Below are 57671 nucleotides of genomic sequence, written 5' to 3'. Positions count from 1 at the left end.
CTCGTGGCCTGGCTGATCGGCTCGGCGCTGGCCGGTACCTCGCTGCCGACCCTGGGCAAGGAGGTCCGCAACTCCAAGGTGCTCCTGGGGGTTTCGCGGGTGCTGCCCGACCAGGCGAACAGCTGGTTCTCGGACTTCAGCTCCACCCTTGCGCGCAACGGCTTCCCGCAGGTGTTCAGCCCGTTCTCCAACGAGCCCATCACCGAGGTGAAGGCGCCCGACCCGGCGCTCGCCACCAGTCCGGTCGCGGACCTGGCCAAGCGCTCGATCGTGAAGGTCGTGGGTACGGCGCCCAGTTGCAGCAAGGTGCTGGAGGGCACGGGCTTCGTCTTCGCGCCCGGCAAGGTCATGACCAACGCGCACGTCGTCGGCGGGGTGAGTGAGCCGACCGTGCAGATCGGCGGCGAGGGCAAGCTGTACGACGGCAAGGTCGTGCTCTACGACTGGGAGCGCGACATCGCCGTCCTGGACGTGCCGAAGCTGAAGGCGCCGCCGCTGGAGTTCACCGACAAGGACGCGACGAGCGGCAACGACGCGATCGTCGCCGGCTTCCCGGAGAACGGCGCGTACGACGTCCGCGCGGCCCGCGTCCGCGGCCGGATCAATGCCAACGGACCGGACATCTACCACCGCGGCACCGTCCGACGGGACGTCTACTCGCTCTTCGCGACGGTCCGCCAGGGCAACTCCGGCGGCCCGCTGCTGACGCCCGACGGCAAGGTCTACGGGGTCGTGTTCGCGAAGTCCCTCGACGACCCGAACACCGGCTACGCCCTGACCGTGGACGAGATCCGCGACGACATCGAGAAGGGCCGGACCGCCGAGCGCCGGGTCGAGAGCCAGGGCTGCGCCCTCTGACGCGGCGCCCCCGCCGGGTCCCTACGTCCGCGGATGCCGCAGGCGTGCGGAGACCCAGCGGGCCCGGCGGCGCAGGATGCGGGGAATGCCGAGGCGTGGGCCGTGGCCGTGCCGGCCGGCCCTCTCGTGCGTGCCCGGCGTGGCTGCCGAGCGGCGTTCGTGCGCGGTGTCACCGTAGTCGTGCGTCCAGCTCATACTCGGCTCTGTGCCCGGGCCCCAAGGTCCGTAATCCCGCACGGGGCAGCCAATTGGCCTATGCGCCGGGCAATTGAATGCCCGTAGGACGATCGGACCGCTGAACTGCCGTACGTGCGGCGGGCGGTCAGCGGTCCGGCTCGGGGTCCTTCAGCCAGTTCACCAGCTCGGTCGAGAAGGCGACGGGGTCCTCCTCGTGCGGGAAGTGCCCGAGCCCGTCGAACAGCCGCCACCGGTACGGGGCTTCGACGTACTCGCCGGATCCGGCCGCGCTGCGCGTGCGCATCACCGGGTCGAGCGAACCGTGCAGGTGCAGCGTGGGCACCCGGACGGGGCGCTTCATCCGCCGGTTGAACTGCAGCCCGTCCGGCCGGGCCATCGACCGCATCATCCAGCGGTACGGCTCGATCGAGCAGTGCGCGGTGGACGGGATGCACATGGCCCGCCGGTACACGGTGAGGTCCTCCTCCTCGGGAGGCCGCGGCCCCGACCAGTCGCGGATCAGGTCCCCCACGAGGGCCCCGCCGTCGGCGACGAGCTGCCGCTCGGGCACGAACGGCCGCTGGAAGCCCCAGATGTGTGAACTCGCCCGGGTCTGCCCGAAGTCCGACAGCATCGCCGAGCGCCAGCGACGGGGATGGGGCATGGACGACACGACGAGACGGCGCACCAGCTTGGGCCGCATCACGGCCGCCGTCCAGGCGAGGTACCCGCCCAGGTCGTGCCCGACGAGCGCGGCGTCCGGCTCGCCGAGGGACCGTACGACCCCGGTGATGTCGAGCGCCAGGTTGGCGGGGTCGTAGCCGCGCGGGGTGCGGTCGCTGCCGCCGACCCCGCGCAGGTCCATCGCGACCGCGCGGTACCCGGCGTCGGCGAGCGCTCTCAGCTGGTGCCGCCAGGTCCACCAGAACTGCGGGAAGCCGTGCAGCAGCAGCACCAGCGGCCCGTCACCGAGCTCGGCGACGTGGAACCGGGCACCGTTGGCGGCCACGTCCCGGTGCGTCACCGCTTCCCCGCCGGGGAGGTCGAGCCGCACGGCTGTGGTGGCCGTGGGCGGAATGCTGGGGTCCGGCGTGGGCGCTGTCATGAGGACGAGCGTGCCACACCCACAGCCTGGTCACTCACCGGCCGCGGGTGCGGCTTGACGGTCCCGACCACCGCGGCGGTCTGCTTGACCGAGGCGATGGACTTCTCCGGCGGCTTGATCTTCTTGAACTTCCGTACGGCGATCAGTGCGAGCACACCCGCGATCAGCAGGAACGCGCCGCCGACGATCAGGAAGGACCAGGCGAGGCCGAGCCCAAGGTTGTGGATCCCGTACGCCGCGGCGAAGGTCAGCACCGGGAGGGAGAAGACGGCGAAGACGCCCGCGGCGACGAGGGAGACGCTGCCGCTGCCCACGCGCTTGGCGTCCTCGCGGAGTTCCGCCTTGGCCAGGGCGATCTCGTCGTGAACCAGGGCGGACATCTCGGCGGTGGCCGAGGCGACCAGCTGGCCGAGTGTGCGCTCGGCTCCCTGCGCCCCTTGGTCCACTGCGCTCATCGCTCTCTCCTTCTGTCGTCCGCCGCCGCGTGGCGGCTGTCGTGCGTCTGTGCCTGCGTCGTCACTCAGATCATGCCGGACGGTCGGCCTCGGTGGTGGACCCGGCTGCGCTTCGGAACGCGGCGGCGGCCGCCTTCTCCGCCTTGCGGCGGTGTTCCGCCGCCCTGTCCTCGTAGATCTTCGCCATCCGCAGGTGGTACTCGGGCTTGTCCTCCTCGTAGATGTCCGGGATGCCGTCGTGGTCCTCGTCGCGCTCCTCGGCCTCGGTGAGCAGCCGGTAGCGGCGGTTGCGGAGCTTGAGCAGGACGCACGCGATCACGGCGGCGATGAGGGAGCCGATCAGCACGGCCGCCTTGATCTCGTCGGTGAGGACCGCGTCGCCCGCGAAGGCGAGCTCGCCGATGAGGAGGGAGACGGTGAAGCCGATGCCGGCGAGCGTGGCGACGGCGAGCACGTCGGCCCAGGCCAGGTCCTCGTTCAGCTCGGCCTTGGTGAAGCGGGCGGCCAGCCAGGTCCCGCCGAAGATACCCGCGGCCTTGCCGACGACGAGGCCGAGGACCACGCCGAGGGTCTCGGGTCGGGTGAAGACCTGCGCGATGGCCTCGTCGGAGAGCGATACCCCGGCGGAGAAGAGCGCGAAGAGCGGTACGGCGAGACCGGCCGAGACGGGCCGGACCAGATGCTCGATGTGCTCGCCGGGGGAGGTCTGCTCGCCCTCCCTGCGGGTGCAGCGGAGCATCAGACCCATGGCGACGCCGGCGATGGTGGCGTGCACGCCGCTGTTGTACATCAGGCCCCAGATGACCAGGGCGAGCGGGACGTAGACGTACCAGCCCCGGACGTCGCGGCGGAGCAGGAACCAGAAGAGGGCCAGCCCCACCAGCGCCCCGCCCAGCGCGAGGAAGTCGATCTCGCTGGTGAAGAACACCGCGATGATCAGGATGGCGAAGAGGTCGTCGACGACGGCGAGGGTGAGCAGGAAGGCGCGCAGCGCCGAAGGGAGGGAGGTGCCGATGACGGCGAGCACGGCGAGCGCGAAGGCGATGTCCGTGGCCGTCGGGACCGCCCAGCCGTCCATGGAGCCGTTGCCGGTGAGATTGACCAGTGCGTAGACCAGTGCGGGCACGGCCATGCCGCAGAGCGCGGCGATCACCGGGAGCGCGGCGGCCTTGGGGTCGCGCAGGTCGCCCGCGACGAGTTCGCGCTTGAGCTCGATGCCGGCGACGAAGAAGAAGACGGCGAGGAGCCCGTCGGCCGCCCAGTGCTGGAGGGAGAGGTCCAGGCCGAGGGAGGCGGGGCCGATGTGGAAGGACCGTACGCTCGCGTAGCTGTCCGAGATGGCGGGGATGTTGGCCCACAGCAGGGCGGCGATCGCGGCCACGAGGAGCAGGACGCCGCCCACCGTCTCGGCGCGCAGGGCATCGGCGATGTAGCGGCTCTCGGGCAGCGAGAGGCGACCGAGCAGCTTGCGGCTGTTGTGGTCGGTGGGGGTGGGCGCGGCCACGGGGGGCACCTCCGGGGGCTGTTGGACGGCATGGCGGAACTCGTTGCCGACCAGACTTCCCGGCGCACCCTGTGGTCTTTCTTTACGCTTTCAAGATTTTACAGGGTGTACGCGAGGGCGTATCCGGCGATCATCACTTTATGCGTGAAAGGGGCGCCCGGCGCGTCGCGCCGAGTGCCCCTTCCCGTGTCCTTCGCCGGTGACGCCTGTGACGCCGGTGTCGCCTGTGACGCCGGTGTCGCCGTATCAGTCCTCGCTGCCGGCGGCGGCCGGGAGCTTGCTCTGGATGAGGTCCATGACCGAGGAGTCGGCGAGCGTGGTGACGTCGCCGACCGCGCGGTTCTCCGCCACGTCGCGCAGCAGACGGCGCATGATCTTGCCCGAGCGGGTCTTCGGCAGCTCCTGCACGGGCAGGATCCGCTTGGGCTTGGCGATCGGGCCGAGCGTGTTGCCCACGTGGTTGCGCAGGTCCGCGACCAGGTTCGCCGTCTCGGACGCGCTGCCGCGCAGGATGACGAAGGCCACGATGGCCTGGCCGGTGGTCTCGTCGGCGGCCCCGACGACGGCGGCCTCGGCGACCGAGGGGTGCGAGACGAGCGCCGACTCGACCTCGGTGGTCGAGATGTTGTGGCCGGAGACCAGCATCACGTCGTCCACCCGGCCCAGCAGCCAGATGTCGCCGTCGTCGTCCTTCTTCGCGCCGTCGCCCGCGAAGTACTTGCCCTCGAAGCGCGACCAGTAGGTGTCGATGAAGCGCTGGTCGTCGCCCCAGATGGTGCGCAGCATCGACGGCCACGGCTCGGTGAGGACCAGGTAGCCGCCCCCGCCGTCCGGGACCTCGTGCGCCTCGTCGTCCACTACGGTGGCGGAGATGCCGGGCAGGGCGCGCTGGGCGGAGCCGGGCTTGGTGTGCGTCACGCCCGGCAGCGGGGAGATCATCATCGCGCCGGTCTCGGTCTGCCACCAGGTGTCCACGATCGGGCAGCGGTCGCCGCCGATGTGCTTGCGGTACCAGACCCAGGCCTCGGGGTTGATCGGCTCGCCGACGGAGCCCAGGACGCGCAGGCTCGACAGGTCGAACTTCGCGGGGATGTCGTCGCCCCACTTCATGAACGTCCGGATGGCCGTGGGCGCCGTGTAGAGGATGGTGACGCCGTACTTCTGCACGACCTCCCAGAAGCGGCCCTGGTGCGGGGTGTCCGGCGTGCCCTCGTACATGACCTGCGTGGCGCCGTTCGCGAGGGGCCCGTAGACGATGTAGGAGTGCCCGGTCACCCAGCCGATGTCGGCCGTGCACCAGTAGACGTCGCTCTCCGGCTTCAGGTCGAAGACCGCGTGGTGGGTGTAGGCCGCCTGCGTGAGGTAGCCGCCGGAGGTGTGCAGGATGCCCTTCGGCTTACCCGTGGTCCCCGAGGTGTAGAGGATGAAGAGCGGGTGCTCGGCGTCGAAGGCCTGCGGGGTGTGCTCCGCGGACTGGCGGGCGACCACGTCGTGCCACCAGACGTCGCGGCCCTCGGTGAAGGCGGTGTCCTGGCCGGTGCGGCGTACGACCAGTACGTGCTCGACCTGGGGGCACTTGGCGACGGCCTCGTCGATGGCGGGCTTCAGGGCGCTCGGCTTGCCGCGGCGGTAGCCGCCGTCCGCGGTGATGACCAGCTTGGCGTCGGCGTCCTGGATGCGGGAGGCGACGGCGTCGGCGGAGAAGCCGCCGAAGACCACGGAGTGCGCGGCGCCGATACGGGCGCACGCGAGCATCGCGACGACCGCCTCGGGGATCATCGGGAGGTAGACGGCGACGCGGTCGCCGGCCTCGACGCCCAGCTCGCTGAGGGCGTTGGCGGCCCTGGAGACCTCGTCCTTGAGCTCGGCGTAGGTGATCGCGCGGCTGTCGCCGGGCTCGCCCTCGAAGTGGATGGCGACGCGGTCGCCGTTGCCGGCCTCGACGTGGCGGTCCACGCAGTTGTACGCGACGTTCAGCTTGCCGTCGGCGAACCACTTCGCGAAGGGCGGGTTCGTCCAGTCGAGCGTCTCGGTCGGCTCGGTGGCCCAGGTCAGCCGCCGGGCCTGCTCGGCCCAGAAGCCCAGCCGGTCCGCGTCGGCCTGTGCATACGCAGCCTCTTTCACATTGGCGGCGGCGGCCAGATCGGCAGGCGGTGCGAACCGCCGCTCCTCCTTGAGCAGATTGGCCAGGCTCTCATTGCTCACGACATCTCCCTTTCCCAGGGTGTCCGTTGTGTCCCCGGGCATAGCTCATCAGTCTGCGGCCCAGGTGACAAGGGGTAGCCTGAAATTGGTTTAGACCTATATCACGCAGACGGCCCGAACGAGAACGGCGTGCGAACGGCCCCTCCCCGCTGCAGGGTGCGGGAAGGGGCCAATCGATGGCACGGATACCGGAGGGTATCGGTTCAGGCGTGCTGGCCGACCGTGTCGAAGACCCTGCAGTCGAAGAAGTCCTCGCCCTCGGACAGCAGGTACGCCTGGGCCTCACCCACGTGGAAGTACATCCCGTGCAGCTCCAGGGTGCCCTCGGCGAGCCGCCGGGCCACCGATTCGTGGGCCCTCAGGTGCTCCAGCTGCTGGACCACGTTGGTCAGGCAGAGCTGCTCCACGGCGTCTGCGGGCAGCCGGCCCGCGATCCGGGCCCAGGCGTGGTGGCGGCTCGCCATCCGCTCCAAACTGGGCAGTCCGTGCCGCAGCCAGCGGCGCAGCGGGGTCACCGCGACCCCGGGCGCGGAGCTGAGAAGGGCCTGCATGGCCCCGCAGCCCGAGTGCCCGCAGACCGTGATGCTGTCCACCTTCAGCACGTCCACCGCGTACTCGATGGCCGCCGCGACCGAGTCGTCCGTGGACTCGGCGCCGGGCAGCGGCACCAGATTGCCGACATTGCGGACGGTGAACAGGTCACCGGGACCGCTCGCCGTGATCATGCTGGTCACCAGCCGGGAGTCCGCGCAGGTGATGAAGAGCTGGGAGGGCCGCTGCCCCTCGCGGGCCAACCGCGCCAGCTCGTCCCGTACGTGGGGTGCGGTGTCCCGCTGGAAGGCGCTGATCCCATCGGCCAGCTGGCCCGCGCCGCGCCGCCGGGGCGCCGGCGAGGACTCCTGCGCCCCGCCGTCCTCGGGGTCCGTGGCCGCCGCTGCCGCCGCGGTCGCGGCCGTGGCCGTACGGGTGGCGGTGGCGCGGTGGTCGCAGTGGTTCTGCCAGGGGGTCCAGGGGCGGCAGCACTGGTGCGTTCCGCGGTGGGCGCGCCGGGACCGCTCGCTCTGGTGGCTTTCGGGGTGGCGGCTGTCGTGGCCGCGACCGGACCCGTCGGACCCGGCCGAGGCCTCGGCTCCGTCAGCTGCGTCGGGGGAACCGGGCTCCCCGGCCGGGGCCGGATCGGCCCCCGTGATCCGGGCCGCCTGCCCGGAGCGGCCGGTGACCTCCAGCGACCCGCCGTGTGCCAGGTGGGACTGCTGCCAGTCCTGGATCGTCTCGTAGGCCGCGTGGTCCATAAAAGAACCGTCGAGCTCGACCACGGCGTGTGCGCCGTGCGGGATCTGGTTGAGCTCCCGGCTCAGCCGCGGCACCGCGAGGAAGGTCAACTGCCCCCGGGCGCTGACGCGGTGGACACCGCTGTCCAGCCGCTCCAGCGTGATGCGCGTCCGGGCGAGCCGGTGCAGGGCCAGGGCGACGGCCACCGCGATGCCCACGGCCACGCCCTCCAGCACCCCGCCGAGCACCACGGCCACGATGGTCGTCCCGTAGACGAGGGCCTCCCGGTGCCGGGTGACGCTGCGCAGGTGCGTGATGCTGACCATCTGCACGCCCACCGCCATCACCAGGGCGGCCAGCGTGGCCAGCGGGATCAGGTCGAGGAGCGGGACCAGCAGGAAGGCCGCGAGCAGCACCCACAGGCCGTGCATCATGGACGACTTCCGGCTGGCCGCACCGGACTTGACGTTCGCCACGCTGCGCACGGCCACGCCCGTGATGGGCAGCCCGCCCAGGGCCCCGGAGACGATGTTCGCCGCGCCCTGCCCGCGCAGCTCACGGTCGAGGTCGGCGCGGGGCGGGCGGTTGTCCGTGCCCCGCTCGGACGCGATCAGCTTGTCGGTCGCGACTGCGGAGAGCAGGGACTCCACGCTTCCGACCAGGGTGATGGTCAGTACGGCGGCGATGAGACCGAGGACCGGCCCTTCGGGCATCTCGGGAAGTGCGTGGCTGCGCCAGGACGGCAGGTCCACCCGGGGGAGGCTGAGCCCGGCCAGTGCGGCGAAGGCGGTGGCCGTGGCGACGGCGGCGAGGGGCGCCGGCACCTTGCGCAGGCCCCGGCCCACCCGCCCGGGCAGCCGCGGCCAGCCGAGCAGGACGACCAGCGTCAGCGCGCTGACGCCGAGCGCCACCGGGTGCAGGTCGGCCAACTGGGCCGGCAGCCCGAGGACGTTGGCCACGGCCGAGCTCTGCGGCGTGCCGCCGAGCACGATGTGCAGCTGGGCCAGCGCGATGGTCACACCGATGCCCGCGAGCATGCCGTGCACGATGGCCGGGCTGACCATGAGCGCGGACCGGGCGGTGCGCAGGGCGGCGAGGCCGAGCTGGCAGACGCCGGCGAGCACCGTGATGGCGCACGTGGTGCGCCATCCGTACCGCTGGATCAACTCCGCGGTGACCACGGTGAGTCCGGCGGCGGGACCGCTCACCTGGAGGGGAGCGCCGCCCAGGCGTCCGGCGACGATCCCGCCCACCGCGGCCGCGACCAGGCCCGCCTGGAGCGGGGCTCCGGTGGCCAGGGCGATGCCCAGGGAGAGCGGCATGGCGATCAGGAAGACGGTGATGGAGGCGGAGAGGTCCGCGGGGAGGTCTTTGCGGACCCCTTGGGGTGTGCGTGCGGGGAAGGTGGCTGTCATGGGGTCCCGTCTCCTCTGGGATGAGGGGTGAAGCGGCGGGAGTCTCAACACTCAGTAAACGGATGGTAATGGAGAGTAAAGATGAGTGGTGGATAATTCGGGCAAATGGCATACGAATTAGCACCCAAGGGTGATTAAGCATTTTGTCCGGCTTGTCATACCTTCCTCGCACTGGACCGCATGGGACGTTGCGGCGCGGAAGTCCTGCGATGGAACTGCGAGGGAGAGGTGGGGCGGATGATCGCCGCCACGAAGAAGATCGCCGGCGGCCTGGTCGCCACGGCGCTGGTCCTGGGCGTCGCCGGGTGTACCGCCTCGGAACCTGCGAAGTCCCCGGCTGCCGGAGGCCCGAACGCACGGAAGGGCGCCCCGGAGGCGCCCGGTAGCGTCAACCGCCCCATCGGCGACGGTTCGACGGCGTACACCGGGCCGCAGCCGAACGTGCAGAAGCCGCAGAAGCTCAAGCCGGGCGAGAAGCCCCCGCAGTTCGTGGTGTTCTCGTGGGACGGGGCCGGCGAGGACAGCCAGAAGCTCTTCTCGCACTTCCGCGAGGTCGGCAAGAAGTACAACGCCCGCATGACGTACTTCCTCAGCGGCGTGTACATGCTCCCGGAGGAGAAGCGTTTCCTCTACACCGCGCCGCAGCATGCGCCCGGCCGCTCCGACATCGGCTTCGGTGACCTCCAGGGCATCAAGGACACCGCCACCCAGGTCCGTGCCGCCTGGCTGGAGGGCAACGAGATCGGCACCCACTTCAACGGGCACTTCTGCGGGCCGGACGGCGGCGTCGGCACCTGGTCCGTGGACGAGTGGAAGAGCGAGATCGACCAGGCCAAGTCCTTCGTCAAGAACTGGAAGACGAACGCGGGCCTGAAGCAGGAGGAGGCGCTCCCCTTCGACTACGACAAGGAGCTCATCGGCGCCCGCACCCCCTGCCTGGAAGGTCAGAAGAACTTCATGCTGGCGGCGAAGGGCATGGGCTTCCGCTACGACTCCAGCGGGATCAGCAAGCAGATCTGGCCCAAGAAGACGGACGGGCTCTGGGACATCCCGCTCCAGCTGGTGCCGATGCCGGGCCGCGCCTTCGACACGCTGAGCATGGACTACAACTACATGGTCAACCAGTCCGGGACGACCTCGCAGGGCGACCCCTCGCAGCACACCTACTGGGGCGACCAGATGCGCGACGGCCTGCGGCAGGCCTTCGACCGCGTCTACCAGGGCAACCGCGCGCCGCTGATCATCGGCAACCACTTCGAGTCCTGGAACGGCGGCACCTACATGCGTGCCGTCGAGGAGTCGATCAAGGGCATGTGCACGCAGAAGGAGGTCCGCTGCGTGCCGTTCCGCGAGCTGGTGGACTGGCTCGACGCCCAGGACCCGAAGGTCCTGGAGTGGATGCGCACCCTCGACGTCGGCGAGGCGCCGAAGGAGGGCTGGACGAAGTTCCTGACCGCGGGGCCGCCGGCGCCGCCGGCCGCCCCCGCAGGCGTCAAGCCGGCTGCGGAGCCGGGTGAAGGGGCTGGGGACGAGGGCTGACGACCTCCTCGGTGCCCGCGCCGCCGTCGAACGCTTCGGGCGCCTCCGGGCCCTCGCGCAGGACGAACCCGGGGTCGACCTGTTCCGCCAGGTCGGCCCCGGTCTTGGCGTTGCCCCAGCTCTCCGCGTTCTTGAGGTGGAAGCTCACCATCTGCTCGGTGTACCGGACCCAGTCGCGGTGCGCGTACGAGTCGTCGGCGGCGTCCTGGAGCGCCTGGAGGGCGAACCGGTTGGTCGCCTCCAGCAGTTCGAAGGAGGCCGGCCGGCCCTTCTCCATCGCCCGGACCCAGTCGGAGTGCCCGACGGTGACGAGCAGGTCCTCGCCCACCTCGTCCTGGAGGAACTCGATGTCCTCGGGGCCCTGCACCTTGTTGCCGACGACCTTGAGCGCCACCCCGAAGTCCCGCGCGTACTCCTTGTACTGGCGGTAGACGGACACGCCCTTGCGCGTCGGTTCGGCGACGAGGAAGGTGACGTCGAAGCGGGTGAACATGCCCGAGGCGAAGGAGTCGGAGCCCGCAGTCATGTCGACGACCACGTACTCGTCCGGTCCGTCGACGAGGTGGTTCAGGCACAGCTCGACCGCTCCGACCTTGGAGTGGTAGCAGGCCACGCCCAGGTCGGCCTCGGTGAACGGCCCGGTGGCCATGAGGCGTACGGGCTCCCCGTCGAGCAGGACCGTGCGGGCGCAGGCCTCGTACACCGGGTTGTCCCCGGTGACGCGCAGCAGCCGCGAGCCGCGGCCGGGCGGAGTGGTCTTGATCATCGTGTCGGCGGACGCGATGCGCGGGTTGGAGCCCCGCAGGTAGTCCTTGATCAGGGGCAGGTGCGCGCCCAGGGCCGGCAGTGCGGCGGCCTCGTCCTCGGCGAGTCCGAGCGCGGCGCCCAGATGCTGGTTGATGTCGGCGTCCACCGCGACGACGGGGGCTTCATTGGCTGCGAGGTGGCGGATGAAGAGGGAGGACAGCGTCGTCTTGCCGCTGCCGCCCTTCCCCACGAAAGCGATCTTCATGTTCACCAAGCGTAGTGGGTGAGTAGCACTGAGTTGTCAAGGTGAGTGAAGAAGACCACTCCAAGGAGGGGTCGGTGCCGGGCCCGCGCAGTGCGTAGGCTCCCTACTTATGAGTAGCGCTTCTGACCCGTTGGCCGCCCTGGCCGGGCTGCCGGGTGTCGCCGATTCCGTCGATTCCGTACGCAAGGCCGTGGACCGCGTCTACGGGCACCGGGTGATGCGCCGCCGCAGCGGTGAGATCACTTCGGAGGCCGCCCTGCGCGGCGCCCGGGGCAGCGCCGCGCTGTCCGGCGCGGACTGGGCGCTGGAGGAGGTGCGGCGGCGTACCGACTTCGGCGCGGAGCCGGAGGCGCTGACCGTGGGCGCCGCGCTGCGGCTCACCGCGGAGGCGGGGCAGCTGCTGAGCATCTGGCGCCAGTCGCCGTTGCGGGTGCTGGCGCGCCTGCACCTGGTGGCGGTCGGGTCGACGGCCGAGGGGGACGTGGTGGGCCGCCCGCGCCTCGCGGGCGAGCCGGTGGCCGAGCCCCTGGTGGAGGCGCCGCTGCCGGGGGCCGACGAGGTCGCCGGCCGGCTGGCCGGCCTGTCCCGGATCATCATCGCGGGCGGTTCGGCCCCGGCTCTGGTCACGGCGGCGGTGGTGCACGGCGAGCTGCTGGCCCTGCGGCCGTTCGCCTCGTACAACGGGCTGGTCGCACGTGCGGCCGAGCGCATCGTCCTGATCAACAGCGGGCTGGACCCCAAGGCGATCTGCCCGGCCGAGGTCGGTCACGCCGAACAGGGCGCCGAGGCCTATCTGGCGGCCTTCGAGGGCTACCTCTCCGGAACCCCAGAGGGCGTGGCCGCGTGGATCGGCCACTGCGGCCGCGCGATCGAGCTCGGGGTGCGCGAGTCGACGGCGGTGTGCGAAGCCCTGCAGCGCGGCGCGGCCTGAGCCCTGGACAGGGTTCGGGGCCCGGACATGGGTTGCGGCGACACCGTACTGCTCTGGTGTCGCCGCTGGCATTCACGCCCAGGTACCAAGCGTCCTCGAAAGTTGCCCATCAGGTCGGGTACTTTGCCCGTCACCTGGTGCGGCTGGCCCGTAATCGACGGGTCGACGTCGCGTGGGTGCTCGGCGTTCATGCATCGGTCCGTGGGCCTTACTGCGTTTTAAAGATGATCCTCTCGGATGTTCTTTGGTCTCGCGGGCCGTTGCTTTATTTGTACTCCGCTTCGCTGCTGTGCGGAACCCCTGGCTCCACTTTTTACTTTCCGGGACGAGCGGGGGTGAACCGGACAGCTCGAATCGGTACAGGTCGGGCAATCACCCTGAGGTGGCGGCCGAGAGGGTGTGGGCCCGGCGCCGGCTCGCGTACCAGACCAGCCCGGCAGTGGCGGCGGCCGCGCCCACCGCGGCCGCGGCGATGAGCGCCGGGCGTGCGGGCATCGACAGTCCGGGGAGCCGCTGCTTCAGCCGCACTGGCCGGTTGAAGACCAGGACCGGCCACTCGCGGGCCGTCGCCTCCCGGCGCAGCGCGCGGTCCGGGTTGACGGCGTGCGGGTGCCCGACCGCCTCCAGCATCGGGATGTCGGTCGCCGAGTCGCTGTAGGCGTAGCACCGGGAGAGGTCGTAGCCCTCGGACTCGGCGAGCTCCCGTACGGCCTCCGCCTTGGTGGGTCCGTAGGCGTAGTAGTCGATTTCGCCGGTGAAGCAGCCGTCCTCGCCCACGACCATGCGCGTGGCGACGACCCGGTCCGCGCCGAGCATCTCTCCGATCGGCTCGACGACCTCCGCTCCGGAGGTGGAGACGATCACCACGTCACGGCCGGCCGTGTGGTGGGCCTCGATCAGGGAGGCGGCCTCGTCGTAGATGATCGGGTCGATGAGGTCGTGCAGGGTCTCCGCGACGATCTCCCGCACCTGCTGCACGTTCCACCCCTTGCAGAGGGCGGACAGGTACTCCCGCATCCGTTCCATCTGATCGTGGTCGGCGCCGCCGGCCAGGAAGATGAACTGGATGTATGCGGTGCGCAACACGGCCCGCCGGTTGATCAGGCCGCCTTGGTAGAAGGACTTGCTGAACGTCAAGGTGCTCGACTTCGCAATGACCGTCTTGTCCAGATCGAAGAAGGCAGCGGTGCGAGGCGAGGAGTGCGGCAAGGGCTGATTTTCCACGCCCCGAGCATATGCGCCCACCATTCGGCGTAAGGTGTGGCGCGTGGGTTTGCCTGAGAGGGCTCTCGGGTACACCATGGAAGTCACGGATCGTTCGCGACCGTGCTAACCCGGTCTGGCTCCTCCCCCCCCGAGTCGGACCGTGGGGACGACCCCCGCTCTCCCCCCCGGCGGGGGTCGTCGCATGTCCGGACGCGGTTCGCGTCCCCGGCTCCGGCCCCGATCGGTCATCTCCTCGGCCCTCCTCTTGTGCAGGGCCCGCCCGTCGCCGGCCCTCACCACGTCAGACGCGTAACGCTGCGTAGTCGTTCCCCTGCGCTCCGGAACTCACCTGTGAGGGTGACCGGGTTATTCACAATCGATGGGTTGTCCACAGTTATTGGGCAAGATCCACTTCTTTTTCCGGATCGCTGCACGGTGATTCCAGCCGCGAAGTCCGCGGCGCTGGGATTTGCAGTGAGAAGGGGGCGGAGATCGTGGCTCGATCGAAGTCGTGCGAAACACCGAAGTCCGTGATGACCGGAAGGGCGGCGGGGGTTGGGGCCGCCGCGGGAGCCCCGCCCGCAGGCGTGTCCGCCGGGGGCCGGCCGTTGATCGTCACCGAAGACCCCCTGCTGCTCGACGACTTGCTGCGGCTGTGCGCGGCCGCGGGGGCCGAGCCGCACGTGCTCCACGGGGCGCCGGGGCCCGGCGGTGCGGCCGTGGAAGCGGAGGCCGGACCGGCCGCAGGGCGGACCGATGTGGCGGTTATGTCAGCTGGCTTCAATAGGACGGGAGTTGGCTGGGATTCGGCCCCTCTCGTGCTGGTCGGGGACGATGCCGCACGGCGGGTGCGGGGTGCGCCGCGCAGGACCGGGGTCTTCCTGGTCGGACGGGACCTCGACGACCCCCTCGTGTGGCAGCGGGCGGTGGAGATCGGCGCCGAGGAGGTGTTGCGCCTCCCCGACGCCGAGGGACGGCTCGTGGACCGGATCGCCGACGTCGTCGAAGGGGCCGGACGGCCCGCCCTCGCCGTCGGGGTGATCGGAGGCAGCGGCGGGGCGGGCGCCTCCACCCTGGCCTGCGCCCTCGCGGTCCGGGCCGCCCGTGCAGGGGAGCGGACCATGCTCATCGACGGTGACCCCCTGGGCGGCGGTATGGACGTACTGCTCGGCGGTGAGGGTGCCGAAGGCCTGCGCTGGCCGGACTTCGCGGCCTCCCGGGGGCGGGTGGGCGCCGGAGCACTGGAGGAGTCCCTGCCCGAACTGCACGAGCTGCGGGTGCTCAGCTGGGACCGCGGGGACCGGGTGGTCGTGCCGCCCGCCGCCGTCCGCTCGGTGGTGGCCGCGGCGCGCCGCCGGGGCGGGGTCGTCGTGGTCGACCTCCCGCGCCGGGTGGACGAGGCCGTGGCCGAGGTGCTGGCCCAGCTCGACCTGGTGCTGATGGTGGTGCCGGGCGAGCTGCGGTCGGTGGCCGCGGCGGGCCGGGTGGCCGCCGGTGTGCGGATGGTGGCCCGGGACGTGCGGGTCGTCGTCCGGGGGCGCTGCCCGGGCGGTCTCGACCCGGAGGCCGTGGCCGGCCTCTTGGGGGCGCCGCTGGCCGGTGAGGTGCCCGTCGAGGTCGGCCTCCCGGGTCGGGTGGCCGAGGGGGAGCCGCCGGGGGCGCAGGCGCGCGGCTCTCTCGCCCGCTTCTGCGACGGCTTCTGGCAGCGGGCACTCGGTGCCGCTCAGGGGGTGCCGGCATGAGCGCGGTGCTGCTGGACGCGGTGCGCCGACGGCTCGCCGAGAGCGGGGCGGAACCGACCCCGGCGCGGGTGGCGGCGGCCCTGCGCGCACAGGGCAGGCTGCTGGGCGACGAGGAAGTGCTCGGCGCTGCCGCCGAGTTGCGTTCCGAACTGGTCGGCGCGGGTCCGCTGGAGCCGCTGCTCGCCGATCCGGAGGTGACCGACGTGCTGGTGGCCGCCCCGGACCGGGTGTGGGTGGATCGCGGTGGCGGGCTGGAACTGACGGGGGTGACCTTCGCCGACGCGGGGGCTGTGCGCAGGCTCGCCCAGCGGCTGGCCGCCGTCGCCGGTCGGCGCCTCGACGACGCCCGGCCCTGGGTGGACGCCCGGATGCCCGACGGAACCCGTTTGCACGCCGTGCTGCCACCGGTCTCCGTGGGTTCGGCCTGTCTCTCGCTGCGGGTCGTGCGGCCACGGGCGTTCACCCTGGACGAGCTCGTCGCGGCGGGCACGCTGCCACCCGGCGGGCAGGGGCTGCTGCGGGACATGGTCGGGGCCCGGTTGTCGTTCCTCGTCTCCGGCGGGACGGGGACCGGCAAGACCACGCTCCTGAGTGCCCTGTTGGGACTGGTGGGGCCCGGTGAGCGGATCGTCCTGGCCGAGGATTCCGCCGAGCTGCGTCCCGACCATCCCCACGTGGTGCGGCTGGAGACCCGGCCCGCCAATCAGGAGGGCGCGGGGCTGGTCACGCTGGCGGACCTGGTCCGGCAGGCGCTGCGGATGCGGCCCGACCGGCTGGTGGTGGGGGAGGTGCGGGGCGCCGAGGTGGCGGACCTGCTCGCCGCCCTGAACACCGGCCACGAGGGGGGTTGCGGCACGGTGCACGCCAATGCCGCCGCCCATGTACCGGCCCGGCTGGAGGCACTGGGGACGGCCGCAGGTCTCGACCGGGGCGCCCTGCACAGCCAGTTGGCCGCCGCGCTGACCCTGGTGCTGCACCTGGTGCGGGACCGGGCGGGGCGGCGCCGGGTGGCCGAGGTGCACGTCCTGGAGCGGGACCCCGCCGGACTGGTGGTGACCGTGCCCGCGCTGCGCTGGGCCGCCCGCGGTTTCGAACGGGAGCAGGGCTGGGAGCGTCTGCGCCCGCTGCTGCGAGGTGCCCGGTGAGCGCCGGGGCGGGGCTTCCGCTGCCGCTGTTCGCGGGGGTGCTGTGCGCGGGTGCGGCCGCCTGGGGGATCACCGGATGCGACCGGGGGTCCCGGCGGGCCCGGGCGGTGCTGGCCGCAGGGGGCAGGCCGCTCGCTTGCGGGCCGCCGCGCCGGGAGCTGCTGCTCGGCGCCGTATGGGTGCGGGCCGTGCGCCGGCGGGAGTGGGCCTGCCTCGCGGCCGGGCTGGTGATCGCGGTCCTGGGCGGGTCGGTGCTGCCGCTGCTGGCCGGAGCGGCCGCGGTACCCCTGGTACGGCGGTGGCTGGCGGTGCGGGCGCGTGAACGGGCCCGCAGCGAGCGGGCGGCCGAGGTGGTGGCCCTGTGCGGGGCGGCGGTGGGTGAGCTGCGGGCGGGGGCCCAGCCCGGGCAGGCGTTGATGGCGGCGCTGCGGCGGACGGCCGCGGGCCCCGGCGGGCCGGGTGCGGCGGAGGCGGGCGTACTGGCCGCCGCGGCGTTCGGCGGGGACGTACCCGGGGCGCTGCGCCAGGCGGCGCGGGAGCCCGGTGCCGAGGGGCTGGCCGGAATGGCCGCCTGCTGGCGGGTGTCGGTGGACGGCGGGGCCGGACTGGCCGCCGGGCTGGACCGGCTGGAGGGAGCCCTGCGGGCCGAGCGGGACCGGCAGGAGTCGCTGCGGGCCCAGTTGGCGGGGGCGCGGTCGACGGTGCTGGTGCTCGCCCTGCTGCCCCTGGTGGGTCTGTTGATCGGTACGGGGCTGGGGGCGGATCCGCTGAGGATCCTGCTGCACACCCCGATGGGGTGGGGCTGCCTGCTGGCGGGAGGGGTGCTGGAGGGGCTGGGGCTGCTGTGGTGCCGTCGGATCGTCGGGGCGGTGGAGCGGTGACGGCCGGCTTCTCCGTCCACAGGCTGGGGATCGTCCTGGGCGCGGCGGCCGTCCTGTGGATGGTGTCGGCGGTGGCGGGGCGGGTCAGGGCGCGCGCCGTCCGGCGCAGGACCGCGGCTCTGCTGGGGGCGCGACCGGGGGCGCGGCCCGGGGCGAAGGGGCCGGCGCTCGGCTCCGCGCTGCGGGGTACGGCGGCGTGGGCCTTCCCGGCCGGGGCGTTGCTGGCGGGCTGGCTGCTCGTCGGCGGGGTGGCCGGCGTGGCCGTCGGCTGCCTGGCGGCGGCCGGGGTGCGGCGTCTGTCGGCCCGGCAGCGGGCATCGGCCGCGGTGGATCCGCGGGAGACGGAGCGTCAACTGCCGTTCGCGGCCGATCTGCTGGCCGCCTGTCTGGCGGCCGGCGCCGGGCCGGTCGAGGCGGCGGAGGTGGTGGGTGAGTCGCTGGGCGGCCCGGTGGGCGAGCGGCTCGCGAGCGCCGGCGCGGAGCTGCGGCTCGGCGGCGAACCGGGTTCGGGGTGGGGGAGGCTGGCGGAGATACCGGGCGCCCGGGCGCTCGCCGAATGCCTGGAGCGGGCCGCCCGGACCGGGGCGCCCGCGGCGGAGCCGATGTCCCGGCTCGCCTCCGGCCTCCGGGAGGACCGGGCCCGCCGGGCCGGGGCCCGGGCCCAGCGGGCGGCGGTTCTGGTCACCGCACCGGTGGGGCTGTGTTTCCTCCCCGCATTTCTTTCGATCGGGGTCGCGCCGGTGGTGATCGGTATGGCCTCGGGACTTCTCTCCAACCCCTGAAGTCGCATTGACCACACATCAACAACGTAAATCCACGGGAGGTTGCCATGAGGATCATCTGGTTTCGTGTACGGACGGTGCTCTCCGGTCGCGGGAGCGACGCGGGGATGTCCACTTCGGAATACGCCATGGGCACGATCGCGGCGTGCGCATTCGCGGCCGTTCTCTACAAGGTGGTGACGAGTGACGTCGTCGCCACGGCGCTTCAGTCGACCATCGGGAAGGCACTCGATGTGCCGTTCTGAGAAGAGGCCCGGGCGGGGGACGGAAATGCGGGACCGGGGATATGTGACGGCGGAGGCCGCCCTGGTGATTCCGGCGCTGGTGCTCTTCGCGGCGTCACTGGTGTGGGCCCTGATGGCGGCGGCCGGACAGATCCGGTGTGTGGACGCCGCCCGGGCCGGTGCCCGGGCGGCGTCCAGGTCGGAGCCGGCGGAGGTGGCGGTGGCGGCGGCCCGCGAGGCCGCGCCCCCGGGGGCTCGGGTAGAGCTGGAGCGGGTGGGCGACCTCTGGCGGGTCCGGGTGGCGGCGCCCGCGCCCGGGCCGGCCGGGATCCCGCTGCGGCTGGGCGCGCAGGCGGTGGCCCTCGCCGAGGACAGCGTGGGGCCGCCGACGTGAGCCGGGACCGGGGCTCGGCCACGGTCTGGGCGGCGCTGGTGGCGACGGTGCTGGGCGCGGTGTTCGCCGGGGTGCTGCTGCTCGGGCAGGCCGTCGTGGCCCGGCACCGGGCGGCGGCGGCCGCGGACCTGGCGGCGCTCGCGGCGGCGGCCACCTGGGCGCACGGGCCGGACACCGCCTGCGCCACGGCCCTCCGGGTGGCCCGGGCACAGGGCGCGGAGCTCGCCGGGTGCCGCGTCGGCGGCGAGGTCGTCGACGTGGCCGCCCGGGTCGCGGCGGGCCCCTTCGCACCCGAGATCCGGGCCCGCGCCGGACCGCCCCGTGACCCGCCCGGCTAACCGCCGGCGGGGGCCCGCGCCGGACCGCCCCGTGACCCGCCCGGCTGAAGACCCCCCTGCGGTCGCCCGCGGGCCCTTCCGGGCGCGGCCCAGGGCCGTAGGGGCGCGGCCCGGCGGGTCAGGGGGTGGGGGTCGGGGGGTGCGGCGATTCGGAGAGGAGGCGGGTGAGCAGGCGGACGGCGCCGCGCTTGTGGAGGGGGTCGTTGCCGTTGCCGCACTTGGGGGACTGGATGCAGGAGGGGCATCCGGCCTCGCACTCGCAGGCGGCGATGGCGTCGCGGGTGGCCGTCAGCCAGGCGCGGGCCGTGTGGAAGGCCCGCTCCGCGAAGCCGGCGCCGCCGGGGTGGCCGTCGTAGACGAAGACCGTGGGGAGGAGGGTGTCGGGATGCAGCGGCACGGACACGCCGCCGATGTCCCAGCGGTCGCAGGTGGCGAACAGCGGCAGCATGCCGATGGAGGCGTGTTCCGCGGCGTGCAGGGCGCCCCCGAGGATCTCCGGGTTGATCCGGGCCTCGTCGAGCTGGTCCTCGGTCACCGTCCACCAGACGGCCCTGGTGCGCAGGGTGCGGGGCGGCAGGTCCAGCTTGGCCTCGCCGAGGACCTCGCCGGTGATCAGTTTGCGGCGCAGGTAGGAGACGACCTGGTTGGTCACCTCCACGGAGCCGAAGCAGAGCCGGGCCGAGCCCCACGGGATCTCGGTCTCGGTCTCCAGGACGGAGATGGAGGTGGTGTCGCGGGCCGTGGTGGAGAAGGGCGGGTCCGCCGCCTCCACGAGGGCCGCCGACCCCTCCAGGTCCAGGTGCCGCACCAGATACGTGCGGCCCTGGTGGAGGTGTACGGCGCCCTCGTGGACGGTGGTGTGGGCCGCCGACTCGTCGACCGTGCCCAGCAGCCGGCCGGTGGAGGCCTCGACGATCTGCACCGGGCGGCCGCCGCCGCCCCGGATGTCGGTGAGGTCCGAGGCCCGCTCGCGGCGCGTCCAGTGCCAGCCGGACGCCCGGCGGCGCAGCAGCTTGGCCGCTTCGAGCTGGGGGAGGAGTTCCGCGGTGGCCGGGCCGAAGAGATCCAGGTCGGACTCGGTCAGCGGGAGCTCCTCCGCCGCCGCGCAGAGGTGGGGGGCGAGGACGTACGGGTTGTCGGGGTCCAGGACGGTGGCCTCCACCGGTTGGCGGAACAGCGCCTCCGGATGGTGGACCAGGTAGGTGTCGAGCGGATCGTCCCGGGCGATCAGCACGGCCAGGGCGCCCTGGCCGGAGCGCCCGGCCCGGCCCGCCTGCTGCCACAGGGAGGCCCGCGTGCCCGGATAGCCGGTGATCAGTACGGCGTCCAGGCCGGAGACGTCCACGCCCAGCTCCAGGGCGGTCGTGGCGGCCAGTCCCAGCAGCTCGCCGGAGTGCAGGGCCCGCTCCAGGGCCCGGCGCTCCTCGGGCAGGTAGCCGCCGCGGTAGGCCGCGACCCGCCGGGGCAGGGAGCGGTCCACCTCCGCGAGGCGCTCCTGCGTGATCACGGAGATCAGCTCGGCGCCGCGCCGGGAGCGCACGAAGGCGACCGTACGGACGCCCTGGACCACCAGGTCGGTCAGCAGGTCGGCGGTCTCCGCGGTGGCCGTGCGGCGCACGGGAGCGCCCCTCTCGCCCCGCAGCTCGGTGAGGAGCGGGGGCTCCCAGAGGGCGAAGACCACTTCGCCGCGCGGTGAGGCGTCGTCGGTGATCTCGATCACGGGTAGGCCGGTCAGCCGGGAGGCGGCGGCCGCCGGGTCGCTGGCGGTGGCCGAGGCCAGCAGGAACACCGGATGCGAGCCGTAGCGGGCGCACAGCCGCCGCAGCCGGCGCAGGACCTGCGCCACGTGGGAGCCGAACACCCCGCGGTAGGTGTGGCACTCGTCGATCACCACGTAGCGCAGGGCGCGCAGGAAGGAGGACCAGCGCGGGTGGGCCGGGAGGATCCCGCGGTGCAGCATGTCGGGGTTGGTGAGGACGTGGTTCGCGTACTGGCGCACCCACTCGCGCTCCTCGACGGGGGTGTCCCCGTCGTAGACCGCGGGGCGGACGGCGTTGCCGAGCGGGGCGGCCAGGTCCCGTACGGCGCGCCGCTGGTCGGCCGCCAGGGCCTTGGTGGGGGCCAGGTACAGGGCGGTCGCACCCCTGCCGTTGGGCGCCCGTGCGCCGTCCGCGAGCGCCGAGAGCACGGGGGCGAGGTAGGCCAGGGACTTGCCCGAGGCGGTGCCGGTGGCCACGACCACGGACTCGCCGTCCAGGGCGTGCTCGGCGGCCGCGGCCTGGTGTTCCCACGGATGGTCGATCCCGGCGGCCCGGATCGCGGCTACTACATCCGTTCGGATGCGGTCGGGCCAGACTGCATGACGGCCCTCCCGAGGGGGCAAGTGCTCCGTATGGGTGATGCGCGCAGAGCGGAAAGGCCCCCGTGACAGGCGGTCCAGGACCGTGCCGGGGGTGGGTCGGGAGTCCGCGTCTGCCGTGGGCCGTCCGGGACCGTGAGTGTTGGCCATCGGAACCGAGTGTGTCACCGGCGTGCGGGACAATGGTCGGAAGGCGTCGTGCGCGCCTGCCGGTAAGTGATTGAATGCCATTGCGGCAGCCAATCCCTCACCTACCTTCGGGTGGGGAGGCCCCTGGGGGGCGCCGCTCGATAGCAAGGTGCTGGAGGATCCGTGGACCTGTCCCTGTCGACTCGCACTGTCGGCGACCGTACGGTCGTGGAGGTCGGTGGCGAGATTGATGTGTATACCGCGCCCAAGCTGCGCGAGCAGTTGGTCGAGTTGGTGAACGACGGCAGCTACCACCTGGTCGTCGACATGGAGCGAGTGGACTTCCTCGACTCCACCGGTCTTGGTGTGCTCGTGGGCGGCCTCAAGCGCGTCCGTGCGCACGAGGGTTCGCTCCGCCTGGTGTGCAACCAGGAGCGCATCCTGAAGATCTTCCGCATCACCGGTCTGACCAAGGTGTTCCCGATCCACACCACGGTGGACGACGCCGTCAACGCCACCGACTGACGGCTCCAGGCGGCCCCCGGCAGTCTCCGGGCAGCTGGGGGCCGGCAAGGAGAGCGGGGGTGCCGGGCCAGGGATGGTCCGGGCCCCTGTCAAGGCACGCCCGTAGTCCGAGGGGGACGCGCATGGCCACCGTTGAACTGCGCTTCAGCGCCCAGCCCGAACACGTCCGCACGGCCCGCCTGGTCGCGGCCGCCGTGGCGCGCCGGGCCGGTGTGGAGGAAGCCGTCCTCGACGAGGTCCGCCTCGCCGTCGGCGAGGCCTGTTCGCGTGCCGTCGGACTCCACCGGAGCAACGGGCTGACCGCGCCCGTCCGGGTGGTGCTGACCGAAGAGGACAAGACGTTCTCCATCGAGGTCGGCGACGAGGTCCCCGGCCCGGTCGGGAGCCCGGCCGAGACCGTGTCCGGGATCGCCGCCGTCCAGGAATCCGACGGGGACACCGAGGACGAGATGGGGCTCGCGGTGATCAGTGGGCTCGTCGACGACGTCGAGGTGACCAGTGGGGAATCGGGCGGGACCATCCGGATGAGCTGGCCCGTCTCGGGTTCCTCCGACCTTCCTTGAGGTCCACTGCGTGCCCCAGCGCTCCTATCTTCTGATCTTTATCAAGGCCCTGCTGAGCAGGGCCTTTTTCATTTCCCTAGATCAATGAGCATCCGTCAATGCCTTTGCCCCATTACTACTTTCGAGGGTAATGGAGTGACGCGATCTATTGCTGAGGAGCAGGAGCACGCCAATTGCGTTTCCTGCGCACTGTTTTGATCGGGGTGCGCTCCCTACAATCCGTCCACATCTTGAGCTCATCACGTCAAGGAGGACGAATGACGGGGCTCTTCACCCCTCTCGCGCCGGATAGCACCGCTGATCTGGCATCCGCAGTACTCACCGATGACAATCGGCTCATCGTGATGGTCATTGCGGCCGTGGCACTCGCCGCCCTCGTCGTCGCGCAGTTCCTGGTCCGCCAGGTCCTCGCCGCCGACGAGGGAACCGACAGCATGAAGAAGATCGCCGCGGCCGTCCAGGAAGGCGCCAACGCCTACCTCGGCCGCCAGCTGCGCACCCTCGGCATCTTCGCCGTCGTGGTCTTCTTCCTGCTCTTCCTGCTCCCCGCCGACGACTGGAACCAGCGGGCGGGACGCTCCGCCTTCTTCCTCGTCGGCGCCATCTTCTCCGCGGCCACCGGCTACATCGGCATGCGCCTCGCGGTCCGTGCCAACGTGCGCGTCGCCGCCGCCGCGCGCCGGGCCACCCCCGCCGAGGGGGAGCCCGCCAAGGACCTGACCGAGGTCTCCCACCAGGCGATGAAGATCGCCTTCCGCACGGGTGGCGTGGTCGGCATGTTCACCGTCGGCCTCGGCCTCTTCGGCGCCTCCTGCGTCGTCCTGGTCTACGCCGCGGACGCCCCCAAGGTCCTGGAGGGCTTCGGTCTGGGAGCCGCCCTGATCGCGATGTTCATGCGCGTGGGCGGCGGGATCTTCACCAAGGCCGCCGACGTCGGCGCCGACCTGGTCGGCAAGGTCGAACAGGGCATTCCGGAGGACGACCCGCGCAATGCCGCGACCATCGCCGACAACGTGGGCGACAACGTCGGAGACTGCGCCGGAATGGCGGCCGACCTCTTCGAGTCCTACGCCGTCACCCTCGTGGCCGCGCTCATCCTCGGCAAGGCGGCCTTCGGCGACCTGGGCCTCGCCTTCCCGCTGATCGTCCCCGCCATCGGCGTCGTCACCGCGATGATCGGCATCTTCGCCGTCTCCCCGCGCCGCAGCGACCGCAGCGGCATGACCGCCATCAACCGCGGCTTCTTCATCTCGGCCGTGATCTCCCTGGTGCTGGTCGGCATCGCCGTCTACGCCTACCTGCCCTCCAGCTACGCGGACCTCGTCGGCGTCGAGAACGCGGCGATCGCCAACCACTCCGGTGACCCGCGCGTCCTGGCCGTCGTCGCCGTCGCCATCGGCATCGTGCTGGCGGCCCTGATCCAGCAGCTGACCGGCTACTTCACCGAGACCAACCGCCGTCCCGTCCGGGACATCGGCAAGTCCTCCCTCACCGGAGCCGCCACCGTCGTCCTCGCCGGCATCTCCGTCGGCCTGGAGTCCGCCGTCTACACGGCGCTGCTCATCGGCCTGGGCGTCTACGGGGCGTTCCTGCTCGGCGGTACGTCCATCCTGCTCGCGCTCTTCGCGGTGGCCCTGGCCGGCACCGGCCTGCTCACCACCGTCGGCGTCATCGTCGCCATGGACACCTTCGGGCCCGTCTCCGACAACGCCCAGGGCATCGCCGAGATGTCCGGCGACGTCGAGGGCGCCGGCGCGCAGGTCCTGACCGACCTGGACGCCGTCGGCAACACCACCAAGGCCATCACCAAGGGCATCGCCATCGCCACGGCCGTGCTCGCCGCCGCCGCGCTCTTCGGCTCGTACAACGACGCGATCGCCACCGCGGTCAAGGAAGTCGGGGCGAAGGCCGGGGAGATGAACCTCAGCCTGGACATCGCACAGCCCAACAACCTCGTCGGGCTGATCCTGGGCGCGGCGGTGGTCTTCCTGTTCTCCGGCCTCGCCATCAACGCGGTCTCCCGCTCCGCGGGCTCGGTGGTCTACGAGGTGCGCCGCCAGTTCCGCGAGCACCCCGGGATCATGGACTACAGCGAGAAGCCCGAGTACGGGCGCGTCGTCGACATCTGCACCAAGGACGCGCTGCGCGAGCTCGCCACGCCCGGCCTGCTCGCCGTCCTGACGCCCATCGCGGTGGGCTTCTGCCTCGGCGTCGGCGCGCTCGGGTCGTTCCTCGCCGGTGCCATCGGCACGGGCACGCTGATGGCGGTCTTCCTCGCCAACTCCGGCGGCGCGTGGGACAACGCGAAGAAGCTGGTCGAGGACGGCCACCACGGCGGCAAGGGCAGCGAGGCCCACGCGGCGGTCGTCATCGGCGACACCGTCGGCGACCCGTTCAAGGACACCGCCGGTCCCGCGATCAACCCGCTGCTCAAGGTCATGAACCTGGTGGCGCTGCTGATCGCCCCCGCCGTCGTGCAGTTCAGCTACGGCCCGGACACCAGCCCGACCGTACGGGCGATCGTCGCGGTCATCGCGATCGGCGTCATCATCGGCGCCGTGTACGTCTCCAAGCGCCGCGGCATCGCCGTGGGCGACGAGAACGACGGGACGGCCGAGCGGGTGGCCCAGTCGGCCGACCCGGCGACGGTCTCCTGACCGAGGCCCCGGCAGCAGGAAGGGCCGGGGCCGGGCAGGGCCGGCCGTGCGCCCGAAAGGCGGACAGGCGGCGCGGACCTACGCGTCGTCTGTCCGCCTTTGTGCGTCCCCGGATGGCAGGCGTGTATCTTCCGGGCCGAGAGCCTTCGAAGGGACCAATCCGGTGAACAAGAAGCTTGCGGCCGCGCTGTCGGGCAGTGCGGTGCTGATGCTCGTCCTGTCCGGCTGCGGCGGGGACGACGGAGACGAGAAGGCCAACGCCTGGGCCAAGAAGGTCTGTGACCAGTGGCAGCCCGAACTCAAGAAGATCGAGACCGCCAACGCCGACATCAAGCGCGTGGCGACCGAGAGCAGCAAGCCCGACGAGGTCAAGCAGACGGACTCGGCGGCGTTCGCGACCATGTCCGAGTCGTACAAGACCATGGGCAACGCCCTGCAGCAGGCCGGGGTGCCACCGGTCAAGAACGGCTCCACGACCCAGGAGTCGGCCGTCAAGGGCTTCGAGGCGACCTCCAAGGGGTACGCCGACCTGAAGGCCAAGATGGACGCCCTCGACCCCGCGGACCAGACGAAGTTCGCCGACGGCCTCAAGGAGGTCGCCGGCGGCCTTCAGGAGGCGACGAAGGGCGGTCAGGACGCGCTCGCCACGCTCAACGCGGGCGGTCTGGACAAGGCCATCAACAACCAGAAGGGCTGCCAGGTCGCGACGACCTCGGCGTCGCCCAAATAACCCGGCGCCCGGGCATCCCGGTCCGGTGCGGGGCAGCAGTGCCCCGCGGGTCCGGCGGCGCGCCGTACGAAGTCCCGGGCGGCCGGGCCCCCGACAGGGGGCCGCGGCCGCCCCTTCGTCCATCCGGGCCCGCGGTGACCGGCGGGACGGGCCGCAGCGGACACAATGGACGGGTGAGTACCCCCAGCCTCCCCACCCCCGACCATGCCGCCGAGCTCCGCGGCGCGATGCTGGCCGCCGGCTTCACCGCCGACGGGCTGCTCGACCTGCTCGGCGCCCCCGCCTACGCCGCACTGGCCCGCAGCGAGACGGTCCCTGCCCTGCGCGCCACCCGGGGCGGCGGTGACGGCCCGCTCGCGACCCTCGTCCGGCTGTTCCTGCTCCAGCAGCCCGTGCCGTACGTGCACGCCGCGTCGGCGATTCCGGTCGAGGCCGCCGTGGCCGACGGCTGGCTGCGGCGCGAGGGCGACGAGGTGCACGCCACCGTCGACGTGCGCCCGTACGGCGGTCCGGACGGAGAGGACTGGTTCATCGTCTCGGACCTCGGCTGCGCCGTGGGCGGGGCCGGCGGGATCGGCAGCCGGGAGGAGGGCGTCGTCCTCGGCGTCGGCGGCGCCTCCACCACGCTGGCCGGGATCACCGTGCGCACCCCGGTCGGCTCCGCCCTCGACGTCGGCACCGGATCGGGCATCCAGGCGCTGCACGCCACCCGGCACGCGACGCGGGTCACCGCGACCGACGTCAACCCCAGGGCCCTCGGATTCACCCGTTTGACGCTGGCGCTCTCCGGGGCGCCGGAGGCCGAGCTGCTCACCGGCTCGCTCTTCGAGCCGGTCGGCGGGGCGACGTACGACCTGATCGTGTCGAACCCGCCGTTCGTGATCTCCCCCGGAGCCCGGCTGACGTACCGCGACGGCGGGATGGGCGGCGACGACCTGTGCCGGACCCTGGTCCAGGAGGCGGGGGCGCGACTCAACCCCGGTGGGTACGCGCAGTTCCTCGGCAACTGGCAGCACGTCGAGGGCGAGGACTGGCACGACCGGCTCCGCTCCTGGGTGCCGCGCGGCTGCGACGCCTGGATCGTCCAGCGCGACGTGCAGGACGTCACGCAGTACGCGGAGCTGTGGCTGCGTGACGCGGGCGACCACCGCACCGACCCCGCCGAGTACGCCCGGCGCTACGAGGACTGGCTGGACGAGTTCGAGGCCCGCAAGACCAAGAGCATCGGCTTCGGATGGATCACCTTGCGCCGGTCGGACGCGGCCGAGCCCTCGATCGTGATCGAGGAGTGGCCGCACACGGTCGAGCAGCCGCTCGGCGAGGCCGTGCTCGCCCACTTCGCCCGTCAGGACTACCTGCGCGAGCACGACGACGCGGCCCTGCTGGAGGCGCATTTCACGCTGGTGGAGGAAGTGGTCCAGGAACAGGTCGGCCCGCCCGGCGCCGAGGACCCGGAGCACGTCGTGCTCCGGCAGAACCGGGGCATGCGGCGCGCCACGAAGGTCGACACGGTCGGCGCGGGCTTCGCGGGAGTGTGTGACGGCTCACTGAGCGCCGGGCGGATCCTGGACGCCATCGCGCAGCTGATGCAGGAGGACCCCGTCGTGCTGCGGGACCGGACTCCGGAGGCCATCCGGCTGCTGGTCGAGCAGGGCTTCCTGGAGCCCGTGGCGCGCCCCGGGCAGTAGGCGGCACCGTGGGGTGACCCGGGGTTCGCCCGGCGTGTCCCCGGGGCCGGCAGCGTGCGGTACAGCGGGGGTCCGGGGGATTCCGAGAGCGGTCCGGGGGTGCGGGGGCACGGCGCGGAGCGCGGTCCGGTGATCTTCGCCGGGGCCGTGTTCCCGCTGTTCGGAGCCGCTCCGCAGGCCTGGACGGGAGCGCGCGCCGGCCGCCGTGCGCCGGTGCCCTCGGGCGCGCGCCCCGTCATGGCCGAACCTCTGCCTCCACTTTTTTCCGCCGCGGCTTCGCCGGCCTTCGGGCCCGGCGCGCCGTACGGCTCCGGCGCCGCCGCGAGAGGCCTGCCGGGGGCGGTGGCACCCGTGCCGGAAGCCGGTGCGGGACGGGTCGCGGGCGCGGGGCCAGACGGCCCCCGGGCCACTCGGCGCGGTGATCGGGAAGGGCCCGGCGCGGCATCCGGGCGGCAGAAACGGCACTTGTCGGGTTACCGTTCGAGTGGCCGTTGCGGGCTTGTGCCGTTTGACACGGGGGCGGGTTGTACCGTCACACTCCGCAGCGTCGCCGTACTGCGACCGAGTGCCGACCGGAGAGAAGAGCCAAGTTGTCCCCGACTAGCGAGACCGCAAAGGGCGGCCGCCGACTCGTCATCGTCGAGTCCCCTGCCAAGGCGAAGACGATCAAGGGCTACCTCGGCCCGGGATACGTCGTCGAGGCGAGCGTCGGGCACATCCGCGACCTCCCGAACGGCGCGGCCGAGGTTCCCGACAAGTACACCGGCGAGGTCCGCCGTCTCGGTGTGGACGTCGAGCACGACTTCCAGCCGATCTACGTCGTCAACGCCGACAAGAAGGCCCAGGTCCGCAAGCTCAAGGAGCTGCTGGCCGAGTCCGACGAACTCTTCCTCGCCACCGATGAGGACCGCGAGGGCGAGGCCATCGCGTGGCACCTTCAGGAAGTCCTCAAGCCCAAGGTCCCCGTCCACCGGATGGTCTTCCACGAGATCACCAAGGACGCGATCCGCGACGCCGTCGCCAACCCGCGCGAGCTGAACCAGCGCATGGTCGACGCCCAGGAGACCCGCCGCATCCTCGACCGCCTCTACGGCTACGAGGTCTCGCCGGTGCTGTGGAAGAAGGTCATGCCGCGCCTGTCGGCCGGCCGCGTCCAGTCGGTGGCCACCCGCCTCGTCGTCGAGCGGGAGCGCGAGCGCATCGCCTTCCGCTCCGCCGAGTACTGGGACCTGACCGGGACCTTCTCCACCGGCCGCGCCGGCGACCCGTCCGACCCGTCGTCGCTGGTCGCCCGCCTGAACACGGTGGACGGCAAGCGCGTGGCGCAGGGCCGCGACTTCGGCTCGAACGGGCAGCTCAAGAGCGAGGTGCTGCACCTCGACGAGGCGAACGCCCGGGCGCTCGCCGCCGCGCTGGCGGACACCTCGTTCGCCGTGCGGTCGGTCGAGTCCAAGCCGTACCGCCGGTCCCCGTACGCACCCTTCCGTACGACGACGCTGCAGCAGGAGGCCTCGCGCAAGCTGGGCTTCGGCGCGAAGGCGACGATGCAGGTGGCGCAGAAGCTGTACGAGAACGGCTTCATCACCTACATGCGTACGGACTCCACCACGCTGTCCGACACCGCGGTGGCGGCCGCCCGGGCGCAGGTCACCCAGCTCTACGGGGCCGACTACCTGCCGGAGAAGCCGCGCGTCTACGCGGGCAAGGTCAAGAACGCGCAGGAGGCGCACGAGGCGATCCGCCCCTCGGGTGATCGTTTCCGCACCCCGGCCGAGACGGGCCTGACCGGCGACCAGTTCCGCCTGTACGAGCTCATCTGGAAGCGCACCGTCGCCTCCCAGATGAAGGACGCGACCGGCAACAGCGTCACCGTGAAGATCGGCGGCCGCGCCTCGGACGGCCGCGACGCGGAGTTCAGCGCGTCCGGCAAGACGATCACCTTCCACGGCTTCATGAAGGCGTACGTCGAGGGCGCGGACGACCCGAACGCCGAGCTCGACGACCGCGAGCGGCGCCTGCCGCAGGTCGCGGAGGGCGACGCACTGGCCGCCGAGGAGATCACGGCGGACGGCCACGCGACCAAGCCGCCGGCCCGCTACACCGAGGCCTCGCTGGTCAAGGAGCTCGAGGAGCGCGAGATCGGCCGGCCGTCGACGTACGCGTCGATCATCGGCACGATCCTCGACCGCGGCTACGTCTTCAAGAAGGGCACGGCCCTCGTGCCGTCCTTCCTGTCGTTCGCCGTGGTCAACCTGCTGGAGAAGCACTTCGGGCGGCTCGTCGACTACGACTTCACCGCGAAGATGGAGGACGACCTCGACCGCATCGCGCGGGGCGAGGCCCAGTCCGTGCCGTGGCTGAAGCGCTTCTACTTCGGCTCCGAGGACGCCACCGAGGTCGTACCGGCGGACGGGGACCACCTCGGCGGGCTGAAGGAGCTGGTCACGGACCTGGGCGCGATCGACGCCCGGGAGATCTCCTCCTTCCCGGTCGGCGAGGGCATCGTGCTGCGCGTCGGCCGCTACGGGCCGTACGTGGAGCGGGGCGAGAAGGACGCCGAGGGCCACCAGCGCGCCGACATCCCCGACGACATGGCTCCGGACGAGCTGACGGTCGCCTACGCGGAAGAGCTCTTCGCGAAGCCGAGCGGCGAGTTCCAGCTCGGCAAGGACCCCGTCAGCGGCAACGAGATCGTCGCCAAGGACGGCCGCTACGGCCCCTACGTGACGGAGATCCTGCCCGAGGGCACGCCGAAGACCGGCAAGAACGCGGTCAAGCCGCGGACGGCCTCGCTCTTCAAGACGATGAGCCTGGACACGGTCACGCTCGACGACGCCCTGAAGCTGATGTCGCTGCCGCGTGTCGTCGGTGCGGACGCCGAGGGCGTGGAGATCACCGCGCAGAACGGCCGCTACGGCCCGTACCTGAAGAAGGGCACGGACTCGCGGTCGCTGGAGACCGAGGACCAGCTCTTCACGATCACCCTGGACGAGGCCCTCGCCATCTACGCGCAGCCCAAGCAGCGCGGGCGGGCCGCGGCCAAGCCGCCGCTGAAGGAACTGGGCACGGACCCGGTCAGCGAGAAGCCGGTGGTGGTCAAGGACGGCCGCTTCGGGCCGTACGTGACGGACGGCGAGACGAACGCGACGCTGCGGCGGGACGACGACGTCGAGACGATCACGCCGGAGCGGGGCTACGAGCTGCTCGCGGAGAAGCGGGCCAAGGGCCCGGCCAAGAAGACGGCGAAGAAGACCGCCGCCAAGAAGGCCCCGGCGAAGAAGGCGACCGCGACGAAGACCGCGGCCGCGAAGAAGACGGCGGCCAAGAAGACGACGACCGCCACGAAGACGGCCGCGAAGAAGACCGTCGCGAAGAAGACCGCGGCCAAGAAGACGGCCGCCGCCCCGGCTTCGGACGAGTAGCGGACGAGCAGTCGCCGCGGGAGCCCCACGTGACGCGTGGGGCTCCCGTGTTTCCGCCCCGGTCCACCCCCGGCACGCCCTTCACGCGGGCCGGGCCTGGAAGGTGGGTCCGGGGTCACACCCGGGCTCGTCCACAGGCCTCCGCAGTGGCAAGGCGCAGCGGATAGGCTGGGCGGATGACGCGAGCCGAGCAGCCGGCGGTCGTGACCGCTCCGGCGAACCCCACCTACGACGAAGCCCTAGCCGCGGATTCCCGCGAGCGTGCGGTGCGCGCACTGCTGCGCACCCCCCGGCTGCGCCGCCTGTGGAGCGCCCAGCTGGTGAGCGGCATCGGTGATGCCCTCGCCCTGCTGGTGCTGGTTCTGCTGGCCCTTCAGGCAGCCGCCACCGAGGGGGCCTTCGGCGGCGGATACCGCGGTGCGGCCCTCGCCGTCGCCGCCGTCTTCGGCGTCCGGATCCTCGCCACCCTGCTCTTCGGCGCGGTCCTGCTCGGCCCGCTGGCCGGGCTCGTCGGCGCGAACGGCAAGCTGGACCGCCGCTGGACGATGATCGGAGCCGACGGGGTCCGCATCGCGCTCTTCGTCGTCGCCCCGCTGTGGCTCGACTGGATCCCGGCCCACGCGCTCACCGCGCTGCTGGCCACCGTCTTCGTGTCCGGCGCCGCCGAGCGGCTGTGGACGCTGGCCAAGGAGAGCGCGGCCCCCGCGCTGCTGCCCGAGCCGCCGCCGGAAGGCGCCACCGTACGGCCGCTGCCGGACCACATGGACGCCCTGCGGCGCCTGACCCTGCGCACGGCCTTCGCGGCGCTCCCCGTCGCGGCGGCCGCGTTGCTCGCGGCCACCCTCGTCGGCAAGGCGCTCGGCCTCGGCGTGGACTGGTTCGCCGTGAACCAGGCCGCCCTCGGCTCGTACGTGGCCGCCGGCCTCTTCGCCGCGTCGGTCTCGCTGCTGCTCCCGCTGGTGCTGCCCGACACGGCGACCCCCCGGCCCCGTTCCCCGCTGGAGGGGCTGCGCGCCCCCAAGGCGGGAGACCGGCCGGACAAGGGCCGTACGGGTGCCATCCCCCTGCTGGTCCTGAGCTGCGCCGCCGTCGCCGGAGCGGTCTCCAGCGCCGTCGCCGTGTCCGTGCTGCACGCCTTCGACCTGGGCGGGGGCCCGGCCGCCTTCGCGCTGTTCGTCCTCGCGCTGGTCGGCGGCACCGCCGCCGGCATCCGCGCCACCCAGGCCGGCAAGGTGCTGCCCGGGCTGTCCCGGCGCCGGCTGCTGGCCCTCGCCCTAGCGGTCGCGGGCCTCGCGCTGCTGCTGAGCGGCCTCGTCCCGGACATGGCGACCGCGCTGTTCCTGTCGCTGCTCGCCGGCACCGCCGCGGGCGTCGCGGCCAACAGCGGCCACACCCTGCTGGACCAGGAGACCGAGGAGTTCCGCCGGGCCCGGGTCACCGAGCACCTCCAGGCGGTCGTCCGGGTGGCCGTGGCCCTCGGCGCCGTCGCCGCGCCGGTCCTGGCCGCGGTGATCGGCCCGCACCGGCTCACCGGCGCCGAGGCCGTCCTCTCGCACGGCGGGGCCGCCTTCACCCTGATGCTCGTCGGCGCGCTGCTGCTGCCGGTCGCCGTCGTCGTGCTCACCAAGGCCGACGACCGCAGCGGGGTGCCGCTGCGGCGCGACCTGCGCGACGCGCTGCGCGGCGGGGAGCCCGTCCAGGCCCCCTCCACGACCGGGTTCTTCATCGCGCTGGAAGGCGGCGACGGAGCCGGCAAGTCCACCCAGGTGAAGGCGCTCGCCGAGTGGATACGGGGCAAGGGGCACGAGGTCGTCGTGACCCGGGAGCCGGGGGCCACCCCCGTCGGCAAGCGGCTCCGCTCGATCCTGCTCGACATCTCCTCGGCCGGGCTGTCGAACCGCGCCGAGGCCCTGCTGTACGCGGCGGACCGCGCGGAACACGTGGACACGGTGGTGCGCCCGGCCCTGGAGCGCGGCGCGATCGTCATCTCCGACCGCTACATCGACTCCTCGGTGGCCTACCAGGGCGCCGGCCGCGACCTGTCCCCGACGGAGATCGCCCGGATCTCGCGCTGGGCGACCGACGGGCTCGTGCCGAACCTGACCGTGCTGCTCGACGTGTCGCCGGAGGCGGCGCGGGAGCGGTTCACGGAGGCGCCGGACCGGCTGGAGTCGGAGCCGGCGGAGTTCCACCAGCGGGTGCGGTCCGGCTTCCTCACCCTCGCCGCCGCCGACCCCGGCCGGTACCTGGTGGTCGACGCCGGGCAGGACCCGGACTCGGTGACCACGGTCGTACGGCACCGCCTGGACCGGATGCTGCCGCTCTCCGAAGCCGAGGTGGCCGCGCAGGCGGAGGCCCGGCGCAAGGCCGAGGAGGAGGCCCGGCGCAAGGCCGAGGAGGAGGCGGCGCGCAAGGCCGAGGAAGCACGGCTGCGCGCCGAGGAGGAAGCGCGCAAGGCCCGCGAGGCCGAGGAGGCGCGGATCAGGGCCGAGGCCGAGGCCGCCCGCAAGGCGGAGGAGGAGCGGCTGCGGGCCGAGGAGGAGGCCCGGGCGCGGGCCGAGGCCGAGCGGCTGCGCGTGGAGGCCGAGGCGAAGGCGCGCGCTGCGGAGGCCGAGCGGCTGCGCAGGCAGGCCGAGGAGGAGGCCCGGCTGCGGGCCGAGGCCGAGGAGCGGCGGCTGGAGAAGCAGCGGCGGGCCGAGGAGGCCCTGCTGAAGGCCGAGGAGGCGCGCCGGCTGGTCGAGGCGCAGGCGGCCGAGGCCGCGGCGAAGGCGGCGGCCGCAGCCGCCGCCGCGGAGGCCCGGGCCGCTGCTGCGGCGGCGGCCGAGGCCCCGGCGGCTCCGGCCGCACCGGCGCAGGACTCCGGCGCGGCGGCTCCGGTCGCACCGGCGCAGGGCTCCGGCGCGGCGCCCGCACGCAAGATCGACATGACCAAGGGTGATCCGCACCCGGACGACGCGGTGACGATCGAGACCCCGGCGGTCAAGCGGGTCGTCCGCCCGGACGACGTGACCCAGACCGTCCCGGTGCCGAAGATCGACCCGGCGTCGGCGGCGCCGGCGTCGTCCGCGGCTTCCGCCGTGGACGAGACGGCGGTGCTGCCGCCGGTGCGTCCGGCCGACGAGACGGCGGTGCTTCCGCCCGTACGCCCGGACGCCCCGCAGGGCACCGGCAGCGGCCCGGCCCGGTCCGCCACGCGGCCGACGGCCCGCCGCCCCGAGGAGGACCCGGCCGACCGGGTTCCGTCGGGCATCTTCCGGGACTCCGGCAACGACCGGACGCGGGAGCTCCCGGTCCTGGACGACGACGGCCGGCCGCGCCGTCCCCGGCCGGACTGGGCGGAGGAGACCCCCCTGGACGACCTGCCGACGCTGGCGGACGAGCTGCTGGGCCGCCACCGGGACGACGCCTACGAGGGCGAGGGCGACGAGGGCGACGAGGGCGAACGCGGGAAGCGCCGCCGCCGCTGACGCGGGCGGCGGTACGGGATTGTCGGTGGCGCCCCACACAATGGGTGCACGGAGAGTGAGAGGTGGTGGGCGGGATGCCCGTATGGGACGACCTGGTGGGTCAGGAGCGGATCCAGACGCAGCTGGCCGCCGCCGCCCGCGACGCCGACGCGCTGGTCACGGCCGCCACGGACGGGACCGCGCCGCCGACGGCTTCGAAGATGACCCACGCCTGGCTCTTCACGGGACCGCCGGGATCCGGGCGGGTCACCGCCGCCCGGGCCTTCGCGGCGGCGCTGCAGTGCACCAGCCCGGACCGCGCCCTCGGCGGTGAGCCGGGCTGCGGGTTCTGCGACGGCTGCCACACCACGATGGTCGGCACCCACGCGGACGTCTCCACCGTCGCCGCGGTCGGCAGTCAGATCCTCGTCGACGACATGCGGGACACCGTCCGCAAGTCCTACACGTCCCCCGCCACGGGACGCTGGCAGATCATCCTGGTCGAGGACGCCGAGCGGCTGAACGAGAAGTCCGCCAACGCGGTCCTCAAGGCCGTGGAGGAGCCCGCGTCCCGCACGGTCTGGCTGCTGTGCTCGCCCTCGCTGGAGGACGTGCTGCCCACCATCCGCTCCCGCTGCCGCCACCTCGGCCTCAGCACCCCCTCGGTCGCGGCCGTCGCCGACATGCTGGTGCGGCGCGACGGCGTCGAGCCCGCGGCGGCCCTGGCCGCCGCGCGGGCCACGCAGGGGCACGTCGACCGCGCCCGCCGGCTGGCCACGGACGAGGGTGCCCGGGAACGCAGGGCGACGGTCCTGAAGCTCCCGCTCCGGGTGGACGACGTCGGAGCCTGTCTGAAGGCCGCCCAGGAGCTGGTGGACGCCGCCGGTGAGGACGCCAAGCAGATGGCCGAGGAGGTCGACACCAAGGAGACCGAGGAGCTCCGGGCCGCCCTGGGCGCCGCCGCCGGGACGGGCGGGCGGATGCCGCGCGGTACGGCGGGTGTCATGAAGGAGCTGGAGGACAAGCAGAAGCGGCGCCGGACCCGCACCCAGCGCGACAGCCTCGACCTCGCCCTCACCGACCTGACCGGCTTCTACCGCGACGTCCTGGCCCTCCAGCTCGGTACCGCCGTCGCCATCGCCAACGAGGACGTACGGCAGGACCTGGAGCGCGTCGCCAAGGCCTCCGGACCGGAGCGGACCCTGCGCCGGATCGAGGCGATCATCGCCTGCAGGGACGCCCTCGACCGCAACGTCGCCCCGCTCCTCGCGGTGGAGGCGATGACGATGTCCCTGCGCGCGGGCTGACCGGGAGCCCGGGCCCGGCCGCCCGGCCGGATGCCCCGCCGGGCCACCACGGCGCCGCTGCCGGGCCACCTCCTGGGCCGCTGCAGGGCCACCCCGGCGCCGCTGCCGGGGCCGGGGTGGGGCCCGCTGCCGGGCCACCTCCTGGGCCGTCCAGCGGGTCATCACGGTGCCGATCGGCTCACCCGTACGGGTGAGCCGGCTGCCGGCGCCGGAGCGGGCCCGGTCCGTGCCTCGCCCGGCGAGCACACCGGAAGGTCCGGGTCCGTCCGGCGGACGGGGCCCGCCCGCGCCCCCGACAGGACGTAGGCTCCGGGGATGGACACCAGTCGCGTGCTGCGTACCACCGGGACCGTGATCGCAGCAGCCGGGCTCCTGCTCTCCGGCTGCACCTCGGGCGGACCGGAGACGCTCCGGACCGCCGCGTCCGCGAGAGGGGAGGCCGGCGGCACGCCGTCGGTGCCCCCGTCCCCCGACGCCGCCGCGATGCGCCCGTACTACGAGCAGAAGCTGACCTGGCGCGACTGCGGTGTCCCCGGATTCCAGTGCTCGACCATGAAGGCCCCGCTGGACTACGCGAACCCCGGGTCCGGCGAGGACGTGGACATCGCGGTGGCCCGCCGGGTGGCGACCGGTCCCGGCAAGCGGCTCGGTTCGCTGGTGGTCAACCCGGGCGGCCCCGGCGGCTCCGGCATCGGCTACCTCCAGGCGTACGCGGGCATCGGCTACCCCGCTCCGGTCCGCGCCCGGTACGACATGGTGTCCTTCGACCCGCGCGGCGTGGAACGCAGCAGCCCCGTCGAGTGTCTGAGCGGCCCGGAGATGGACAAGTACACCCAGGTGGACCAGACGCCGGACGACGCGGCCGAGCGGGCCCGCCTGGTGGCGGCCTTCAAGGAGTTCGCGGCGGGCTGCGAGACCCGCTCGAAGCGGGTCCTGCCGCACGTCTCCACCGTCGACGCCGCCCGCGACATGGACCTGCTGCGCGCCGTCCTCGGCGACGGGAAGCTCAACTACGTCGGCGCCTCGTACGGCACACTCCTGGGGGCGACGTACGCGAACCTCTTCCCGGACCGGGTCGGCCGGCTGGTCCTGGACGGCGCGATGGACCCCACGCGGCAGGCGCTCGATCTCAACCGGGACCAGACCGAGGGCTTCGAGACGGCCTTCACCTCCTTCGCCAAGGACTGCGCGAAGCAGCCCGACTGCCCGCTGGGCCAGGGCAGCCCGGAGCAGGTGGCCGACCGCCTGAAGGACTTCTTCCGCAAGCTCGACGCACAGCCCGTGCCCAGCGGCGACGACAAGCGCCCGCTCGGCGAGGCCCTCGCGACGACCGGGGTGATCGCCGCGCTCTACGACGAGAACGCCTGGCCCCAGCTGCGCGAGGCGCTGACCTCGGCGATGAACGGCGACGGATCGGGCCTGCTGGGGCTGGCCGACAGCTACTACGAGCGGGGCGCGGACGGCACGTACGCCAACCTGATGTTCGCGAACGCCGCCGTCAACTGCCTGGACCAGCCCGCGGCCTTCAACGGCCCGGACGCGGTCGACGCGGCCCTCCCCTCCTTCCAGAAGGCCTCCCCGGTCTTCGGCGCCGGCCTGGCCTGGGCCGCCTTGAACTGCGGGTACTGGCCGGTGAAGCCCACGGGCCAGGCGGGGCCGCTGACCGCGAAGGGTGCCGCGCCGATCGTGGTGGTGGGCACCACCCGCGACCCGGCGACCCCGTACAAGTGGGCGCAGGCACTGGCCGGCCAGCTCGAATCGGGCACCCTCCTCACCTACGACGGCGACGGCCACACGGCGTACGGACGCGGCAGCGACTGCATCGACACCGCGATCAACCGCTACCTCCTCGAGGGCAAGCCCCCGGCGGACGGCAAGAAGTGCTGACCCACCGCGCGAACGCGTAGCCCGTTGCCCGTCCGGCCGTGTCCGCCCGACGTGTGACCTGGGACTCGTCCCCGCAGAACCTGGTTCAGGGCACCCGTCGGGACCCTGTAGACTTGGCGCCGCTGCTGATGAGCGATCCCTTCCGAGGGAACACTTGTCTCCCCAGCGGTGCCGCCTTAGCTCAGTTGGCCAGAGCAACGCACTCGTAATGCGTAGGTCTCGGGTTCGAATCCCGAAGGCGGCTCCAGCGAAGCCCCGGGAATCACTCGCCGTGACCCGGGGCTTTTGCTTTTTCGTTTCCGCTCCGGTGGGCCGGGCGGCTCACGGGGAAACCCCAGGGCGGAGGTCCGGCCTGGGGTTTCCGGGTGGGCCGGGGCGCGGTGGGTGCCGCGCCCCGGTGGGTGGGTCAGGCCTCGTCCGCGGTCAGGAGCGCCTTGGCCGCCAGCTGTACGCCGGGGGCGCGCAGGAAGCTGTAGTGGTCGCCGGGCACGCGGACGGTCCGGGTGCCGGTTCCGAGCAGCTGGGTCCACAGCGCCGACAGGTCGGGGGACTGCTCGGCCGAGACCACCACGACGGGGGCCGCCACGGGCTCCGGGCGGTGTCCGCCGATCAGGGTGATGTGGGCCTTGAACACCTGGAACCTGCGGTTGATGTCCTCCTGGACCTCCTCCGCGTCGCCCGAGCCGCCGGTCAGCTTCTCGCCGAACCAGCGCAGCTGCTCGGCCACCGGCGTGGTCTGCGGGTCGGGCAGTTCGCCCGCGTCGGGGCCGAGGGCCCGGGCGCCGTCCAGGACGAACTGGGCGGCGAAGGCCTGCTCGCCCACTCCGGAGACGTCGTCCGCGGAGAAGGGGGTGTCCAGCAGACCGACCAGGGCCACCTGCTGGCCCGCGGCCTCCAGGCGGCGGGCGACCTGCAGGGCGAGCAGACCGCCCATCGACCAGCCGGCCAGGCGGTACGGTCCGGCGGGCTGGGCCTGGCGGACGGCCTCGGTGTACGCGTCGGCCATCTCCCGCAGGTCCTTCCGCGGTTCGCTGCCGGCCCGCAGGCCCGCGGCCTGCACACCGAGCACGCGGTAGCGGCTCTGGAGCTCCTGCATCAGCCCGAAGTACGGGTAGACGGTGCCGCCGACGGCGTGGAAGAGGAACAGCGGGTCGCCGTCGGTGTTCTCCGACAGGGGCACGATGGTGTCCGAGCCGGCGGCGACGGCCGTGGTGCCCGGGGCGGCCGGGCCGGCCACCTCCTCCAGGGCGTCGAGGTCGTCCAGCTCGTCCAGCGGGGCGTCCTCCAGGCCGTGCTTCTGGACCAGGGCCACGGCGAGCCGGGCGGGCGTGGGGGCGAGGAAGATCGCCGTCACGTCCGTGTCGACCCCGAGGTCCTTGCGCAGGCGGGTGATCACCTGCATCGCCTGGAGGGAGTTGCCGCCCATCTCGAAGAAGTTGTCCTCGATGCCCACCCGCGGCAGCTTGAGGATGTCGGAGACGATGTCGGCGAGGACCGTCTCCAGGATGGTGCGCGGGGCGACGTAGTCGCCCGCGTCCCCGGGGCCGTCCGGCGCGGGCAGGGCGGCGCGGTCGACCTTGCCGTTCGCGTTGAGCGGGAAGGTGTCCAGGATGACCAGGTGGGCGGGGACCATGAACGCGGGCAGCTGCTCGCCCAGGTGCGCCCGGAGGTCGCCGACGGTGACGGCCGGCGCGTCGGGGTTGGTCCGCGCGTAGCCGATGAGGTTCTTCTGGCCGGCCTGGTCCTCGCCGACGATGATGATGGCCTGGGCGACGGAGGGGTGGGCGGCGAGCACGGCCTCGATCTCGCCGAGCTCCACCCGCAGGCCGCGGATCTTGACCTGGTGGTCGAGCCGGCCCAGGTACTGCAGGTTGCCGTCCGGCAGACGGCGGGCCAGGTCGCCGGTCTTGTACATGCGCGCGTCGGGGACCTCGCTGAAGGGGTCCGTGACGAAGCGCTCGGCGGTCAGCTCGGGGCGGCCCAGGTAGCCGCGGGTGACGCTGGCGCCGCCGATGTGGAGTTCGCCCGCGACGCCCACCGGGACCGGGTTGAGGTGCTTGTCCAGCACGTACGCCGTGTAGTTCGTCAGGGGCAGGCCGATCGGCGGCGGGTCGATGCCGTCGTCCTGGCACCGGGCCATGGTCGAGCCCACCGTGGTCTCGGTCGGGCCGTAGCCGTTGATGAAGCGCATGCCGGGGCGCGCCCAGTTGCGGACCAGCTCCGAGGAGAAGGCCTCGCCGCCGGCGATGACCACGCGCAGGCTCGGGAACTGCTCCTCGGCCAGCAGGTTCAGCACGGCCGGCGGCAGGCACATGAAGGTGATGCCCTCACCGCGGATCAGGTCGGCCAGCCGCGGCGGGGAGAGCAGGGTCTGCGTGCTGCCGAGGACCAGGGTGGAACCGGACAGCAGCGCGCCGAAGATGTCCAGGACGGACACGTCGAAGTTGAGCGAGGCGAACTGCAGGATCCGGTCCCCCGGGCCGAGCGGCCAGAACTCGATCTCGGCGTAGCAGAAGTTGACGGCGTTGCGGTGCTCGACGACCACGCCCTTGGGGCGGCCGGTGGAGCCCGAGGTGTAGATGACGTAGGCGACGTTCGACGGGTCGGCGGTGGCCTCGACGGCACTGTCGTCCAGCGCGGTGAGGTCGTTCCAGGACCGGTCCAGGTCCAGCACGGTGACGTCGTCGGTCGGCACCGCGGACGCGCTGGCCCCGTCGGTGAGGACGACGGTCATCTTCGCGTCCTCGACCATGAAGGCGAGGCGGTCCGCGGGGTACTCCGGGTCCAGCGGCACGTAGCCGCCGCCGGCCTTGAGGATGCCCATGATGCCGACGATGCGGCGCACGGTGCGCTGCATGCTGACACCGACGAGCGCCTCCGGGCCGACGCCGAGCTCGCGCAGCCGCCGCGCGACCTGGTTGGCGTGGGCGTCGAGCTGGGCGTACGTCAGGCCCTCGCCGTCGAGTTCGACGGCCATGACGTCGGGGTGCGCCGCGACCTTGGCCTCGAAGGCCTGGTGCAGGTTCCAGTCGGGGAACTCGGCCTTGTCGCTGTTCCAGGCGACGAGCTCCTGGTGGAGCTCCGCCTCGGTCATGATCGGCAGCTGCGAGATGCGGGCGTCGGGATCGGTCAGGATGCCGTCGAGCAGCGTCTCGAAGTGGCCGAGCAGACGCTGCGCGGTGGCCGCGTCGTACAGGGCGGTGGCGTAGCTGAGGTTCAGTCCCAGCCGGCCGCCGCTCTCGACGGCGGAGACCAGCAGGTCGAACTTGGCCGCCTCGGCGGGGAGTTCCTCCGAGGCCCAGGTCATGCCGCCGGGCCGCAGATCGCGCTTCTGGTCGTCGGAGAGCATGAAGCCCACCTGGAAGACCGGGGAGCGCGAGGGGTCGCGCGGGGCCTTGGCGGCCTCGACGATCTTCGCGAAGGGCAGGTCCTGGTGTCCGAAGGCGCCCAGCGTGGCGGTCTTGGTGCGCTCCAGGACCTCGCGGAAGGTCGGGTCGCCGGACAGGTCGACCCGGACCGGCAGGGTGTTGATCAGGTAGCCGATCACCGGCTGGAGTTCGGGGCGGCTGCGGTTGGCGCTGACGGTGCCGACCACGATGTCGTCCTGGCCGCTGTAGCGGTGGAGCAGGACGTGGTAGGCGGCCATCAGGGTCATGAACAGGGTCGCGCCCTCGTCGCGGCCGAGCGTGGTGAGCCGGGACAGGACCTTGTCGCCGAGGTCCCTGGACTCCGTGGTCCCCTGGTAGGTCTGGACGAGGGGGCGGGGCCGGTCGGTCGGCAGCTGGAGGACGGGCGCGCCCCGGAGGTTCTCGCTCCAGTACTCGGTGAGCTCCTCCAGCGTCTCGCCCTGCAGCCGGTCGCGCTCCCAGACGGCGAAGTCGGCGAACTGGATGGGCAGCTCGGGCAGCTGCGCGGCCGTCCCGGCGACGGCGCCGGAGTACGACTCGGCCAGCTCCGCCAGCAGCACGGGGAACGAGGAGCCGTCGAAGACGGTGTGGTGGACGGTGATCAGCAGGACGTGGTCCTCGTCGCCCAGCTGCTGCAGGTGCGCCCGGAACAGGGGGCCGCGCTCCAGCTCGAACGGGCGGGACGTCTCCTCCTGGGCGGCGGCGCGCCAGTGCTGCTCGATATCCTCCGCGGCGACGGCCCGCTGGTCCACGAAGGCCAGCTCGACCGGTCCGGCCGGGTCGATCACCTGGACCGGCGCGCCGTCCACGGTGACCAGGCGGGTGCGCAGCGCCTCGTGGCGGGCGACCAGGGAGTCCAGCGCCGCACCGAGGGCCGGGCGGTCGAGGACGCCGGTCATCCGTACCGCACCGGCGATGGTGTAGGTGGATTCCCCGGGGGCCAGCTGGTCGATGAACCAGAGCTGCTCCTGCCCGTAGGAGAGCGGCAGGTCCTGCAGCGCGGGCGAGCGGCGGGGGATCGAGGAGATCGGGGGGGCCGTGCGACGCAGCCTGGCGGTCAGCGCGGCCCGCTGGGAATCGGTCAACATGACTGGTTAGTCCTTCTTTCGAGCAGTGGATGGAGCAGCGTCAAGGGCACGGTCACGATGGCCGCGCGTGACTCAGGCGACGGTTTCGGGCTGGTCCGCTTCGACGGGACCCTGGGGCATCTCGCGCAGCCGGTACACGGGCGAGAAGGCGATCCACACCACCGGCAGGGCGATACCCGCGACACCGACGGCCAGGGCGGCGCGCAGCCCGAACAGGGAGGCCAGCGAGCCGGCCAGCAGGGCGCCGAGCGGGATGGTGCCGTAGAGGATGAGCCGGTAGCTGGCGTTCATCCGGCCCAGCAGGCGGGCCGGGGTCACGGTCTGGCGCAGGGTCAGCGAGTTGACGTTGAAGACGGCCAGGTGGAAGCCGTGCACGGCGAGCGTCCCGCCCAGGATCACCAGGGAGAGCAGGCCGGTGTCCCCGGGCACGAGCAGCAGGACGGGCGAAAGGCAGGCCAGCAGCGTGACCAGGCGCAGCGCCGGGCCGAAGCCCAGGCGCTTGCTGATCCGGCCGGAGAACGTGGCGCCCAGCAGTGCGCCGACCGAGCCGGCCCCGACGACCAGGCCGAGCTGGAACGGGCTCAGTCCCAGGGACCTCACCGCGTAGACCAGGAAGACCGTCGTCATGACGTTCTCGAACAGGTTGAACACGGCGGACTGTGCCGCCAGGTGCCGCAGGATCCGGCTGCCGACGACGGTGCGCAGGCCCTCGACGATGTCGGCGCGGACCGACTTCGGCTCGGCGGGCCGCTCCGGCTCGGCTTCCGGGCGGCGGATCCACCACAGGGCCACGGCCGAGGCCAGGTAGGTGGTGGCGCCCACGGTCAGCGCGACGGGCGCGGTCAGTGCGCCGACCAGGAAGCCGGCCAGGCCGGGGCCTGCGATGCCGGCGACCGAGTAGCTGGCGGTCATCTTGCTGTTCGCGTCCGCCAGGTGGTCCTTGTCGACGAGCCCCGGGATGTAGGAGAGGATCCCCACGTCGAAGAGGACCGTCGCCACGCCGGCCATGAACCCGACGACGTACAGCCACGGGAGCGAGAGCACGCCGAGCAGGTGGGCCACCGGCAGGGCGCCGATCAGCACCACCCGGACCGCGTCGGAGGCGATCAGGGTCGGCCTTCTGCGCCGTCGGTCGAACCAGACTCCGGCCAGTAGGGTCACCAGTACGTACGGTGCGAACCTGGCGACGTTGAGCAGGCCGATCTGGAACGCGCTGGCGTTCAGGGTGAGGACGGCCGCCAGCGGCAGCGCGATGTCGGTCACCTGGGAGCCGACGAGGGAGACCGTCTGCCCGCTCCAGAGTTTGACGAAGTCCCGGTTGGCCAGGACGCCGCGTCGGCCCGCGGTGTCCTCGTTCCCCTGCGTGGTGGTCATGCTCCCGCCCCCTCTCAGTTGGCCAGTCCCGCGCCGACGGGCTGCGGGGCGGCAGCGTCGGTGTGCAGGTTGAAGGCGCGGTGCAGGATGCGGGCGGCCTCGTCGACCGCACCGGAGGCGACGTGGCAGGAGACGCGGCTGGGGGTGCTGGTGACCAGCACCGGTCTGATGCCCGTGCGCTCCAGGGACTCCAGGATCTGCAGGGTGACCTCGGACCGGTTGCCGCAGGCGTCCCCGGCCACGCTCACGCTGCCGAGTTCCTCGTCGTGGACCTTGACGACGGCGCCGACGTCGCCGAGGGCGGCGATGACCGTCTGCGGTTCGGCGCCGGGCGAGGTGAACCGGAGCTCGCCCGGGCTGCCGATGATGGATCCGACCGGCAGTCCGTGCCCGGCGAGTGCCGCCGAGACCTGCGCCGGCGTCAGGCCGTCGACCTGGTAGAGCGGGTCGTGCCGGCGGTGGGCGACACCGATGATCCTGGCCGTCTCGAACATGTCGTTCTCCTCCCTGGATTCAGTGATCCACGTGCCCGGCTCGCCGGTGAACGAGGACCGGACGTGGATGGCGACACCGTGTGCCGCCGCGAGCTCGACCGCCCGCGGCTGCATGACCTGGGCTCCCGCCTCGGCCAGCTGGAGCATCGCCTCGTGGCTGAGCCGGTCCAGTCGCCGCGCGTCGGGGACGACCCGGGGGTCGGCGGTGAAGACACCAGGGACGTCGGTCCAGATGTCGCACTCGGGCAGTCCCAGCGCCGCCGCCACGGCGATCGCCGAGGCGTCGGAGCCGCCGCGGCCCAGCGTCGTGACGTCACCGTCGTCGGTGACGCCCTGGTAGCCGGTGACCAGGACGATCAGCCCCTGCTCCAGGGCGGTGACGATCCGGCCCGGGTCGATCGACTGCATACGGGCGTTGCCGTGCGCGGTGTCGGTCAGCACCCCGGCCTGGCGGCCGTTGAGGGAGACGGCGCGCTCACCGAGCTCGTGCACGGCGATCGCCGCGAGCGCGCACGACATGGACTCGCCGACCGCCAGGAGCGCGTCCAGCTCGCGCGCGTCGGGCTGCGTCGTGAGACCGTTCGCCATCTCCAGCAGGTCGTCGGTGGTGTCGGACATCGCGGAGAGGACCGCGACGACGTCCGCCCCCGCGCGCCTGGCCTCCACCAGCCGCTGGGCCACCCGGCGCAGCCGGTCCATGTCGCCCACCGAGGAGCCGCCGAACTTCCATACCACCGGCCGCAGTACGCGCCCGGCCGGGTGTGCCGCGGACGCGGATGGCACAGATGACACTGATGACACAGGTCCTCCCCGTCCTCTAGCGCGCGGCCGACTGGTCGGCGACCAGTCGGACCCAGCTCGCGAAGAACGCCAGGCTGTGGCTGCGCCACAGCCGCAGCGGCTGGTCCAGGTCCACGCCGACCGGTGCCTTGACGCCGGCCACCTGCTGGTCGACGTCCCTGTGGTACTCCTCCGCCAGGCGCGAGCCGTAGTACTCGGGGTGGCCGGTGTGCATGAGGACGGAGTGGTCGTAGGACTCGGCGATCACCGTGCCGGCGCCCTCGGCCCGGGCCAGGGCGCGGACCGTGGTGCTGGCGTCCAGCGCCTTGTCGTCGAACCCGGCGAAGCGGCTGTGCGTCGACCAGAAACGGTCGTCGAGGGCCGAGGCGACGGGGCCGTCCTGCGCCAGCAGCTCGGTCTCGTACATGCCCGAGATCTTGACGCTGTAGATGTCCTTGGGCAGCCCGTAGAGCAGGTGGCCCACGCCCATCGCGCCCCAGCACAGGCCCAGGATCGGCGAGCCCTGCCCGTGGACGTCCTGCAGCATGTCGTTCAGCTCGTCCATGAACCGCACCTCCTCGAAGGGGAGGTGCTCCACCGCGGCGCCGCTGACGATCAGGCCGTCCAGCGGTGCGTCCGCGGTGGCCTCCTCGTAGGTGCGGTAGGTCGCGGCGATGCGGTCCGGGTCGTCCAGGCTGAAGCGGCGGGAGGAGATCCGGATCCACTGCAGTTCGAACGGCTGCGCCAGCGACAGCTGCGGCATCAGCCAGTTCTCGTACTGCTCCGCGTGCGGCATCAGGTTGACGATGCCGATGCGCGGCGGGCGCCCGGGGAGTCCGGATATGAGCGTGCTCATCGGCCGGCCTCCACGGCGAGTTCCGACTCCAGCGCGGCCAGCGCGTCGCGCAGGATGGCCACGGCGTCGTCGGCGACCTCACGGGTGATGTTCAGCGGCGGCAGCAGACGGACGACGCAGTCGCCCCGGCCGCCGAGCTCGACGATCAGCCCGCGGCGCAGTGCCTCCTGCTGGAACCTGGCCGCGACCGCGGTCGCGTCGAGGGACCCGCTGCCGGCCATCTCCATGCCGAGCATCAGGCCCAGCCCGCGCACGTCGGAGACGAGCGCGCTGTCGCCGAACCGCTTGAGCTCGCCGAGGAGGTGCTCGCCGATGACGCGGACGTGCGGCAGCAGCTGGTCGCGCTCGACGACGTCCAGGAAGGCGTTGGCGCTGGCGAAGGCGAGGTTGTTGCCGCGGAAGGTGCCGATGTGGCTGCCCGGCGTCCAGGTGTCCAGGTGCTTGCGGTAGAGGATCGCGGCGACGGGCAGGCCCATGCCGGAGAGGCCCTTGGAGGCCACGACGACGTCCGGGGTGATGCCGTACTGCTCGAAGGCGAACCAGGTGCCGGTGCGGCCGCAGCCGGTCTGGACCTCGTCCACGATCAGCGGGATGCCGAGCTCGCGGGCGGTGTCCGCGACGCGGCGGACGAACTCGTGGCGGGCCGGGATGGCCCCGCCCTCGCCCTGGACCAGCTCCATGATGATCGCGGCCGGCAGCTGCACGCCGCCGTGGGTGTCGGTCAGCGTGTTGACCAGGACGTCGGCGCAGTTGGTGGTGCAGGTCTCCGGTGCCAGACCGATCGGGCAGCGGTGGCAGTAGGAGTACGGGGTGAAGTGGATGCCCGGCAGCAGGTTCTGCAGTCCGGTCTTGGGCGCGTGCTCCGAGGTGAGGGACATGGCCCCCTGGGTGGAGCCGTGGTAGGCGCCCTGGAAGACGACGACCTGGCCGCGGCCGGTCGCCTTCTTGCACAGCTTGATCGCGGCCTCGACGGCGTCGGAGCCGGTGGGGCCGCAGAAGTGCATCTTGACGTCGTCGCGCATGTGCTCGGGCAGCATCGCGATCTGGCGGCGCTTGAACTCGTCGCGCACCGGCGTCGGGAAGTCGAGGCCGTGCGTCAGCTTCGGCAGCTGCTCGGTGACGGCGGCGACGAGCTCGGGGTGGTTGTGGCCCAGGGCGAGGACACCCGCGCCCGAGAGGAAGTCGATGTAGCGACGGCCGTCGAGGTCGGTGATGTAGGACCCGGAGGCCTCGGCGATCGCGACGGGGATCCGGCGCGGGTAGGTACGGGCGTTGGACTCGGTGGCGGCCTGGCTGTCGAGCAGCACGCGTCCGTTGGGGCCGGGCTGGGTGAGGTCGACCGCCGGTTTCGGTGAGGTCGCTTCAAGAGTCTGCATGATCGTCACTCTCAGATGTCGGAGCCGGCCGCTTGGGCGGCGACGAGGTCGGCAGCTCCCTGCTCGGCGACCAGGCGCCGCTCAAGGCTTTCGACGATGGCCTGGGAGCGCAGCGCCAGCAGGCTGAAGGAGCCCGCGTCGCCGAGACCGTGCGTGGACTCGCACAGGCCGTTGACGAAGATCGGCGGGACCTCGCCCTCGAAGGCGGGGTGCGGGACGACGCCGTAGTCGTAGCCGACGGACAGCGGGCGGCCGTCCGTCACGCCGAGCACGTCCGTCAGGTCCTTGAGCAGCGGCGGGAGCTGCTCGGTGCGGCCGGTGATGCCCAGGTCCAGGTAGCCGGTGGCCAGGACCACCCGGTCGGCGTGGATGCGCTCGCGCTCACCGGTGATGTGCTCGGTGACGTCCAGTGCGACGCCCTCGGCGGTGCGCTCCACGGCGTCGACGCGGCGGTTGGTGAAGAGCCGGACCCGGTCGCGTCCGTCGAGCTCGTCCTCGTACATGCGCATGTAGAGGGCGCTGACCACGTCCGCGTCGGCGGCCGAGTAGTTGGTCGGGCGCAGCTGGTCGCGCAGCCGCTTCTTGCCCTCTTCCGTGGCCTTGAAGTAGTAGTCCACGAACTCCGGGAAGTAGACCTCCTCGGAGAAGGGGCTGGTGTCCTTCAGGCGGTAGCCGAAGCCGGTCATCACGTTGACGATGCGGGCGGCGGGGAAGCGCGCGATCAGGTCGAGCACGACCTCGACGGCGCTCTGGCTTGCGCCCACCACGGCGAGCGTGCCGTCGAAGTCCCGCTCCAGATCGGCGATGTTGGGCAGGAACTGGGAGGTGTGGAACAGGTGCGGGGCCGGTACGCCGGTGAAGACCGCGGGAACGTTCGGCGTACGGCCGGGGGCCACGACGACGGAGCGGCCGTGGTAGGTCTTGCCGTCGGCGGCGGTGACCTCGACCAGCTGGCCGTCGTCGGACGGCGTCACGCCTATGCCGGTGACCTCGCAGCCGTAGTCCACGTCGGCGCTCACGTTCTCGGCCACCCACTGGACGTAGCGCGCGTATTCCTTGCGGAGCGGGTAATGGGAGGGCAGGTTGAGGTGTTTGAAGAGCCGGCCCTGCTCGTGCAGGAAGTTGGTGAAGGTGTACCGGCTCCGCGGGTTGCGCGGAGTCACCAGGTCGCGCAGCGGATTGTTCTGGATGTCCGAGCCGTCCAGGAGCATGGCGCGCTGCCAGTAGGGGCCGGGCTCGCGTTCCAGGAACTTCACCCGGGCCTGCGGCCACAGCTCCTCGAACGCAACGGCGACGGCGACGTTCGCGGGTCCGTATCCCACGCAGAGAACGTCATAGACATCGTGCACGTTGAACCTCCAGGGTCGATGTGCTCGGCATGCCGACGGCATGCCGGCTGGTTCACGGACGGGAGACCGCCTGCACGTCCGCGCAAGCGCCGTCGGAGTACGGCCCGGCCGCATGACGGCCGGCGAAGAACGCGCCGTCGCTGAGGGTCCCCGCTGCGTGCGGGACCGCCCATTGAGCGGCGTCCGGGCCGGTGAGATCGCTTGCCGGCGAGGGGCCGGCGGTGTCCCCGGCCGCTGTATCGGTGTCCGCATTTCTGGTCATTTGAACTGCAGCTTCCGTAGCCGTCCGAGATGTAATGAGCTTTTCACTGACCGCTACCGGTTGCCTTCCGCCGGGCTTCCGACCGTGCGGTATCGTCCAGAAGCGCAGGTCATCAGGTGGGGGTGGGAGTCCCGTATCCGCATACGGCGGAGGGGATCAGGAGGGGGCTGCGTGACATACGAGTTCCGTGTTCTCGGGCCGATCACGGCATGGCGCGACGGACTCGCAGTCAGACTCAACGGGCGTAAGACGAGGTCGGTGCTGGCCGCGCTGCTGCTCCGGGCCGAGCACGTCGTCCCGGTGGAACGACTCGTCGCGGTCCTGTGGGGGGAATCGCCGCCGCCGACCGCCGTGGCCCAGATCCAGAAGTGCGTGTCCCAGCTGCGCGGAGAGCTGGGGCCGGAGCTGATCATCCGGTCGGGCAACGGCTACCGACTCCAGCTCGGCGAGCACCGGTTCGACCTCCAGGCCTTCGACCGGGCCGTCGCGGACGCGAGGGCGGCGCTAGCTCAGGACCGGCAACTCGAGGCGGTGGAGGCGTACTGCGCCGGCCTCGCCCAGTGGCGGGGGGAGCCACTGGCCGACGGTACGGAGGAGCTGATCCGGACCGAGTCACCGGCGCTGGAGGAACGCCGCATCGGCGTCGTCATGGAACGCATCGAGGCGGAGCTGTCCCTGGGCCGCCACGGCGAACTCGTCAGCGAACTCAAGGCGCTCGTCGGGGAGCAGCCGCTGCGGGAGCGGCTGCGCGGTCAGCTGATGCTGGCGCTCTACCGCTGCGGGCGGGTGGCCGACGCCCTCGCCGTCTACCAGGCCGGGCGCACCCTGATCGCCGAGGAGCTCGGCCTGGAGCCGGGGGGCGAGCTCCAGCGGCTCCACGAGGCGATCCTGGTCGGCGGCCCCGCTCTGGACCTGCCCCGCAAGGCGCCCGACGAGGTGCCCGAGCGTGTCTGGTCCCCCATCGTCCCGGTCGTCCCGGCCCAGCTCCCGCCGTCCATAGCCGACTTCACCGGGCGCGCCGAACAGGTCGGCCGCATCCGCGAGACGCTGACGACGGGCGACAAGGAGTCACTGGCGCTCGTCGCCCTCTCGGGGAAGGGCGGGGTCGGCAAGTCCACCCTCGCGGTGCAGGCCGCACGCCGGGTGGCCGACCAGTTCCCCGACGGACAGCTGTACATACGTCTGCGCACGGCGGACACGCGGCCACTCGACCCGCTGGTGGCGCTCAAACGCTTCCTGCGCGCGCTCGGCGTCGGGGAGGAGGGCATACCGGACGACCTGGAGGAGTGCAGCGAGCTCTTCCGCAGCCGGACCGCCTCCTCCCGCATGCTCATCCTGCTCGACGACGCCGTCAGCGAGGCGCAGGTGCGACCGCTGCTCCCGGGCTCGCCCAGCTGCGTCGTGCTGATCACCAGCCGGCCGCGGCTCAGCGGCCTGGAGTCCGCCACGCACGTCGACCTCGACGTGTTCAACGCGGAGGAGTCCGGCGCCCTGATCGAACGGATCGCGGGGCGCGACCGCGTCGTCGGCGACGAGGCCACCACGGCCGAGATCGCCCGGCTGTGCGGCTACCTGCCCCTGGCCGTCCGGATCGCGGCCGCGCGGCTCGCCCAGCACTCCCGGGGCGGCATCACCCGGTTCGCCCGCCGCCTCGCCGACGAGCGGCGGCGCCTGGACGTGCTGGTCTCCGGCGACCTGGAGGTGCGGGCCACCCTGGAGACCGGCTACGAGGAACTGGAGCCGCGCGAGCGCGAGGCGTTCTGCCTCCTGGGCCTGATCGACACACCGGACTTCGCGTCGTGGTTATTGGCCCCGTTGCTGCGCATCACCATCGACGAGGCAGAGGACCTGATCGAGGAACTCGTCAGCACCCAGCTCCTCGACGTCATCGGATGCGACGCCGCCGGACAGACCCGCTACCGGTACCACAATCTGGTCCGCCTCTACGCCAAGGAGCGGGCCCAGGCCGAGTACTCGCAGGCGCAGTGCCGCGAGGCCCTGGGCAGGGTGCTGGACGGGTGGCTCACGCTGTCCACCACGGCGGCGCAGCGCATCACCGGTGCGCGGGCCCGGGAATGGCCGGCGGCGGCGCAGGGCCCGGCGAACCGCTACGACGGATTCGACCGCTCCGACGTCGACTACATCGTCGAGGACCCCTACCTCTGGTTCGAGGCCGAGCGCCCGGCCCTGGCCTCCGCGGTCGCGATGGCCTGCTCGCACGGATTCGGCCGGACCGCCTGGGAACTGGCCGACAGCACCACCGACTTCCTGGAGATGCGTCACCACTACGACGACTGGGAGGCCAGCCACCGGCTCGCCCTGGCGGCCGCCGAGGCCGACGGCGACGCCGCCGGTGTCGGCGTCATGTCCCTGCGACTGGCGCGGCTGCGGTGCATCCGCAGGGATCCCGAAGCCGGCCTGGAGCTCGTGGACCGGGCCGCCGCCGCCTTCGAGGAGCTGGGCTTCACCGCGCTGCGGAGCGAGTGCCTGGTGATCCGGGCGGGAGCGCTGCGGGCACTGGGCCGGCTGGGACCCGCCCTCACCGAGGTGACCGCGGCCACCGAGGCGGCCCTGGCCTCCGCCAGCCCGCTCGAACAGGCGGTGGCCGCCCGCGAACTGGGCACGATCCGTTACGAGCAGGGGCGCTGGGAGCTGTCGTCGGACGCCTTCCAGGAGGCGGTCCGGCTCAGCGGTCTGGCCGGCAACCGGCGCGAGGAGGCCCTCGCGCTGCGCCACTGGGCCGTCGTACTGCGCCACCGCGGGGAGCTCCAGGAGGCGAGGGAGAAGGCGGAGACGGCCCTCGCGGCGTTCCACGAGCTGGGGGACCGCCCCTACGAGGCGTTCAGCGGCCTCACGCTGGGCCTGTGCCTGCTGGAGCTGCGCGATCCCTCGGCCCGGCGGTTCATCGAGGAGGGGCACGCCGTCCTGCGGGACATGAACCTGGAGTTCGGCATGGGCGAACTCTTCTACGTGCTGGCCTCCCTGGAATTCGCCGACGGCCACATCGACCGGGCCGTCGAGCGGCTGACCCAGTCCATCCGGCTGCTGGGGGCGGAGCCGGTCCACCACGTGCTGCTCTCCGCCGTCGAGCTGCTCTGCCAGGCGCTGGACACCGAGGACCCGGCCGCGGGCCGAGTGCTGCGCATGGAGCACGCCGAGCTGGCCGCATGTGTCGGCACTCCCGCGCCGGCCCACTGCCTCGACTCGATCCTCGCGCAGGTTGCACGCAGAGTGACCGGAAGGAATCCGGTAGTGACGCTGCCTAGAGTTCCCGTTCTGCAACCGATCCACTGACCACGGAAACGGACGGGAACCATCGTGAAGAAGACCACCATCCACGTCGACCCACGCGCGATGGCGGAGAGCAAGAGATCGGGCACGGACGTCATCGGCGTGCGCAGGCCTCTTGCGGTGGAAGGACCCTGATACAGACCGGAGGGCTGCTCCGTACATGCGTGTGACTCTGGTGAACATGCCGTGGGCCTCATTGGACACGCCGTCCCTCGCGCTGGGGATCCTGCATTCCATCGGCCGCTCCCACCGGGCGGACGTGGAGACGGTGAACGCCAACCTGGACTACTTCGACTGGGCGGCGGACGCGATCGGACTGCAGGTCGAGGACTACGAGTTCTTCGCCAGTCACGCGTACTTCGAAGGCTACGGGGACTGGGTGTTCTCCGGCGCCCTCCACGGCGTCCCGCAGTGGCGGGTGCGTGAATTCGAGGAGCAGATGGCGCCCGGCCTCGTCCCGCACCTGCGGGACGTGTGCCTGGCCCTGCACGAGGCGTCCGCACGGTTCGTCGAGGAACTGGCCGTGAGGATCGCCGACACCTGTCCGGACGTGGTGGGCTTCACCACCACGTTCCAGCAGAACACGGCCGCCCTGGCCACGGCCGCAGCGGTCAAGAGGCTGTCGCCGGGCACCGCCACGGTGCTCGGCGGCGCCAACTGCGACGGACCGCAGGGGGCGGCCCTGCACCGCAACTTCCCCGCCGTCGACTACGTGGTGCGCGGCGAGGCGGAGCGGGCGTTCCCCGCGCTGCTCGGCGTGGTCCGCGGCGAGGTGGAGCCGGGTACGGTTCCCGGTCTGTGCTGGCGCGGCGACGACGGTGCGCACCGGGCGAACGACATGCCCCGGTTCCCGCTCCCGCCCGGCGAGTTGAAGCAGCCGGACTTCCGGCCGTACTTCACCCGGGTGCAGAGCTCCGCGGCCCGTTCCCGGATCGAGCCGAAACTGGTCCTGGAAGGATCCCGCGGGTGTTGGTGGGGCGAGAAGCACCACTGTACGTTCTGCGGGCTCAACGGATCGTCGATGGCCTTCCGCAGCAAGGCCCCCGAGACGTTCCTGAACGAGATCGTGGAACAGACCCGGCAGCACCAGGTGCTCGACGTCCTCGTCGTCGACAACATCCTCGACATGGGATACCTGCGCAGCGTGCTGCCCGCCCTGATCGACCTCGACCACGATCTGCGCTTCCACTACGAGATCAAGTCCAACCTCCGCTACCGCCATCTGAAGACGCTCGCCGACGCCGGTCTGGTGCAGGTGCAGCCCGGGATCGAGAGCCTCAGCAGCAGGGTCCTGCGCCTGATGGACAAGGGCGTCACCGGCTGCCAGAACGTGCGCCACCTGCGGGACGCCCAGTCCGCGGGCCTGTGGGCCACGTGGAACTACCTCTACGGGTTCCCCGGCGAGAGGGAGCGCGACTACACCGAGATCATCCGGCAGTTCCCCGCCCTCGCCCACCTCACCCCGCCGGACGGCGTCACCCGCATCGAGATCGAGAGGTTCAGCCCCTACTTCGACCGGCCGGAGCTGGGCTTCGCGCCGCTGCGGCCGGCCTCCCACTACGGCGTCGTGTACGACCTGCCGGAGACGGAGCTGTACGACCTTGCCTACCTCTTCGACGCCCCCCGCGCCGGCATCGACGAAACCGTCGCGAAGGAGCTCGGCGCCGCCGTCGAGCGGTGGCGCGACCAGCACCTCCACAGCAGCCTGACCCGTTACGACATCGGATCGAGAATCGTGCTGACCAACCGGCGGGAAGACTTCGACTGGACGACGAGGACCATCACCGACCCGGTCGAGGTGGCCGCGTTCCGGCTCCTGGAGGACCCGCGCAGCGTCCAGTCGCTGACCCACCGGCTCAGCGCCAGGTTCACCGCCAGCGTCTCCCCGGCCCGGGTCGCCGAACTGCTGGCGGAGTGGGGCGAGGCCGGGCTCCTCTTCGAGGACGCCGGCCGGTACGTCCACGTCGTGCCCCTGGGCACCAACGCGGAGCTGACCCGCCTGGGCGGCTCGGCCCCGGACCTGACCCGGGACTTCGCCCGGGCGCCCGGCGCCGCGCAGGGGCCCGGGGCCGCCTCGTGATCCCCGCCCGCAAACCGGTGATAGACCTCTGGCGGGACTACCGGGACCACGCACGGACGCTCCCGGGCATGCACCTCGGCAGCATCACCGTCGCCGACGCTTCCGCGGACGCGGCGCACACCGCCCGTGAGCTGTACCGCACGGGGGTGCGCAGGGCCGAGTTCGGCGCCCTCGTCGATCTGTCCGCCACGTCCGAACCGACCTGCGCCGTACGGGTCCTGGACCTGGTCCGGGAACTGACCGCCTGGGGCGTCGTCGTCGACTGGCGCGTGCGGCTGCCCGACGCGGGGGCCTGCCGGACCGGTCCGTCGGCGTACGCGCTCAGCCACCTCTACCCGCCGTCCCGGGTCGAGGGGCCGGCCGACGCGGCCGAGCTCCGGTCGGCCTGGGCCGAGGGCTTCTTCCTGGGCAAGTGCCTCGTCCGGAAGGGGCCGGGCTTCCTGGAGATCCGCGACCACCGACCCGGCGTACTGAACCGGATCGTCATCGACGAACCGGACTACCTCGCCGCGGTGGAGGTGGTCCGGGCGGCCCCGTCGGCCGACGGCGTCGACCCCGCCGTCCGGGCCGACCTCGCGGCGGAGTCCCTCCTGCTCGGCATCGGCGACCTCTGGTGGTGGGCCCCCCACCGGCCCCACCGCTGGCCCCAGCCGCCCTTCCGGGTCTGACCCGGGGGCGGGCGCGTCCCGGCGGCTCAGAACACGGGGAGGGCGGCGAGCGTCGTGCCGTCCAGGAGGAACACGCGGTTCGCGTCGGCCGTGATCCAGTAGCGGGTGGGGTTCTTGATGATGCGGAAGACCCACGGCGTCCGGTTCTCGGGCGAGAGGTCGACGACGTTGACCCCTCCCTCCGTCCGGTTGACGGTGACGGACCACATGCCGCTGCCCTGCACGACAAGCGGGCTGGGCGGGTCGCATTCGAGGAGACCCGCGTAGTTCCAGTCCGTTCCCCGGCCGGTCCGCAGGTCGTGGCGCAGGGGCAGGTTCAGGTAGGTCGCGTACACGTGGTCGCCGTGGATCGTCGGAGGGCCCCAGAAGGGGGTGATGCCGGCCTTCGGCTCGGGATTCGCGGCCGTCCAGAGCTCCTTGCCGTCGACGACGTCGACGGCGGTGAGGTTCTTGCCGGTCACGCACAGGGTGCGGCCCGACACGGCGGCCTTCGCCCGGCCGTCGTCGGACTGCTCGCGGCGGTCCCACGCCTTGCGGCCGTCGGTGGTGTCGAGGGCGACGACGGACCCGTCCGCCGCCGTGACGACGAGCCGGCCCTGGGCCACCAGGCCGCGGGAGGCGGCCTCCTTGCCGAGGTCCGCGTCGACGCCGACGGTCCAGCGGATCCCGGCGTCGGAGCGGCCGATGCTGCGCACCCGACCCCCTTGGGTGATCACGTAGACGGCTTCGTCGTCCGCGGCGAGGAGGGAAGCGGCCTCGGCGGGCGACGTCCACTTCGGCTCGCCGGTCGAGGCGACGAAGGTCACGAGGGTGCCGTCGCGGTCGGCGGCGGCCACCAGCCGGTCGGAGAGGGACAGGTAGCGGCCGGTGGCCGCCACCTTTTCGGCCGACCAGCGGAGCGTGCCGTCGACGACGCTGCGCGCGGCGATGCCGCCCTTCGGTGCCCCGACGATGACGACGTCCCGTACGGGCAGGGGCGCGGGCGTGGCGTCCGAGACGGCCGAGGGGACGTTCCAGAGCGGCGCCGGAGTCTCGCCGAGGACGTAGTCGCCCTTCTTCGGGTCGAAGACCCTGGCCTCCGGGGTCCGCACGGCCGGAGGGATGTCGAAGGGGCCGGTCCGGCGGCTCCACCACACGGCCGTGCCGCCGACCGCCAGTACGGATCCGCCGGCGACGAGACCCGTCAGCAGGCGGCGACGTGACACGGAGCGCGGTGCGACCCCGCCCGGCACGGTGGTCAGCCGGTTGAGGCCGTGCTCGCGCGTCGTGATGTCCTGCGCGACCGCTCCCTTCCGCCAGAGCCGGTCGGCGCCCCGGGGCGGGGCGGACGACCGGACGATCGCCTCCGGCAGGGGCCGCGCCGCCGCGTCCTTGGCGAGGCACGGCCCGATCAGCGGCCGGAGTGCGGGCGGTACGCGGTCCAGGCGCGGCTCGCCGTGGACGACCTCGTACTGCACGGCCGCGACGTGCGAACCCTCGTAGGCGTGGTGCCCGCTCGCCGCGTACACCAGGACCGCGCCGAGGGAGAAGACGTCCGCCGCCGGGCCGACGCGCTGCCCGAGGACCTGCTCGGGCGCGCCGTAGCCGGGGGTGACCGGGACCTGGCCGGTGGCGGTGAGGGTGAGGCCGTGTTCGGGGCGGGCGATGCCGAAGTCGATGACGCGCGGGCCCGCCGCGGTGAGCACGATGTTGGCGGGCTTCAGGTCCCGGTGGACGAGGCCGGCGGCATGGATGTCGCGCAGCGCCCCGGCGAGGGCCGCCGCCAGGGCCCGTACGGTCGGCTCGTCGAGCGGGCCGTGGGCGCGTACGGCATCGGCGAGCGTCGGCCCGGTCAGGAACTCGGTGGCGATCCACGGCCGCCCGCCCTCCGTCCGGGCGTCCAGGACCCGGGCCACGGATCCGCTCTCGACGGCCCGGGCCACCTCGGCCTCGCGCACGAAGCGCCGGCCGAGGTCCGCATCGTGCGCCAGGTGGGGGTGCAGCACCTTCACCGCGGCCGCCTGTCCCGCGCCGTCCTGGCCGACGTAGACCTTGCCCATGCCGCCTTCGCCGAGGACGGCGAGGATGCGGTACGGGCCCAGGCGGATCGGATCTCCGGATTCCAGGGGCTTCATGGTGGGTGCGGCTTTCTGTGAGGTGCTCAGGCGAGGGGGTACGCGGCGACGTATTCGCCGCCGATCGCGATGAGCCGCTGGGCGGTCGCGTCGGCGAAGTACCGGGCCCGGGCGGCCTTGAACGGATGGCTGACGGCGCCGGTCCGGATGTCGGTGGCCACCAGCCCCGACGAGGCCCCGGCGTAGGTGTACACGTACGAGATCCCGACGGCGGGCGGGGCGGCGAGGTCCTCGGGGGCCACCGCGCGGCTCTTCTCCGCCCAGCGCAGGGCGCCGCTCACGGCGTCGAGGGCGACGAGGCCGCGGTTCTCCTCGACCGCGTACACCACGCCGTCCTTGACGGCCGGGGGACCGAACCGGGCCTTGGGGGTCAGGCCCTCGAAGCGCCAGACCGGCTTGCCGTCGGCGAGGCCGAGGGCGACCAGTTCGCCGGCTCCCGGGTACACGTGCCGGTCGTCCACCGCCAGGTGGGCCCGGTTCAGGACCGGCTGCGCGCCCTGGAGCGGCTTGTCCCACAGCGCCCTGCCCGTCAGGGCGTCGTGGACGACGAGGCGCGGTTCGGCATCCGCGGACTGCTGAACGAGGACGAGGTGCTTGCCGACGGCCCGGGCGGACAGGAAGTGCAGGTGCGGGG

Annotated in this window: 38 protein-coding genes and 1 tRNA gene (1 of these 39 running past the window's edge); 23 read left to right on the top strand and 16 right to left on the bottom strand. The window is 72.5% G+C overall.

Going from position 1 to position 57671, the window contains the following annotated elements; translation table 11 throughout:
• A protein-coding gene (locus IH80_RS0104225) for a MarP family serine protease (protein ID WP_030957796.1) crosses the window boundary here: on the top strand, positions 1 to 858 show its 3' portion. 345 nt of this gene lie to the left of the window's left edge; 858 of the gene's 1203 nt are visible here — the last part of the coding sequence; its start codon lies beyond the left edge, outside the window; the stop codon is at positions 856 to 858.
• A 322-nt stretch (positions 859 to 1180) separates the two neighbouring features.
• On the opposite strand, the gene IH80_RS0104215 is transcribed toward IH80_RS0104225, so the two are convergent.
• The 5 genes from IH80_RS0104215 to IH80_RS38815 all read right to left on the bottom strand — a co-directional run bounded on the left by IH80_RS0104215 (position 1181) and on the right by IH80_RS38815 (position 8991).
• On the bottom strand, positions 1181 to 2140 hold the full coding sequence (locus IH80_RS0104215) for an alpha/beta fold hydrolase (RefSeq protein WP_030957795.1): 960 nt from the start codon (positions 2138 to 2140) through the stop codon (positions 1181 to 1183).
• Positions 2137 to 2595: a phage holin family protein gene (locus IH80_RS0104210; protein ID WP_030957793.1), complete on the bottom strand. Its 459-nt coding sequence runs from the start codon at positions 2593 to 2595 to the stop codon at positions 2137 to 2139. The genes IH80_RS0104215 and IH80_RS0104210 overlap by 4 nt, the downstream gene beginning before the upstream one ends.
• Before the next feature lie 70 nt (positions 2596 to 2665).
• Positions 2666 to 4099: a Na+/H+ antiporter NhaA gene (gene nhaA / locus IH80_RS0104205; RefSeq protein ID WP_078906321.1), complete on the bottom strand. Its 1434-nt coding sequence runs from the start codon at positions 4097 to 4099 to the stop codon at positions 2666 to 2668.
• Between the two features lie 246 nt (positions 4100 to 4345).
• On the bottom strand, positions 4346 to 6346 hold the full coding sequence (gene acs, locus IH80_RS0104200) for an acetate--CoA ligase (RefSeq protein ID WP_078906320.1): 2001 nt from the start codon (positions 6344 to 6346) through the stop codon (positions 4346 to 4348).
• A 161-nt stretch (positions 6347 to 6507) separates the two neighbouring features.
• The gene (locus tag IH80_RS38815; RefSeq protein ID WP_051808778.1) at positions 6508 to 8991 is read right to left on the bottom strand and encodes a SulP family inorganic anion transporter; all 2484 of its coding nucleotides are present in this window, start codon (positions 8989 to 8991) and stop codon (positions 6508 to 6510) included.
• 237 nt (positions 8992 to 9228) lie between these two features.
• Here IH80_RS38815 and IH80_RS0104190 point away from each other — a divergent pair, with 237 nt between their 5' ends.
• The gene (locus IH80_RS0104190; protein ID WP_030957785.1) at positions 9229 to 10530 is read left to right on the top strand and encodes a hypothetical protein; all 1302 of its coding nucleotides are present in this window, start codon (positions 9229 to 9231) and stop codon (positions 10528 to 10530) included.
• On the opposite strand, the gene IH80_RS0104185 is transcribed toward IH80_RS0104190, so the two are convergent.
• Positions 10484 to 11542, bottom strand: a complete 1059-nt coding sequence (locus tag IH80_RS0104185) for an ATP-binding protein (RefSeq protein WP_234432117.1) — start codon at positions 11540 to 11542, stop codon at positions 10484 to 10486. The genes IH80_RS0104190 and IH80_RS0104185 overlap by 47 nt on opposite strands.
• A 109-nt stretch (positions 11543 to 11651) precedes the next feature.
• On the opposite strand from IH80_RS0104185, the gene IH80_RS0104180 reads away from it, so the two are divergent.
• Complete coding sequence (locus tag IH80_RS0104180) at positions 11652 to 12473, top strand: hypothetical protein (RefSeq protein ID WP_030957782.1); 822 nt, start codon at positions 11652 to 11654, stop codon at positions 12471 to 12473.
• Positions 12474 to 12845: 372 nt separating this feature from the next.
• Here IH80_RS0104180 and IH80_RS0104175 read toward each other — a convergent pair whose 3' ends face one another.
• Positions 12846 to 13721: an HAD family hydrolase gene (locus tag IH80_RS0104175; protein ID WP_051808776.1), complete on the bottom strand. Its 876-nt coding sequence runs from the start codon at positions 13719 to 13721 to the stop codon at positions 12846 to 12848.
• Between the two features lie 491 nt (positions 13722 to 14212).
• On the opposite strand from IH80_RS0104175, the gene ssd reads away from it, so the two are divergent.
• Genes ssd through IH80_RS0104140 form a run of 7 tightly spaced genes read left to right on the top strand, consistent with a single transcriptional unit; the run spans position 14213 to position 19185 of the window.
• Entirely contained in the window at positions 14213 to 15421 is a 1209-nt protein-coding gene (ssd, locus tag IH80_RS0104170; RefSeq protein WP_051808774.1) for a septum site-determining protein Ssd, read from the top strand.
• Positions 15418 to 16566, top strand: coding sequence for a TadA family conjugal transfer-associated ATPase (locus IH80_RS0104165; protein ID WP_030957777.1), 1149 nt, complete (start codon positions 15418 to 15420; stop codon positions 16564 to 16566). The genes ssd and IH80_RS0104165 overlap by 4 nt, the downstream gene beginning before the upstream one ends.
• Positions 16563 to 17447, top strand: coding sequence for a type II secretion system F family protein (locus IH80_RS0104160; RefSeq protein ID WP_234432116.1), 885 nt, complete (start codon positions 16563 to 16565; stop codon positions 17445 to 17447). The genes IH80_RS0104165 and IH80_RS0104160 overlap by 4 nt, the downstream gene beginning before the upstream one ends.
• The gene (locus IH80_RS0104155) at positions 17444 to 18229 is read left to right on the top strand and encodes a type II secretion system F family protein (protein WP_030957774.1); all 786 of its coding nucleotides are present in this window, start codon (positions 17444 to 17446) and stop codon (positions 18227 to 18229) included. Before IH80_RS0104160 ends, IH80_RS0104155 begins: the two co-directional genes overlap by 4 nt.
• Positions 18230 to 18276: 47 nt before the next feature.
• Positions 18277 to 18474, top strand: a complete 198-nt coding sequence (locus IH80_RS0104150; RefSeq protein ID WP_030957773.1) for a DUF4244 domain-containing protein — start codon at positions 18277 to 18279, stop codon at positions 18472 to 18474.
• Positions 18475 to 18499: 25 nt separating this feature from the next.
• Positions 18500 to 18847 carry a TadE family type IV pilus minor pilin gene (locus IH80_RS0104145; RefSeq protein ID WP_324609385.1) on the top strand — a complete coding sequence of 116 codons (348 nt, stop codon included), beginning with the start codon at positions 18500 to 18502 and terminating at the stop codon, positions 18845 to 18847.
• The gene (locus IH80_RS0104140; RefSeq protein WP_030957769.1) at positions 18844 to 19185 is read left to right on the top strand and encodes an Rv3654c family TadE-like protein; all 342 of its coding nucleotides are present in this window, start codon (positions 18844 to 18846) and stop codon (positions 19183 to 19185) included. Before IH80_RS0104145 ends, IH80_RS0104140 begins: the two co-directional genes overlap by 4 nt.
• 118 nt (positions 19186 to 19303) lie before the next feature.
• Here IH80_RS0104140 and IH80_RS0104135 read toward each other — a convergent pair whose 3' ends face one another.
• Positions 19304 to 21775 carry a DEAD/DEAH box helicase gene (locus tag IH80_RS0104135; RefSeq protein WP_030957767.1) on the bottom strand — a complete coding sequence of 824 codons (2472 nt, stop codon included), beginning with the start codon at positions 21773 to 21775 and terminating at the stop codon, positions 19304 to 19306.
• Positions 21776 to 21856: 81 nt separating this feature from the next.
• On the opposite strand from IH80_RS0104135, the gene bldG reads away from it, so the two are divergent.
• The 10 genes from bldG (at position 21857) to IH80_RS0104085 (ending at position 38145) form a co-directional block, all read left to right on the top strand.
• Positions 21857 to 22198, top strand: coding sequence for an anti-sigma factor antagonist BldG (gene bldG, locus IH80_RS0104130; RefSeq protein WP_030028781.1), 342 nt, complete (start codon positions 21857 to 21859; stop codon positions 22196 to 22198).
• Positions 22199 to 22320: 122 nt separating this feature from the next.
• A complete protein-coding gene (locus IH80_RS0104125; RefSeq protein ID WP_030957766.1) occupies positions 22321 to 22761 on the top strand; it encodes an ATP-binding protein in 441 nt (146 codons plus the stop codon).
• A gap of 257 nt (positions 22762 to 23018) precedes the next feature.
• Entirely contained in the window at positions 23019 to 25418 is a 2400-nt protein-coding gene (locus tag IH80_RS0104120; protein WP_030957765.1) for a sodium-translocating pyrophosphatase, read from the top strand.
• Between the two features lie 163 nt (positions 25419 to 25581).
• Positions 25582 to 26148 carry a hypothetical protein gene (locus tag IH80_RS0104115; protein ID WP_030957763.1) on the top strand — a complete coding sequence of 189 codons (567 nt, stop codon included), beginning with the start codon at positions 25582 to 25584 and terminating at the stop codon, positions 26146 to 26148.
• Positions 26149 to 26321: 173 nt separating this feature from the next.
• Complete coding sequence (locus IH80_RS0104110; protein WP_030957761.1) at positions 26322 to 27836, top strand: DUF7059 domain-containing protein; 1515 nt, start codon at positions 26322 to 26324, stop codon at positions 27834 to 27836.
• A gap of 590 nt (positions 27837 to 28426) precedes the next feature.
• Positions 28427 to 31258 carry a type I DNA topoisomerase gene (gene topA / locus IH80_RS0104105; protein WP_030957759.1) on the top strand — a complete coding sequence of 944 codons (2832 nt, stop codon included), beginning with the start codon at positions 28427 to 28429 and terminating at the stop codon, positions 31256 to 31258.
• A gap of 176 nt (positions 31259 to 31434) precedes the next feature.
• Positions 31435 to 34725 carry a dTMP kinase gene (gene tmk, locus IH80_RS0104100; RefSeq protein WP_030957757.1) on the top strand — a complete coding sequence of 1097 codons (3291 nt, stop codon included), beginning with the start codon at positions 31435 to 31437 and terminating at the stop codon, positions 34723 to 34725.
• Between the two features lie 74 nt (positions 34726 to 34799).
• Positions 34800 to 36011, top strand: coding sequence for a DNA polymerase III subunit delta' (locus IH80_RS0104095; RefSeq protein WP_030957756.1), 1212 nt, complete (start codon positions 34800 to 34802; stop codon positions 36009 to 36011).
• Between the two features lie 315 nt (positions 36012 to 36326).
• Positions 36327 to 37898, top strand: a complete 1572-nt coding sequence (locus IH80_RS0104090) for an alpha/beta hydrolase (RefSeq protein WP_030957755.1) — start codon at positions 36327 to 36329, stop codon at positions 37896 to 37898.
• 170 nt (positions 37899 to 38068) lie between these two features.
• A tRNA-Thr gene (locus IH80_RS0104085) sits at positions 38069 to 38145 on the top strand.
• 159 nt (positions 38146 to 38304) lie between these two features.
• Here the strand turns inward: IH80_RS0104085 and IH80_RS0104080 are convergent.
• From IH80_RS0104080 to IH80_RS0104055, 6 genes are all read right to left on the bottom strand, one after another.
• Positions 38305 to 42393 (bottom strand): non-ribosomal peptide synthetase, encoded by a 4089-nt coding sequence (locus IH80_RS0104080; RefSeq protein ID WP_051808770.1) that lies wholly within the window; start codon positions 42391 to 42393, stop codon positions 38305 to 38307.
• Between the two features lie 72 nt (positions 42394 to 42465).
• Complete coding sequence (locus IH80_RS0104075; protein WP_030957750.1) at positions 42466 to 43767, bottom strand: MFS transporter; 1302 nt, start codon at positions 43765 to 43767, stop codon at positions 42466 to 42468.
• Positions 43768 to 43781: 14 nt separating this feature from the next.
• On the bottom strand, positions 43782 to 44996 hold the full coding sequence (locus tag IH80_RS0104070; protein WP_158943274.1) for an aspartate kinase: 1215 nt from the start codon (positions 44994 to 44996) through the stop codon (positions 43782 to 43784).
• An 82-nt stretch (positions 44997 to 45078) separates the two neighbouring features.
• Positions 45079 to 45897: a homoserine O-acetyltransferase/O-succinyltransferase family protein gene (locus tag IH80_RS0104065; protein ID WP_051808764.1), complete on the bottom strand. Its 819-nt coding sequence runs from the start codon at positions 45895 to 45897 to the stop codon at positions 45079 to 45081.
• Positions 45894 to 47273: an aspartate aminotransferase family protein gene (locus IH80_RS0104060; RefSeq protein ID WP_037878865.1), complete on the bottom strand. Its 1380-nt coding sequence runs from the start codon at positions 47271 to 47273 to the stop codon at positions 45894 to 45896. The genes IH80_RS0104065 and IH80_RS0104060 overlap by 4 nt, the downstream gene beginning before the upstream one ends.
• Before the next feature lie 11 nt (positions 47274 to 47284).
• Positions 47285 to 48664 carry a lysine N(6)-hydroxylase/L-ornithine N(5)-oxygenase family protein gene (locus tag IH80_RS0104055; RefSeq protein WP_051808762.1) on the bottom strand — a complete coding sequence of 460 codons (1380 nt, stop codon included), beginning with the start codon at positions 48662 to 48664 and terminating at the stop codon, positions 47285 to 47287.
• 391 nt (positions 48665 to 49055) lie between these two features.
• Here IH80_RS0104055 and IH80_RS0104045 point away from each other — a divergent pair, with 391 nt between their 5' ends.
• The 3 genes from IH80_RS0104045 (at position 49056) to IH80_RS0104035 (ending at position 54923) form a co-directional block, all read left to right on the top strand.
• Entirely contained in the window at positions 49056 to 52178 is a 3123-nt protein-coding gene (locus tag IH80_RS0104045; RefSeq protein ID WP_158943272.1) for an AfsR/SARP family transcriptional regulator, read from the top strand.
• A gap of 157 nt (positions 52179 to 52335) precedes the next feature.
• Positions 52336 to 54255: a RiPP maturation radical SAM C-methyltransferase gene (locus tag IH80_RS0104040; RefSeq protein ID WP_030957738.1), complete on the top strand. Its 1920-nt coding sequence runs from the start codon at positions 52336 to 52338 to the stop codon at positions 54253 to 54255.
• 68 nt (positions 54256 to 54323) lie between these two features.
• A complete protein-coding gene (locus IH80_RS0104035; RefSeq protein WP_158943270.1) occupies positions 54324 to 54923 on the top strand; it encodes a DUF5825 family protein in 600 nt (199 codons plus the stop codon).
• Positions 54924 to 54949: 26 nt separating this feature from the next.
• On the opposite strand, the gene IH80_RS0104030 is transcribed toward IH80_RS0104035, so the two are convergent.
• Positions 54950 to 57037, bottom strand: a complete 2088-nt coding sequence (locus IH80_RS0104030) for a protein kinase domain-containing protein (RefSeq protein WP_030957733.1) — start codon at positions 57035 to 57037, stop codon at positions 54950 to 54952.
• Between the two features lie 26 nt (positions 57038 to 57063).
• A partial coding sequence (locus IH80_RS0104025; RefSeq protein ID WP_030957731.1) for a PQQ-binding-like beta-propeller repeat protein occupies positions 57064 to 57671 on the bottom strand: 608 nt, incomplete at its 5' end.

The organism is Streptomyces sp. NRRL S-378, assembly GCF_000720645.1.
GTDB lineage: Bacteria > Actinomycetota > Actinomycetes > Streptomycetales > Streptomycetaceae > Streptomyces.
This window is presented reverse-complemented; position numbering and strand designations above follow the sequence as displayed.

Bases quoted from the DNA above. Each gene is read 5' to 3' on its own strand.
- IH80_RS0104165 (WP_030957777.1), top strand. From the start codon at position 15,418: ATGAGCGCGGTGCTGCTGGACGCGGTGCGCCGACGGCTCGCCGAGAGC.
- IH80_RS0104145 (WP_324609385.1), top strand. From the start codon at position 18,500: ATGCGGGACCGGGGATATGTGACGGCGGAGGCCGCCCTGGTGATTCCG.
- IH80_RS0104095 (WP_030957756.1), top strand. From the start codon at position 34,800: ATGCCCGTATGGGACGACCTGGTGGGTCAGGAGCGGATCCAGACGCAG.
- IH80_RS0104135 (WP_030957767.1), bottom strand. From the start codon at position 21,775: ATGGCATTCAATCACTTACCGGCAGGCGCGCACGACGCCTTCCGACCA.
- IH80_RS0104185 (WP_234432117.1), bottom strand. From the start codon at position 11,542: ATGAAGATCGCTTTCGTGGGGAAGGGCGGCAGCGGCAAGACGACGCTG.
- tmk (WP_030957757.1), top strand. From the start codon at position 31,435: ATGACGCGAGCCGAGCAGCCGGCGGTCGTGACCGCTCCGGCGAACCCC.
- IH80_RS0104150 (WP_030957773.1), top strand. From the start codon at position 18,277: ATGAGGATCATCTGGTTTCGTGTACGGACGGTGCTCTCCGGTCGCGGG.
- IH80_RS0104080 (WP_051808770.1), bottom strand. From the start codon at position 42,393: ATGTTGACCGATTCCCAGCGGGCCGCGCTGACCGCCAGGCTGCGTCGC.
- IH80_RS0104040 (WP_030957738.1), top strand. From the start codon at position 52,336: ATGCGTGTGACTCTGGTGAACATGCCGTGGGCCTCATTGGACACGCCG.
- ssd (WP_051808774.1), top strand. From the start codon at position 14,213: ATGACCGGAAGGGCGGCGGGGGTTGGGGCCGCCGCGGGAGCCCCGCCC.
- IH80_RS0104090 (WP_030957755.1), top strand. From the start codon at position 36,327: ATGGACACCAGTCGCGTGCTGCGTACCACCGGGACCGTGATCGCAGCA.
- IH80_RS0104125 (WP_030957766.1), top strand. From the start codon at position 22,321: ATGGCCACCGTTGAACTGCGCTTCAGCGCCCAGCCCGAACACGTCCGC.
- IH80_RS0104180 (WP_030957782.1), top strand. From the start codon at position 11,652: ATGAGTAGCGCTTCTGACCCGTTGGCCGCCCTGGCCGGGCTGCCGGGT.
- IH80_RS0104065 (WP_051808764.1), bottom strand. From the start codon at position 45,897: ATGAGCACGCTCATATCCGGACTCCCCGGGCGCCCGCCGCGCATCGGC.
- IH80_RS0104035 (WP_158943270.1), top strand. From the start codon at position 54,324: ATGCACCTCGGCAGCATCACCGTCGCCGACGCTTCCGCGGACGCGGCG.
- IH80_RS0104120 (WP_030957765.1), top strand. From the start codon at position 23,019: ATGACGGGGCTCTTCACCCCTCTCGCGCCGGATAGCACCGCTGATCTG.
- IH80_RS0104210 (WP_030957793.1), bottom strand. From the start codon at position 2,595: ATGAGCGCAGTGGACCAAGGGGCGCAGGGAGCCGAGCGCACACTCGGC.
- acs (WP_078906320.1), bottom strand. From the start codon at position 6,346: ATGCCCGGGGACACAACGGACACCCTGGGAAAGGGAGATGTCGTGAGC.
- IH80_RS0104075 (WP_030957750.1), bottom strand. From the start codon at position 43,767: ATGACCACCACGCAGGGGAACGAGGACACCGCGGGCCGACGCGGCGTC.
- IH80_RS0104190 (WP_030957785.1), top strand. From the start codon at position 9,229: ATGATCGCCGCCACGAAGAAGATCGCCGGCGGCCTGGTCGCCACGGCG.
- IH80_RS38815 (WP_051808778.1), bottom strand. From the start codon at position 8,991: ATGACAGCCACCTTCCCCGCACGCACACCCCAAGGGGTCCGCAAAGAC.
- IH80_RS0104055 (WP_051808762.1), bottom strand. From the start codon at position 48,664: ATGCCGTCGGCATGCCGAGCACATCGACCCTGGAGGTTCAACGTGCAC.
- IH80_RS0104215 (WP_030957795.1), bottom strand. From the start codon at position 2,140: ATGACAGCGCCCACGCCGGACCCCAGCATTCCGCCCACGGCCACCACA.
- IH80_RS0104175 (WP_051808776.1), bottom strand. From the start codon at position 13,721: ATGGTGGGCGCATATGCTCGGGGCGTGGAAAATCAGCCCTTGCCGCAC.
- IH80_RS0104030 (WP_030957733.1), bottom strand. From the start codon at position 57,037: ATGAAGCCCCTGGAATCCGGAGATCCGATCCGCCTGGGCCCGTACCGC.
- IH80_RS0104060 (WP_037878865.1), bottom strand. From the start codon at position 47,273: ATGCAGACTCTTGAAGCGACCTCACCGAAACCGGCGGTCGACCTCACC.